Here is a 57,490-nt window from a genome sequence, read left to right on the forward strand (position 1 = left end):
TGTGATTCAAAACGTAAACGATGAGACAGATTTTTATCTGGGTTATAGCTCTGATCTTCGAAAAAGATTAGATCAACATAATTCGGGTATGAATGCTTCTACCAAGGGTAGAATATGGCGCATTGCTTACTATGAAGCATATCAAGTCAAAGAGTTTGCGAGAGCTCGCGAAGCTAAACTAAAGCGCAACAAAAAAATGCGTCAGATGTTAATGCAACGTGTGCGAGAGCAATTTGGTGGTGAGGGAAGCTCTTGATCGAAGCCCCGGTAAACGGCGGCCGTAACTATAACGGTCCTAAGGTAGCGAAATTCCTTGTCGGGTAAGTTCCGACCTGCACGAATGGCGTAACGATGGCCAAGCTGTCTCCACCCGAGACTCAGTGAAATTGAAATCGCTGTTAAGATGCAGTGTATCCGCGGCTAGACGGAAAGACCCCGTGAACCTTTACTATAGCTTCACAGTGGATCTTGATGTTGCTTGTGTAGGATAGGTGGGAGGCTTTGAAGCGTGGACGCCAGTCTGCGTGGAGCCAACCTTGAAATACCACCCTGGCAATATTGAGGTTCTAACCCAGGTCCCTAATCGGGATCGGGGACATTGTGTGGTGGGTAGTTTGACTGGGGCGGTCTCCTCCCAAAGAGTAACGGAGGAGCACGAAGGTGCGCTAAGTACGGTCGGACATCGTACGGTTAGTGTAAAGGCACAAGCGCGCTTGACTGCGAGAGGTACATCTCGAGCAGGTACGAAAGTAGGTCTTAGTGATCCGGTGGTTCTGAATGGAAGGGCCATCGCTCAACGGATAAAAGGTACTCCGGGGATAACAGGCTGATACCGCCCAAGAGTTCACATCGACGGCGGTGTTTGGCACCTCGATGTCGGCTCATCACATCCTGGGGCTGAAGCCGGTCCCAAGGGTATGGCTGTTCGCCATTTAAAGTGGTACGCGAGCTGGGTTTAGAACGTCGTGAGACAGTTCGGTCCCTATCTGCCGTGGACGTTGGAAGTTTGAGGAGAGCTGCTCCTAGTACGAGAGGACCGGAGTGGACGAACCACTGGTGTTCGGGTTGTGTCGCCAGACGCATTGCCCGGTAGCTATGTTCGGACGGGATAACCGCTGAAAGCATCTAAGCGGGAAGCCCCCTTCAAGATGAGACTTCCCTGACTCCTAGAGAGTCCTGAAGAGCCGTTAAAGACTATGACGTTGATAGGCTGGGTGTGTAAGCGTTGTGAGGCGTTGAGCTAACCAGTACTAATGACTCGTGCGGCTTGACCATATAACGCCAAAGCGATTTACCTTCTAGAGACTAGGTGCTTGAAACTAGAGACTAGAAAAAGCTGTACACGAAGAGTGTCGTGCAAGAATTAAAGCTTAAAACCGGATTCCAGTCAGAGCCTAGTCTCAAGTTTCTAGTCTCTGACCACTAGTTTACGCTTGACAGCCATAGAACATTGGAACCACCTGATCCCATCCCGAACTCAGCAGTGAAACGATGTATCGCCGATGGTAGTGTGGGGTTTCCCCATGTGAGAGTAGGTCACTGTCAAGCACTTATTAAAAAACCCTGATAGCTAAGCTGTCAGGGTTTTTGCTATGTGCAAAAAAGAACGAAGCTCCCTCGTTCCCAGGCTCCCGCCTGGGAATGCAGACCTCCCCTCTACGTAAATGCTGTGCTGAAGGATGTATCCGCAGGCATTCCCGGCGGGGACGCCGGGAACGAGATAATAAATAACGGTCTGGCAGGATAGAGACGTCCGGATTGTAGATTAATTGCTAAGCTGCAGTCTTGGCTTTTTTAAGCCGCTTGAGTGCAAGACGAATGTCAAGCTCGAGATCTTCTGGTTTGGTTTGAGGTGAGTACCTTTCGACTTTATTTTGCAACGGTGAAATTAAAAATTTAGTAAAATTCCATTTGATTCTTTTAGAACCCAGTAGACCAGGAGCGGCTTTTTTCAGATCTTGGAACAAGCGTGGAGCATTGTTTCCATTAACATCAATTTTTTCGAAAACAGGGAAGGAGACTCCGTAGTTTTTCTCGCAGAATAGAGCGATATCCTTGTGGTTGCCTGGCTCCTGGTGGCCAAACTGATTGCATGGAAATGCAAGTATCACAAGGCCTTCATCTTTATATTTGCGATAAAGGTCTTCAAGCCCCTGGTATTGGTCTGTGAATCCACATTTGCTGGCAGTATTAACAATCAGTACAACATTGTTCTGGTATTGATCCAGTGACTGTAGCTGGCCGTTTAACAGGTGCATTTCATAATCATGTAGATTCATTATTTATTCCTTCTAATAGTTTTTGAGTCTATGAATAATGGATTAAATGGACAATATCATGTATTTGGCATAGGGCAAGTGATTTATTGGCAAGAGTTGTGGATTTGTATTGGACAGTGTAGAGATAGGGAGTTCTAACAACTTAATACTGCTGATAATTTATAGACCTATAATCGAGCTGGGGTTATCTTTTAGAAAGAAGAGGAACATTTTATAGAGAGTGACTGGATGACTCATATTGGTATCTTGTTATGTGATGAGCACTATCCTGAAGCTGTTGAAAAATATGGCACTTATGACGTTGATTTTAAGTCTATGCTGTCAGGTGAAGGAGAAAGCAATTTTTCTTATAGCGTATGGCGCTGTTATAGGGGAGAGTTTCCTGAAACAGTGACACTTTGCGATGCCTGGATCATCAGTGGGAGTAAGTGGGGAGCTTATGATCCTGATGAATGGATTCAGAAACTTAAGATTTTTATTAGATTAGTCGACCAGGCGCATGTGCGACTAGTAGGGATCTGTTTTGGGCATCAGATTATTCATGCTGCTTTAGGAGGGGAAGTACATAAATCCAGTAAAGGTTGGGGGTTAGGAGCATACCCTATTACGTTATATGGGAATCTGAACAGTATTCCCAGGGGGACAGCGTTGAGATTATTGGCAATGCATCAGGATCAAGTCTCAACCATGGCTGATGACTTTATGCTATTGGGGGGGTCTGATTTTTGTCCCTATGCGATTACCAGAAAATCACAGTATATCATGACTTTTCAGGCTCATCCGGAGTTTGAAGATGGTTTTTACAGAGGGCTTTGTGAACTGGTTCGTGAGGATGTTGGAGATGAAGCTATAGATAGAACCATTAAAGAGCTGGGTCAGGTGGATGATCGTGAGTTAGTGAGGCATGTCATTAAAGAGTTCTTGAGTTGATTTTGTTTATTGATTGGTTAAATGACATATATATTTGATTCATTGATTACCGGTTTTCAGCCAGTTCACACCACATGGTGACGAGTATTGGTTCGGTGATAAGTCCAACACCTACATCAGGTGATGCAAATTGCGCTGTTTAAAAATAGGGCTGAAAATGTGTTTTATTGAGTTTTCCGGATTTCTTTTTTAGTCAAAACCTCAGGGTTGTTTTTCTCTATTTTTGAGAAAACCTGGTATAACTGCCCACCCTTCTTAAGGCTAGGCTTCAGTAGCCGTAGCCAGTTCCGTTGAAGCTTTAGGAAATGAGTTTGACATGAGGCCATTTGTTTATTATCAACTCCCAGATCGCCTGATAGAGCCTTGTAATCTTTTGGGCTGCTCCCATAGAGCAGGCAAAGTATTTGATGGGCTCTCTGGCTATTAAAGCTATTCCTTTGGGAGCTTTTCTGACCAAGAACATCCTCATGACTGTCTTCTACAAACCAATAAAGATCAGCAGCAGAGACTACCCGCTCATGAGATTTTTGATGAAGGCTAATCAGCATCAGTGTGGCGAACCCATCAACGATATTTTCCTCATTACCCACAATAGGGAGGTCTAAAATATCAATAAGGGCATAGCCTAGCTCATGGTATAGCATATGAGTCATGGCATTACCGACAAAATGTGCTTTTGCCTGTGCACTTTCCCCATAATAGTTAGCAGAGTAAAACTGTAGTACATCGCTTACAAAGTTATGGGGGATTGCTATGGTTTGGGTATAAGGGTCGTAATAAGTGCTTTTATCGGCGGAATATTTATCTTTAGGCTTTTTTGGATTTCCGCCAATGACTAGTTTGATATTGGCGGGAATTTGAAACTCATGGTTGATAGTATCGACAACACTTTTTATTGTGTCGTCTATTTGCCGCCAGAGTTTTGTCTGCGTACCTGTTGCGGCCTGAGGTGCTGTAAACTCAAGATTTACGCTGGCCATAGCCGGAGCAGAGAGTCCAATTGAGCCTAATAGAGAGAGAGTATAGATCGCTTCTTTTAACATAATAACATCACAGGTACACTCAACCCTACGTCAGAGGGTTATAAATCAGTGTTGTATTATGCCTATTGTCTTATTGGACGGATATAGGTTTTTCGAACTTGATGGAGTAGGGATGGCCCCTAAAGATGCAGTAGAGCAAGTGCTACTATCTGCGTAGTTTTTTGAAAAATATATTTTATGCAATAGGGTAGTGAGTGAGTTCTACACTTTCTTTTAGCACAATGGTTTTAAACTGGTTTGATCGCCATGGCCGCAAAGATCTGCCCTGGCAGCAACATATTACGCCTTATCGTGTTTGGGTCAGTGAAATCATGTTGCAGCAAACCCAGGTTGCCACGGTGATTCCCTATTTTCTGCGTTTTATGGAGCGCTTTCCAGATGTTCAGGTACTAGCCGCTGCAAAAGAAGATGATGTGCTTCATTTATGGAGTGGGCTGGGTTATTACTCAAGAGCCAGGAACTTACACAAAGCTGCAAATTACCTGATTGAAAACTATCAGGGGGTATTTCCAAACTCTGTTGAGACCCTTTGTGAGCTACCTGGTGTGGGACGTTCTACAGCAGGAGCCATTGCTGCCATTGCCATGGGAATCAGGGCTCCCATTTTGGACGGGAACGTGAAAAGGGTTTTAGCCCGCTATCAGGCGGTGCAGGGCTGGCCAGGTAAAACGGCAGTTGCTCGTACATTATGGGACATTGCAGAAAGTTACACCCCTGAGGATCGAACAGCAGAATATACACAGGCAATGATGGATCTGGGTGCTATGATTTGTACTCGAACCAAGCCAGCCTGTGCTTTGTGTCCGCTTATGGAGAGCTGTGTTGCCCTTCAGCAAGGTAAAGAAACCTGTTTTCCTGAGCCTAAGCCCAGGAAGATTTTACCAGAGAAATCGGTAAGGATGCTGATGATCATCAATGATGCGGGAGAGGTGCTTCTGGAGAAAAGGCCTGTCACTGGTGTTTGGGGAGGGCTTTGGAGTTTTCCCGAAGTTATCACTGAGTCAGACCTGGATGGACAGGTGGCTGATAAAGTTGGGATAACACTAGACCGGATAGAAAAATGGGAGCCTTTTCGGCACACATTCAGTCACTATCATCTTAATATTACCCCTGTTAAAGCGTCAGTTAAGCAGGGTGCTTCCATGGTTGCAGAATCGGGGCGTTGGCAGTGGTACCACTTTGATAACCCTTCAGAGTTAGGTGTTGCAGCTCCGGTTAAAAAACTGATGGAAAAACTGCGGCAGAGTTTATAGAAATATAATAATTATCTGTATTCTCACGCTCTTTACTATATGTATGGTGATGAAGGGAGAGCGGGAGTAGACTATGAGGGCTGAACCTATTGTTACCAGGTGCTGTTTTTGATCAATGGTACCTGAATGTGTATGACTTTCTATTGCAAAACTACAAACCATGCTGTCTTTTCTGCCGTCTCCTGTTAAAGGACTGATTGCTGCAAGTTTGCTGATAATAAATACGTTGGTGTTATGCGGCCCGCTCTTCTTCTTTGCGCTATTAAAGTTCATTATTCCGATTCCATCCTGTCGCCGCCTTATTGGCCGCATCATTAATGGTATTGCCGAGTTGTGGATAACTTTTAACAGTGGCTGGATGAAACTCACTCAAAAGTGTGATTACCGAATTGAGGGGATCGAAAAACTTGATCCTCGAGGCTGGTATCTGGTTACGGCTAACCATCAAAGCTGGGCAGATATCACGATTATGCAGCATATCCTTAACCGTCGGGTTCCCTTTATGAAGTTTTTCCTGAAACAGGAGCTTATCTGGGTACCAGTGATAGGGTTATGTTGGTGGGCGCTCGATTTTCCTTTTATGAAAAGATATACCAAGGCCTATCTTGAGAAATATCCGGAAAAAAAGGGGAAAGATCTTGAGACAACGAGGAATGCGTGTCAAAAGTTCAAAGACACTCCGGTTTCCATCGTCAATTATCTTGAGGGTACCCGCTTTTCAGAGGCAAAACATAAGAAGCAAAAATCACCTTTTGAGCATTTGCTTAGACCCAGGGCGGGAGGCATCAGCTATGTCATCAGTGCCATGGGAGAGCAGATTCGTCAGATGGTGAACATTACCATTTACTATGGCGACAGGCATATTGGCTACTGGGACTTTTTATGCGGTCGTATACGGCAGGTCACAATTTCCATTGATGTGGTTGATATCCCCAATACCTTTTTTGGTAAAGACTATCAAAATGATGAAGTCTTCCGTGAGCAGTTTCAGGGGTGGGTAAATCAGCTCTGGATTGATAAGGATGAGCAGCTTCAGTCAATGGCTAATGCATCAGAGATGGAGAGAAACATCAAAAAGACTTGCTCAATAGTGTAAGGGGGTAGCAGTAATCTCAGTTACCTTTCTTTTATTATGTGAAAATGCCTGGATTTGATAGGGGATTACCGCAATGTCCTTCTTTGTTCTGAAGCTGTTACATTATAACACGAAAAATTACTCGGTTATTCACCGACAAACTCATAACGAACATCTATATTTACGGCTTTGTGTGCTTTTTAGCTGAGAGACTCCGTTTGAAAAAACTGTGAGTGTTTCATGTTTTGAACCGGTGATCAGAAAATCTCCCGGAGTGCTGGCAAGGCTTACTTACAGTTACTATGAAGAAATCCGCAAAGCTCAAGTTGCTACTGATTATTCCTGCTGTTGTGTCTGCTGTATTGATCCTTGCCAAGGGGGTAGGAAGCCAGACCAATCTATATGATGCTCATGAAGAACTTATATACGACAACGACCTTCCTTTTAAGGAGGTAGTTGAGCCCAGCGAACCCCAATGGCAAACGTATATCATCTCAGCAGGAGATAGCTTTAGTAAGATTGCCTCCCGACAGTTGGGCTTGACACCGGCCGAAGTGTTAAGCATTACAGAACAAGCTAAAAAAAGTATCAATTTATCTCAATTGAAAATTGGTCAGACTATCGAATTTCTTATAGATAATCAGGCTAATATGCAAGCATTGAAGTTTAATCTTAAAGCAGGCTTGGCGTACCTGGTGACACGGGAGGAGAGTGGCTTTTCCGGGAAAGAAATAGCAAAAGCTGTGACCAGGGTTCATCAGATCTATAAAGGTTCAATCAGGCAAAACCTGAGCAATGCCCTTCATACTCAAGGGGTTCCCGTTGCCCTGGCAACCACTGCTGGAAGACTGTTGGAGAAAAAGAATAATCTGCGCCGGGATCTGCGGGAGGGAGACCGGTTTGATATCCTGGTGGCATCGGATGAAATTGATGGACACTTGTACTCTCCAAAGATAGAGGCTGTCAGGATTAATGGACAACGCATTAAAGCAGAAATTTATTTGTGTTCAGATGGCTCTTACTATGACCAGGAAGGAAAAAGTCTTGACCCCGGATTCAACCGATACCCCTTTGAGGCCTCTTACCGTATTAGTTCCCCATTTAACCTGCATAGGAAGCATCCTATAACCGGGCAAATTCGGCCACACTATGGTACGGATTTTGCCACACCTTCGGGAACACCAGTGCTTTCCCCTGCCGACGGCATAGTGAAGAGGGTAGGCTATCAACAGTATGCGGGACACTATGTAGTAATAGAGCATTTTAATGGCTATCTCACGCGATATTTTCACCTCTCAAAAATTCTGGTGAATACTGGAGACAAAGTAGCCATAGGTAGAAAAATTGCCCTGACCGGCAATTCGGGCAGAACCACCGGAGCCCACCTGCATTATGAGCTTCATAAAAACGGACAGCCGGTTAATGCTATGCTTGTTTCCTTGCCTGAAAGTCATAACCTGGAAGGGAAAGAGTTGGCCGCCTTTCAGTCTCAGGTATTGCAAAAAATTGCTATCCTGACCAATTCAGAGAAGGCATTGGCCTATTCTGAATCAAAAGGTAATGAGGTTCCGGGTGCCTGAACGTGCCAGGCATTGTTTGTCTCTGCCTCCATGCCCGCTTTGTGGCTGTGATAAAGTGATAAATTGGCTTTAAAAAGGGATCTTGTTTCGTTAAATAGGCTGGCTTGATGAACTTTATAAACACCTTTGCGGGCCTTCCTGAAACGTTTTACACCCGGCTACTGGCTACTCCACTAATCAATCCCCGCCTGGTTGCCCTGAGTGCGTCGGCTGCCAGCTTGTTGGACTTGAAAGATAAGCCATCGCTTCGGGATGAACTGACAGCTGTGTGTTCTGGAAACGCCAACTGGATTAGTGCTGAGCCACTGGCTATGGTCTACTCGGGGCATCAGTTCGGGGTTTATAATCCTCAGCTGGGTGATGGTCGGGGGCTATTATTGGGAGAGGTCAGAAACGCCTGTGGTGAAAAATGGGATCTCCACCTGAAAGGAGCGGGGAAAACGCCCTATTCGCGATTTGGTGATGGCCGGGCGGTGTTGCGCTCCTGCGTCAGAGAGTATCTTTGCTCAGAAGCCATGCATCATCTAACGATTCCCACAACCCGGGCACTTTGTGTTGTTGCCAGTGACACACCTGTATACAGGGAGACAGAAGAAGCTGGTTCCACACTGCTTCGCCTTGCGAAAACACATATCCGCTTTGGTCATTTTGAATACTTTAGCTATACCAATCAACTTGACTCCTTAAAAACCTTGACAGACTACACCATTAAGCACTGTTTTCCCCATTTACTTCAGGCAGGTGACCGCTATCGTTTATTTTTTAAGGAGGTTCTTGAGAAAACTGCCCGGTTAATTGCTTGCTGGCAGTCGGTTGGTTTTGCCCATGGTGTGATGAATACTGACAACATGAGTATTGTTGGAGAAACTTTCGATTATGGGCCCTTTGGCTTTATGGATAAGTTTGATTGGCACTATATTTGTAATCACTCTGACCATCAGGGACGGTATGCGTTTAGCCAGCAACCTGATATAGGTTATTGGAACTGTGGGCGTTTAGGCAGTGCCCTTCTGCCTTTGTTTAATAATAATGCTGAAGCCATTCAGACGACTTTGGATCAGTTCCCTGGTTCATATTCCAGTTATTACACCCGGCTTATGAGGCAGAAGCTGGGGTTGTTGATACCTGAAGATGAAGATCCGGAACTTATTAGAGAGCTGCTGGCTGCCCTGCAAAAATGCGGGTGTGATTACACACTGTTTTTTCGGGCGCTCTGTGACTTTGTTGCGGGCAAAGATAATGAAAAGCTACTTAAGGTTATTGGAGGGAGTGCCATGACTGGCTGGCTCCAGCAATATAGCCAGCGCCTGAAACGGAATCTGGTTGATGATACCCGCCGTTGCCAGCAAATGAAGACAGTAAACCCAAAGTTTATTCTGAGAAATTATCTTGCCCAGCAGGCCATAGAGCATGCTGAACAGGGGGATTTCAGTGAGATTAATCGTTTGATGACTGTTTTGGAAACGCCTTTTGATGAGCACCCTGATTACGAAAGCTATGCTGAACCTCCCCCCCTGTGGGCAAGTGGCTTAAAGGTGAGTTGTTCATCCTAATGAAAACATAATCTCCTCATGTGGTTTAGAATACCCTGGTAATATCACTCCTATCTATATAATGAGGTGTCTATGACCCGTACCGTCTACTGTGTAAAGTTAAAGAAAGAAGCAGAAGGTTTGACTGTTCCTCCTCTGCCAGGACCTAAAGGACAGTGGGTATATAATAATATTTCACAGCAGGCCTGGACTGAGTGGCAGATACATCAGACCCGGTTGATCAATGAGAAACGTTTGAATTTGCTCGACCCGGAAACCAGAAAGTATTTGACTGAGCAGATGGATAAATACTTTGCCGGAGATGATATTGATCGCGCTGAAGGCTATATCCCTGAGTAAAAACAAGGGTGAAAGGGGGAAAGCGATGAAATCATGCTGACCCCGCGACACCTTATGTTTATTGGTCTTTTAGTGGTTGACGTCCTGTTGTTCAGTAGGATTTAAGAAAAAAATGATTTTTTTTTATCTTAGTGCTTGACTCCAAAGCCTTAAATCCGTTTAATACGCCTCGTCCTCAGCGACAACAACTCGCAGAGACGCCCGGATAGCTCAGTCGGTAGAGCAGAGGATTGAAAATCCTCGTGTCGGTGGTTCGATTCCGCCTCCGGGCACCATCTACTAGAAAGCCCTGATTATTTCAGGGCTTTTTTGTATCTGCTTTATACCATCCTGCTCTTATTCTCTCAGGCCAAAAGGTAGTGTCCGGTATTTTACGGCTTTGGCTCTGGCTTTTTTGATAACCTCACTTAACTCTCTCCTTGCCACATCTTCAGGAATTGGAGCCTCTCTTTTTTCTACTTTTAGTTGGCCAAATAAGGTTGTGTTATCGGCACTATCCTGGATTCCCTTCTCAACCACTATTAAAGAGGGGTAGAGGTTCTCTAGCAGGCAGGGGCCTATAGCACCAGTTCGTTCGGATAGTTTTCCCTCTGCCAGTCGTTTTGCTGCTATGGAGGTACCGTCAGGCTCTTGCAGCTCCTCAAGGTTCTTGCCTTTTTTCCATTGGGTTATTTGGCCAAGGGCCGCTGGATGGGAAATGATGACCTGCAGAGATTGTTTCTGATTAACAGACTTTCGCGTTCTCAGCAGGCACATCTCAATGGGCAGGCTAATGCTATCGGTGACGTCGATTACCCGGTATTCCTGTATGGCCTCAACAGTGGCTTTTACCAGGTGACCGGAGATAAGGTCATTTCGAAGGGCGACAAAGGCTTCAGCACTATTTTTCCAGGCTTGTTCAAAAGTTTTTAGTGGGGTACCACTGAAGATAAAAGCAGGGCCTTCATGGGAATGATTCTGATATAGCTGTGTTATGGCCTGGTGGTTAAAGCTTCCTGGTGCTGCCTGAACATAGATTGCAGCTGACATGGTTGAAAGCCCCTTGCCTGGACTCGAATCGGGTTTACTGGAGTTATTTAACTGGCAACCCGTTAAACCCAGTGCCATAACCATAGTGAGTAAAGCTATTGTTTTATTTATAGGTTTTCTGTAGTTCAGCATTAAATACACCTTTACCAATTTTGTGACCCTGAAAAAAAAAGCCTTGAGGGAGGTTTTTTAGTGTAGTTTGAAATTATTTTCTGGTTATTTTTTATACGAGATTTGAGCCAATAATGGAAACCGGGCGGGTTTATGTAATAGTCTGATAAAAGCGGTATTCGATGGAATGTGACTTTTTGAGGAGGAACCTCATGGGCAGTCCGTTAAGTTTAAAAGATGAGGCGTATTTATGTATGTTATGCCTGAAAAACAGCCTGGACCGTATAGTGAGGCTTTATTGGACTTATATTCAACTTCGCTCTGCTACAGGTGATGCGCCCCCCATTCTATTTGCCATGCTTACAGTACTCTGTACCAAAAGGGAGCGTCTTGAAAAGAAGCTAAACCTGTCATGGCCAGACTATATGCAAGATAGAAAGTGGCATGACCAGGAGGAGCAAATGGCTAACTTGAAAGGCCTTAGTCATGAGACCCAGGAAGAGTTGCAACAAATTTGTGCTACAGAGTTAAAACTGCTTCAGCTGGTTTGTTTAATGATTAATCGGGATTGATTGCGAAGAGAATCAATCTCGTTTTGAGCACGCTGTATGCAGTTTCGCGACACTATGATTTTTCACCTTTATCACGCTTCATCAGCTTTCTGAACTGTTGTGATAAGTCATGGGGGCTACTATTGGCAGGCTGGTCAACTACAGGCTCGTTGAAGGTTTCAATTCGAGTGACCTGCTGGGCTGTCACGCCAACCAGTATGTCTTTTCCACCCACTCTTACCAGGCACAGCCGGGCCTGATTTGAAACAGGAGTACTTGCAATAACCATGATGTCTTTACCCATGGCTGTTTGCCCCGGATTGACTTTTTTGACAAGCCAGGCAAGCAGGAAAATCAAGGCAATAACCAATAATAGCGGTGTGATAACCTGCATTGCACTCATCTCAGTAACCGGGCTTGGCTCAGCAAGGGCCGGCAAGACTACCAGGCTGAGCAGGATCATAATCGCTTTCATCAGTTGGTCCGCGTGCAAAAACTCTTCAGATTACTAAACCAGTTCTAGGCTTGAAATTGCAAGTACAAATTTAGACTACTTTCCAAACAGGCTCTAAGTACAGTAAAGGTTGAACAAATAGCCCTGTCCGCGCACTGTTTCAATGGGGCTTACATTGCCGGCGGCTTCCAGCTTTTTACGCAGGCGACCAATGAGAACTTCCAGTACATTACTGTCGCGCCCTTCATTTTCATAAAGGATGTTAATCAGTTTCTGTTTGTTAACCACTTGCTGATTGTGGCGCATTAAGTATTCCAGGATCTGGTATTCATAGGCTGTGAGCGTCATTGGTGTTTGATGAGCCAACACCTGTTTCCTGGATAAATCCAGAGTAAAAGGGCCTGCTGTAATATATGGCTGGCTAAAACCGGATGATCTTCTGACCAGGGCATTTAGTCGTGCTTTTAACTCTTCGATATGAAAGGGCTTGACCATGTAGTCATCGGCACCGGCTTCCAGGCCTGTCACTTTATTTTCCCAGTTGCCTCGGGCAGTCAGAATAAGAATAGGAAAGCCGTTACCCTGTTGTCGCAATGTTCTGATTAGCTCTATGCCACTGATTCCCGGGAGTCCCAAATCTATAATGGCCGCATCAATTTCAGACTGCTGAGGGATATCCAGGGCTTCTTCAGCATCAGGAACCACATAGGTCTTATGACCAGAGTTTTCCAGCTGATAATGGATGTGATGACGCAACAAGTCATCATCTTCGACAACCAAAAATTTCATGTTAACTGTCCTGCACCGGCATGTGGGGATAAATTCTGGCAGGGGGCTTATGAATGAGGTTGGGTATATATTTAATTAGGAAAGCCCCCCGGGAGCCTGGACTTAAGGCTGTCGTATATGCTCCCAGGCCTTGTGTAACATAGGGTAACATGGTGCTCTTTAACGGTTTCTTAACAAAATAATAGCTGCTTTCACTTTTACTGCTCTTTTACCTCCGTTGTTTTTATCTCGCTATTTGTCGGCTGAAATCAGTTGTATTCATTTTGTTGATTTCTCTACGGCTGATGATTCTGAATCGAATCGCCAATTGTAGGGCAGCCAGTGATAAAGCAGTGACCAGACCGATCCATAAGCCATGGGGACCCATGGGTTCCGTAATAATATGGGTTAAGCCCAGCATATAACCCAAGGGCAGGGCCACAAACCAGCAGGCAACCAGAATGAGAACCATGGGAACCCGGGTATCTTTATAGCCACGGAGGGCACCATTGGAGGCTACCTGAATACCGTCGGCAAACTGGAATAGAGCTGCGAAGAACAGTAGTTCGGCTGCCAGGGCACTCACTGCCGGGTCTTTGGTATAAATAGACGTTATCCATTCCGGGAAAAAAAACATAATTGATGCGCTGATACTTGCGCTTAGCAATGTTGTGCAAATACCGGCATAGCCTGCGAAGGCGGCATCTTCCGGTTTTTTTGCACCCAAAGCCTGTCCGGTTCGAATGGTAATTCCCATGGAAATACTCAATGGCACCATAAAGGTAATACTGGTGAAATTCAGTGCAACCTGGTGTCCGGCAACAGTGACCGCTCCCAGCTTGCCAATAACCAGGGCCACTGCAGAGAAGATACTGGCTTCAAAGAAGATGGAGAGGCCCATGGGTAAACCCAGTTTAAGGTGATTAATGATGGTGGAGCTATCCGGCATTTCCCAGCGACTATAAATGCCAATATCTTTATGCCGTGTGCTGAAGCGGGTATAGAGAAACATCAGCAAAAACATTAACCAAAAACAGGCCGCGGTCGCATAACCGCAGCCAACACCACCCAGTTCAGGAACACCAAAATTGCCGTATATCAGCATATAGTTCAGAGGGATATTCAGCAGCAGAGCCAGTAGGCTGAACACCATAGCGGGTTTGGTTTGTGATTGTCCTTCACAATAACAGGCCAATACCTGATACAGACAGATAGCCGGTATCCCCCAGGACAATGCCATCAGGTACTCTGATGTCCGTTTAGCCAGGGCTGCCGGAACATCCAATAAATTTAAAATCCAGCCACAGTTATACAGGAATAAAATTCCAATCAAACTCAGTGCCAGGGCAATCCAGCTGGCCTGTCTGACCGGTGAACCTATTTTGTCTGTCCGGCCGGCACCATAAAGGTGAGCCACCGTCGGTGTGGTGGCCATGATAATGCCGCGGATCAATAAGTAGGCAGGAACCCAGATACTGGCTCCAATGGCGATGGCGGCAAGATCATCGGCTGAATACTGGCCTGCCATACTGGTGTCCACAAACCCCATGCCGGTTGTTGCCAGCTGGGCTCCCAGGATAGGGCCGGAAAGATAGAATAATTCTTTTAGCTCTCTGAAATAGCGTACAAAAATAGAAGCGTTCTTTGTCATTGTTGCTCACTGCAATTTATGCCGGCAGTTTCCCAGAGAAAAGCCGGGGCTTTTTATTCTATCAGTGAATATATAATTTCTTTGTCGTTATATTTCGAAATAATGAGTGGGATTTTTACCTATGCTTTTTATTTAATGCAGTGCTTTCGACAAAAAAAGCCATTGCTCTTATCATACTTGATAGTATGAGAAGGAAGTGTTGGTTGTATGCCAGAGTTACCAGAAGTTGAGACTACCCGCAGGGGAATTGAGCCCCATATAAAAGGCCGTACGGTTAAAGAAGTGATTGTGCGACAGCACCGTTTACGCTGGCCTGTGCCTGATGATCTTAGCCAACATTTGGCGGGGGCGACGATCAATAATGTTCGTCGCCGGGCTAAATATCTGTTACTGGAAACAGCCGAAGGGACTTTAATCGTTCACTTGGGTATGTCCGGGTGTCTTCGCGTCCTTAATGATCCTGACCAGCCTGTGGGCAAACATGATCATGTGGATATTGTGCTGTCTGACAACCAGCGACTCCGTTATACCGATCCACGACGGTTTGGTGCCATTCTCTGGACAGAGAAACCACTTTGGGAGCATGACCTGCTAAAAAAACTGGGGCCGGAACCCCTCAGTGATGATTTTACGGCACAGCGTTTATTGATGATGTCCCGTGGCCGAACCCAGGCCGTTAAGACATTTATCATGGATAATCATGTGGTGGTTGGCGTAGGTAATATTTACGCTAATGAAGCACTTTTTAAAGCAGGCATCAGACCTGATCGTCCCTGTGGCAAAATATCCCAGACCCGGTACGAAAGGCTTGTGATTGCCATCCGGGAAACACTGGTGAAAGCCATTGAACAGGGGGGGACTACACTCCGGGACTTTGTTGGCGGGGACGGCAAGCCAGGCTATTTTAAACAGGAGTTGGCAGTCTATGGTCGGGCCGGACAAAACTGTGTCAAGTGTGGCAATACCATCACAGAGATAAGGCTGGGTAATCGCAGTACCTGTTTCTGCAAAAGGTGCCAGCGATAATGAATATCAAATTTCCTTGCCTTGTGGACATGGCCTTATAAAGTCCATAGACTTTCCCACCGTTGGTTGGGGTGTTGCTGGTGGCTTTTGTACCGGTAACTGAGACAGCAACAAGCTGAACCCATTGAACCTGATCCAGATCATACTGGCGTAGGAAACCGACGGACCCCTCAAGAAGCTCCCTGATAAAGGGGCTGCTTCAAGATTTATTCCGCCAGAAAATTCCTCGCCAAACAGCTTCTGAGCTGACCGTATTTTTATCCATAATAACGCAGGAGTTTCTTGACGGTATGTCTCCTATTGCTCTTACAATTGCCGGATCTGACAGTGGCGGCGGCGCGGGTATTCAGGCTGATCTGAAGGCCTTTTCTGCGCTTGGTGCCTATGGCTGTAGCGTCATTACAGCGCTGACTGCCCAAAATACCCGGGGTGTTCAGGGTATTTTTAATGTGGATCCGGAATTTATTGTGCAGCAGCTACAGTCCGTGTTTTCAGATCTTGATATCAAGGCCGTGAAGGTGGGCATGCTTAGTCATACCGGCGTGATCGAGGCGGTTGTTGATGCCATAGAAAAATACGCGCCGCCTTACCTTGTGGTTGATCCAGTGATGGTGGCCACCAGTGGTGATGTACTGTTGCAACAACATGCCATTCATTGTTTGAAACATGCACTCATTCCAAAAGCTAATCTGATCACTCCCAACTTACCTGAAGCGGCTGTTTTACTGGATCGTAAAAGACCCGAAAGCTTGAGTGAGATGATGGATATGATGGAACCCTTGATGGCGCTGGGTAGTGAAGCAGTGCTGTTAAAAGGAGGACATCTGGCGGGTGATAAGGCCATTGACCTGTTTCATGATGGCCAGACCCTTCATCAACTGGAAGCCCCCTGGGTTGAAACCCGAAATACCCATGGCACAGGCTGTACATTGTCTTCAGCCATCACGGCCTTGCTGGCCCAAGGTTATAGCTTGTCTGAAGCGGTGCGTGGAGGTAAAGAGTATATCGCAGAAGCGATTGCCAATGCCGATCAGTTGACCATTGGTAAAGGTCATGGTCCTGTTCACCACTTTTATCGAAACTGGTAAGTCATGTTCGATGTCATTGTAAAAAACGCCGGGCTGTCTTATGGCAAGCAACGCATCTTTTCCTGCCTTGACCTAAGGCTTCAGGGAGGACGCTGGACTTGCCTTCTTGGAGGCAGCGGCGTTGGTAAAACCAGCCTGCTGCGTTTTATTGCCGGTTTATCCACAGGATCAAATGTCCATACAGTGGGATCGGTAACCTGTGAGGATGGCTTTCCCCTTAAAGGCCGGATTGCCTGGATGGCACAGCAGGATCTGTTATTACCCTGGTTCAGTGTTTTAGACAATATCACCTTGGGGGAAAAACTAAGGACGCCTTTTTTTCGTAAAAGCCGTCTCAAGCCTGAAGTGAAGGAGAGGGCTTGCCATATTCTCCAGCGGGTAGGTTTACAGGATAAAGCAGGCGAGTTACCGCAAAACCTTTCCGGAGGTCAGCGACAGCGCGCTGCTTTAGCCCGGACATTAATGGAAAACCGTCCACTGGTGTTAATGGATGAACCCTTTGGTGCATTGGATGCCATTACCCGGCTGAACCTTCAGGATCTTGCCTGTGAACTGCTGGCAAACAGAACGGTACTGTTGATTACCCATGACCCACTGGAAGCATTGCGACTGGGACATCAGGTCTATCATCTACGTGGTCAACCCGTTTCACTCACCGATGCCATCGAACCACCAGGACAAACGCCCCGGTCACTGGAAGACAGTAGTCTTATGAAGCTACAGGGACAGCTATTGGATCGCCTGCGCTATGAAGAACATGAGGCTGAATAATTAACATGCGTGACACATTTAAACCACTGATTGTTTTTTTGGGGTTATTGGTGATCTGGCAAGTACTTGTGATCACTCTGGAAATTCCATCCTATATTTTGCCGGGTCCCGATAAAGTGGTTTTCAGTATCTATGATAATGCCGAGCTGTTATGGGAAAACACACTGATCACACTGTCAGAGATGTTGATGGGCTTAATTCTCGGAGTGTTATTTGGCGTTATTCTTGCGGTGATACTGGTGTATTTCACACCGCTACGGCCCTGGTTATTACCGATTCTGCTAATTACCCAGGCTATTCCTACCTTTGCCATGGCGCCGATTTTGATGCTTTGGCTGGGCTATGGATTAGCTTCAAAAGTGGTTATGACCATTCTTATGATCTTTTTTCCTGTGGCGACCTGTTGCTATGACGGACTCAGGCATACCCACCAGGACTGGCTGGATATGGCGCAAACCATGGGGGGAAGTCGCTACGCCATTATGAAAAATATTCGCTGGCCTGCCGCCTTGCCTGCTCTGGCATCCGGGCTTCGAGTAGCTGTTGTGGTGGCACCCATTGGTGCTGTGGTGGGGGAATGGGTGGGTTCCAGTGCCGGATTAGGCTATATGATGTTACAGGCTAATGCTCGCCTCTGGGTAGACCAGATGTTTGCAGCACTTTCTGTTTTAGCCTTTTGTTCTGTCAGCCTTTACTTCCTTACCGATGGTTTTCTGCGTTGGTTGATTCCCTGGCAGCAGGAAACAGCGAAACATTAATGTTTCATTGTCAACAGCCCCTACTACCTGAGAAATTCATCCTATGACTAAAAGACTGAAGTTAGCCTTTATGCTGCTGTTTTGCTTTCTGCCTGTGATGGCTATGGCCGATGAAGCAAACGTGAAAGATATTAAAAAAGCAGCAATGCCATCGTTGAAGAAAGAGAAGGATACAAAAGAACTTAACCTGATGCTGGAGTGGTTCGTGAATCCAGATCATGGCCCTATTATTATTGCCCAGCAAAAAGGCTATTTCGATCAGTTAGGTGTGAAGGTAAAGATTCAGGAACCCGCTGATCCCAACTTGCCTCCAAAGTTAGTGGCAGCAGGTGATGTTGATTTAGCGGTTTATTATCAGCCAAGTCTGATTCATGGGGTTGAACGGGGGCTTCCATTGATATGGGCTGGTACTCTAATCGCCAATACCCTGGATGGGGTTATTACCCTGGATGATGGGCCTGTGAAAAGCCTTGCTGACCTGAAGGGCAAGACTATTGGCATGAGCTCTAACGGTACTGAGTTTCCTAAGCTGGATGAAATTTTCAAGCCCTATGGATTCAGCTCAAAGGATATCAAGGTGGTGAATGTTGGCTGGAATTTGTCCTCGTCCCTAATGAGTGGTCAGGTGGATGCTGTGGTGGGAGCTTACCGTAATTTCGAAATGAATGTCCTGGCGATGCATGGTGCAAAAGGCAAGATGTTTTACTATGAGGAAAATGGCGTGCCTCCTTATGATGAGTTGATATTTATTGCCAATAAAAACAAAAATGATAAGGAGGCCATCAGGCGTTTTCTCCGGGGTGTGGAACTGGGGACTCAGTATATTACCAATAATCCGGAAGAGGCCTGGAAAATTTTCAGGGACTACAACCCAAAGCAGCTGGATAACGAACTCAATAAACGAGCATGGTTTGATACAGTTCCCTATTTTGCCAAGCGACCCGCTGCAAAGGATATTGGTCGATATGACCGATTTACCCAGTTTCTTAAGGGACATGGGGCTATCAAGAAAAAACTGAGGGCCAGAGATTATATGATCAGCCTGTATTGAGTTCTTTTGACTATGAAGGACACTAAAATTCTTCGTGTCCTTCATAGCTCCAGAAACGCCTTTGGCAACAGCTTAGTGATGCCGGGAACCAGGCAATATCAGGTATATTTAAGCCTTTCGTCCCCAAAGCGTGACCCTTGCACCTTTTCCTGAACGGGTTTCATACCAGAACTCAACACTTTTAATGGCCCGTGCTTTACCAGAAAGGTTCAGGGGTTCTGTACGGCCACCATCATTAATCAATTTGCGGATATCAAGCTTTTCACTCTTGCCAATATAGTAGTTTACTTCTACTTTCTTAAAATTAACGGCGGCACCATTAACTTTAAGCTGTAGAGCATCAGCAATTCCCGCAGACTTGATTAAAGCCCTTAATAACAAGGGCTGTAGCTTGGTAGCCTCTTGCTAAAATCGCAGACTATCCGGTAGAATTTCACCACAATAATAATAACGATGCTCATGTTGTGCCGCTAACGAAACCAAGAACCATTGCTGAAAAACTGCTCAAAATAGTCTCTGATGAAGCGGGTCAAATTCCAGACTTTCGCAAGAAAAGCCAACATGACAAAATTGTCCTTCATGATGCGGTCATGAGTGGCCTGGCAGTCATGCACCTGAAATACCCTTCATTACTGGCTTTTGATCAGGATTGTGTCAATAACCCAGATAGGCTCAAGAACTTAAAGTCGATGTACAATGTCAGCTGTGTCCCCAGTGATACCTATCTGAGGGATCTGATTGACCCTATCGAAACACGCTATTTAAGGAAGTTCTTTACCCGCCTGTTTGCCTTTGTGCAACGATCTGGGCGGCTTAAGCAGTTCACTTATTTTGAGGAAGGGTATCTTGCGCCTATCGATGGTACGGGGCACTTTTGCTCAGGGAAGATTAGTTGTCCTGAGTGTTGTGTAAAAAAGCCAGGCAGCAAAAATCCGCAATACTACCATCAGTTACTGGCCTGCTGTCTGGTAAAGCCGGGCAAGAAAGAAGTATTACCTTTAATGCCTGAACCCATCATCAAACAAGTTGATGCGTCAAAGAATGATTGTGAGAAGGTAGCGCTCAAGCGGCTATTGGCGAATTTATCCAGAGAGCATCCGCACCTGCCACTGGTTCTGACTTTTGATGACCTGTACTCAGATGGACCGACCATCAAGTTGGTAAAGTCCTTTGGCTATAGCTTCATTATGGTGGCAAAGGATTCAACCCATGAGTCGTTATACCAGGCCGTCGATGAGCTGGATTGTGCAGACAAAGTGGTGCGCTATGAATATACCGATGATAAAGGGTTTACGCACTGGTTCCGGTTTGTGAATGGTGCCCCCATTAACAAGTCACACCCGGATGTGCTGGTTAACTTTCTCGAATATATAGAAATTGATCCAGAGGGCAACAAGAAGTACGTCAACACCTGGGTCACGGACATTGAGCTTTCAGCCGAGAACGTGAATAAATTCATGCGAGGAGCACGCGCTAAATGGAAAATTGAAAACGAAACGTTCAATACACTGAAAACACAGGGCTACCATCTCGAACACAATTACGGGCACGGAAAGCAGCATCTGGCCAGCAATCTGGCATGCCTGACTTTTACGGCCTTCCTCATCAACCAGATAGAACAACTGTCTTGCAAGCTCTTCCAGGAAGCGCTCAAGATAAAAAAGTCTAAAAAGGCATTCTGGCATGCCATACGAGGGCTGTTTGACTGGTTCTGCATTGATAACTGGACAGACGTATTTACAGCTATCATTGAAGGGCGAAGTGTGAGCTTGAAGTTGCTGACTGTCGATACGACATAGAGCGTTGATGTTAGCCCTGTGACCTGTGTTACCTGTCATTAAAACCGACTGCCGATATAGCAGCAGTCTGGCTCTGTTCATCCGCGATAAAATCATTTTTAATTAACTGAAAATGTGCCAGCCGGAATCTGGTTTGCGGGAATTGCTGGTAGAGCATCATAGCGGCCATCCCCAAGCCCTATATTAATCTCCCCCTTGGTTATTTTATGGGTTACTGCCCTTTCTCCCAGCTTTTCCCACTGCCATTGACCGGCCTGGGCCAGTGATATGCTGAGTGTGAGTGTAACAAGAGTAATTAGAAATACCTTGATTTTGTTCATTTTATATCCTTTTTAATTTATTTATAGGAAGGGTTCTAAAAAGCAGTCCGATGGTACAGCTAAAAGTGGTTAGGTCAAAGCTGCAAGAGGTGAAATATTTATCAATGGCAGGATAAAAATCAGGCACAGTTGGTATTAGTAGGGTGGTCTGGGCTACTTTCAGCTTTTTTATGGTCTATGGCGATGGACTGCTCTCTCAGCAGATGATGAATACGGTTCATTCGGTCATCAATATGAGCAAACCGCTCTTCAATGGTTCTGTGAAGGGCTGTGAAATGGTCATTGATGTTTTTTTGTATATGATCAAAGCGATTTGAAATACTATCAAACCGTCGCTCAATTTTTACTATACGTTGATCAAGGCTATGGTGTCGTTGCTCTGACTGATTTGAGAACAGGTTTATTTGCTCCCTGATAATGGCTATATGCTCACTTAATTTTGTATGGTGACTATCCAGTTTCTGAGTGGCTCGCAAGTTCATCTCGCTTGTTTGAGCCAGTACCTCCAGTTTTGATTCAAGTTTCTCACTTTTGGCCTGTATAGGTTTTAGCCGGTCAAGGGTGACCCGGTGATAAAGTTTCAGATCATTAGTCAGTTGTCCAAGGCTTTCCTCTAACCGCAACAATGCGGATTCAATATCACAAATTCGACGTTCATTGCTCATGGGATTGAATTATCTGTAGGAAGTGATTTTATCAAAGCATAGCTTACTGGTATTGCTATGTTATAGAAGTGCTGGTTATTTCTACTAATGTGGTATGTGAATTTTACTTTTATTAATATGAATAATTGTTGTTTTACTAATCTGGGAATGTTTTTGTTGTCAATAATAAATGGCTTGAGCCTATACACCCTGTTTAATAGACTGCTTATACCTATGATGTTATTTTTTTTAAGGGACTTTTATGGATTTTGCATTGCTGCTCCACTCGAAGGGTGTCCACTATGTTTTGCTAATCAGAATTTAGCTTCGTGCGCAGATAGTATTTCAAGTGATATTTGCAGTTGCAAGGATTTTTCTATCATAGGGCATTCTGGCGGACAGGGAGATTTTTTTCTTGGGTTAAATGGAACTAGTTTTATTAAGTGCTCAAAGAAAATCAATGTCGGGCCAACAGAAAATAATACTACCTTAAAAGATATTATCATGATGCAGGGTAAAAAAATAAAGCGAGGTCAGCGTGATACCCGTTGCGATTTAATCAGGGAAGCGGCTGTATTATATTATTTAGATAATGAACGAGTGATAAAGCCATTAGGTTTTTATGATAATGGCAATGCTTTTTTGTCGATCGAGGCTTGTAATATCGATCTGCTTGAGAAGGTTAACTTAGGAGGGGAGCTTGATGGAAAAACAGTATTTGCTCAACTTTTGGAGGCTTTGAAATATATTCATCAAAGAAATATTCTTCATATGGATTTGAAACTCGATAATATTTTTTTAAAAGGGGTAGATATTGTTCTTGCTGATTTTGGGAGGGCAGTTTCGATAGGGTGTGATGAGTGTTTAAAGTTTATTCAAAAAATATTGAATGGAGACGGTTTGAATATCATATTGATCCTTTTGTTAGAAGAGGAAATAAACCTACCGCAGAGTCAGATATATGGTCTGCCGGTGTGATTGTATTATCACTTTTTTTACGTATAGATAAGATTTTTGAAAAAGGGTTTTATGATGAGTCCTGTAAAGAGTTTTCCGAGGCTTTAAATACAGAGATTAATAAGGTTTTTTTTGGTGAGCTTGAAATGAGTAGTTTTCGTAAAGAGTTAGAATGCTATGGTTATTCTATGAACTGGTTACAGATGCTTTGTTCATATGCATATTATAGCGAACTGGCGGTTTATCATTTTCTTAAGGCTTATTTGATTAGGTTTTTAGGCAGTAGAGGCGTTTCTATAGATCCTTTTTTTTTAGAAAACTTCCAATTAATTACTGAAATGTTTCATCCAGACCAAAAAAAAAGACCCAGTGCTAAAAAGTTGTTACAAGAAGTAAAGTGGCAGTGAATAGCATAAGTTACACTGGCTCTGTTAAGATTTGATAAAATGTCTCCTTTTTCAGGACTTAATGCCGTGTTGAAGTTAAAAGATGGCGAGCTGCTTAAACAGCAGGCTTATATTAATGGGAACTGGCTGGACAGTGATAGATATCATGTGGTGATTAATCCTGCTAATGGAGAACAAATTGCCAGTGTGCCTGATCTTGGTGCCAGTGATACCGCAATTGCGATTGCAGCAGCGGAAAAAGCACTGCTAACCTGGCGAAAGAAAACCGCAAAAGAGCGGGCAGAGTTTCTGAAACGCTGGCATGACCTGATTCTGGAGAATCAGGAAGATCTGGCAAGAATTATGACGGCAGAACAAGGCAAGCCTTTGGCGGAATCCCGGGGAGAGATTGCTTATGGTGCCTCTTTTATTGAGTGGTTTGCTGAAGAGGGCAAGAGAGCTTACGGAGAGATAATTCCTGCTCATTTGCCGGGCCGACGAATTATGGTCACTAAAGAGCCTGTGGGTGTGGTGGCAGCGATCACTCCCTGGAATTTTCCTAATGCCATGATTGCCCGCAAGGCAGCGCCAGCATTAGCTGCGGGGTGTACTATTGTCATTAAACCGGCTGAAGATACCCCTTTATCAGCTTTAGCCATGGCGGAACTGGCTGAACGGGCAGGAATTCCAAAAGGTGTTTTTAATATCGTCACTACCGCCCGCCCTGCTGAAGTGGGGGGAGAGATGACGTCTAATGCAACCGTTAGAAAGCTTTCCTTCACAGGGTCAACGCCTGTTGGCAAATTATTGATTAAGCAATGTGCCGATACAGTGAAGAAAGTATCCCTTGAGCTGGGCGGGAATGCACCCTTTATCGTATTTGATGATGCCGATATTGATAAAGCCGTGGCAGGGGCTATTGCCTCAAAGTTTCGTAATGCCGGACAAACCTGTATTTGTAGCAACCGGATTTTTGTGCAGGATCCTGTCTATGATGAGTTTGTTGAAAAATACACTTCAGAGGTCAATAAGTTAACTGTGGGGCCTGGCCTTGATGGAGAGTATACCCAGGGGCCTCTGATTAACAGGGCGGCAGTGGTTAAAGTGAGTGAGCATATTAATGATGCGGTATCAAAAGGGGGACGTATTTTAACGGGAGGACGTTCTCATGCTTTGGGTGGTAACTTTTATGAGCCAACCGTCATTGCTGATGCGTCAAAGGATATGCAGTGCTTTAGAGAGGAAATCTTTGGGCCTGTGGCACCGGTATTTCGTTTTAAGGATGAAGAGATGGTTATTGCTCTGGCTAATGCCACAGAGTATGGGCTGGCTTCCTATTTTTATGCCCGTGATTTAGGGCGAGTGTTCAGGGTAGCTGAGGCCCTTGAATACGGTATGGTTGCAGTGAATGAAGGCATACTCTCCACAGAAGTGGCTCCCTTTGGAGGGTATAAAGAATCAGGTGTAGGACGGGAAGGGTCAAAATATGGCCTGGAAGACTATCTGGAGATGAAATATATCTTACTGGGAGGCTTGGATAATTGATCCTGAAAAGAAATTTTAGCCCAGCCACGGCAATTATGTACTAGGCTGTTGATGCCATTGTTAATGGCCTGTTTGGTGTTATGGATATCAGCTTTCCTGAGGTTGACAAACTATGCTGAATGAAAAGGTGACTTATCAGCAGGTTATTGCTGTTTTTTTGTTTAGCATGGCCCTGTTGTTACAGGGCTGTTCTGCACCCTCAGGGCAAAAGGCCATCTCCCAAAAGGAAGCCGATCAAACGCCTTACGGCGAGTGGCTGCTGCTTAACCCGCAGGATATGCAGGAAAATCTGGTGGCCGGAGGACTGATAGCCTGTCGGGAAGCGGTGACCAATGGTGATAGCACATTATGCAGTGACAATGGCTATATGCTCGTTGTCCTTGAACGAAACTTTGGCTATGGCTGCACTGATTATGTTACCGCTGGGGCTATAGAGTATAACCTTGCAGATAAAAACTGGTACTTGATTTCTGATGCCGGAGATTCTGGTAAAAATGAAAGACTCCGGGTGGAGAGAAATGGGAAGCAACTTTATCTGTACCCGGAAAAAGGCAGTAAGCTCATCTTTCAACGTTCCAGTGTTAAGGCTATTGAGAAGAAAGTGGATCGCATGTGCAAGATAGTCCACTCTCCGGACTAATTATCTTTGCCGCTTCAAGTATCTGCTTTCTTAGCCAGAGCAAGCCGGGGTCACTGTCTTTTAAAGGGTGCCATGCCAGCTGGTGACGATAGGTTAAATGAGTGTTGGCTAAAGGGTGCCAGGTAAAGTTAAAACACCGTTGGTAGTATTTTGCCACAGCAGAAGGGAGTACTGTCACCATGTCCAGCTTCTGCATCAGCCGTGGCACAGCAACAAAACCGGTGACCCTGACTGCAATATTCCTTTCTATCCCCTGCTGTTGGCACCATTGATCCATTAATGCCTGGGAATGTCCCCAGTTGGATGGGTAAATAAACTTCAGGGATTGTATTTGCTCGGCAGTGACGGGACTAAAGGCCTTTGTCAGTGGCGTTGAAGAAACCACAACCAGTTCTTCATCCAGAAAGAAGCTGTGTCTAAGCCGGTGGGAAAGGTGGTCGGGTTGCTCAAAGCCGATGACCAGATCCACTTCACCGCTCTCCAGCTCACGGGCGTAGTCACTGGCCTTCAGGCTTTCCAGTTCTACCCTGATTTCCGGTGCATTTTGTTCCAGTTGTTCCATAAGTACTGGAAGCAGCATTAATTCTACATAATCTCCCCCCGCCAAACGGAATTTTTGTTGACTCTCAGCAGGGTTATAGACGGGCCTCCGGTTAAGTCCCTGATCCAGTAATAGCATGGCCTGACGAATAACAGGTGCCATTGCCCTGGCTTGTTCTGTTGGCGCGACTCCGCCATGCACGGGTAAAAAAAGTTCGTCCTGAAATTGCCTGCGCAAGCGAGCCAGGGCATGGCTGATGGTGGATTGTGACAGCTTTAATTGAACCGCAACCCGGCTGACACTTCCTTCTGTCATTAGCAGGTCAAAGACTCTGAGTAGATTAAGGTCAATGCGGTTGATGTCAGTCATCTGGGCGTGTTCTCTATATATCGATATCATTCATAGTTGAATGGTGAGGTTTCATTTTATCAATAATAGAAGGAGCCATAAAATCGCCACCATTATTTAACTTGTAGAGACAGTATTCATATCAATGGCAACAAACTGGAACATGAAGAGGATTCCAGATAAGTCGCATCCTGATGAATACTGTTTGATCCTGAAGGGTGGTCTATCTATGTTGCGAAATTATCTTTTCCTGTTGGGTATAGGGAGCATCTGGGGCTCACAGTTTATTTTTCAGCAGATGGCAGTGACTGATCTGCCAGCTGTTTGGGTAGGCGCAGGCCGTTCTATGGTTGGTTTCCTGACCCTGTTTCTTATTTGTAAGGCGTTGGGACTGAAGGGCAAAGGTGGTCAGTGGTTCAGCTTTAGCTTAATTGGTTTGCTGGAAGCAACCATTCCTTTTGTGCTGGTGGCCTGGGGACAGCAATATCTGGATACTGCGGTGGCTGCGATTCTGATGGGAACCATTCCTTTCTTTACTGTTATTCTGGCGCCTCTGGTTATCAAAGGCTCACGGATCACTGCCGCTGGATTGGGCAGTGTCATTCTTGGGTTTTGTGGCCTGGTTATTCTGTTCTATCCCGAGCTGGTATCCGACAGTGGTAATACAAACCTGCTGGGTGCAGCAGCTATTATTTTTGCTTCTGGCTGTTTTGCTGTGGCATTGCTGCTGCTCAAGGGCGTGAGTACTGAAAATCCATTGATTATTGCCCGCAATATATTAGCTTCCTCTACTGTTCAGATTTTGGTCGTGGCTATGATTATGTCTCCGATCAGTGAAGTACAACCTACGGCTTCCAGCATGATGGCTATCCTTTACCTTGGAACCATGTGTGCCGGACTGGTTTACTTCCTGTACATGATGCTGATTCGTGATGCTGGCCCGGTATTCGCCTCTTTGAACAATTACCTGGTACCAATGATCGGTGTGCTACTGGGAGCCACTATCAATAATGAAGCGCTGCCAATCAATACCTGGGCGGCTCTGGCCGTTATCCTGATGGCTGTTGCCTTTAACCAGATCTTTCAAGGTAAGGGTAAAAAGGCGAAAGGGAAATTACAGCCTGCCGCCGCATAAAACAGTCTGCGGTATTAACTAAGAGGGCGACCACTGGGTCGCCTTTTTCTTAGCTGTATTATTAGTTCTTAGCCTTCTCTGCTTGATAGTCGAGATGTTGTTTATAGACTGTTAAAGTGATTGAACCAATTAACTTTTCAAGTGCTGATTCTGTCATAAATCCTGAGGAGAAATCATTACTGGCTGTATCAAGATGAAGACGGGCGGCTTCCCTGAAATGGTTAATAAGATCTCTGGGGTTTTCCCCTCCCATAGCTACCCGGATAGTTGTTGGGTGTATCTCAGCGTGCTTAAGAGCCTCAGGGCTCAGCTCCGAGTGGGATGTGAGCGCTGGGCACAGCATTAGGGTGTCGTTCTGGCCAAGGCTAACCATATGACCAAAGGCAGGGGCTAATGCATCAAAAAAACGGACAAATGCTTCTTTGGGAAGTTGGGCCTGTTCAAAATCAATGGAAAATAATGGGCTGGGTAAACCAAGGTATAAATTTTTTTTCCGCAAACTGGCATTAGGGTGACTTTCCAGGGCATGGCTATTGACAGAAATGGCAGGGTGGCTGTCCAGGTAACGGGTAAATATCAGGGTATTAATACACTTGGATAGCATCCGGTTTTCTAAAGTCTTAATACCGTTCAGTACTTCTGCCGCTTTATCTGCATCAAGAAAAGCGCCTTTGATATAGTAAACGTCCCAAAACAGCGTTTGTTCCCAGCTGATGTTGTTATGGGTGCTGCCCTTGGGTATAAACATCTTGTGACTTTCACCAATAACAACGCCGGCGGTGGTATTGCCACTACCTGCCAGATCCTTGGTATAGCTATGGATAACATAATCCGGTCGTTCAGAAATATTCTCTCTTTGAAGAGGTTTATTGAGAATTGGGGTCGCCAGGGTGGAATCCAGCATAACACTATGATTATCCCGGTGAGCAATATCACAGATGGCAGGCACATCCAGCATATTTCCGTGGGGGTTGCAGGGAGACTCAAGGTAAATATGGAGCTGTGAACCTGAATCCAGTTTGCTCTTATAGTGTTGTTTAATTGTTTTTAAAAAACGTTCAAACTGATCCCCACTAAAGCCATCAAACCATTCCAGCTGGATATTCAGACGGTTTTCCCGGGCAAAGTAATCATGAAGCAGCTGGTGGCTACCGCCGTAAATATTTCTGGAGACAACCAGTATATCGTCCCGCTTTAATTGGTTGCTCAAAATAGCATCAATAGCTGCCATGCCGCTATTGAAATTCCAGGCGAGATATTCGCTGGAATACGGGCCTGCTTCCAGTTCTACCATGGTGTTAGAGAGAGCAATAGAGGTGGGGTTGAGAAGCCTTGAATAGATGGGGTGGGTACTTTCCCGACCGTGAAAGGCATCATCGACCCACTCGGTACAGGCATAAAGGTAAGTGGCTGTCCGGACAATGGCAGGTGAGGCGGAAAACAGTGTGCCAACATTGGCAAACAGCGGGTAATCACCTTTGGCCAGGTGAGTACGGCGGTCAAAGCCAAGGTGTTTGTAACTGGTGCGCAAGCCGGGCTGTAGAGAGTCAATCAGCTTGGCTAGCTGGAAGCAAAGAAATTTTTTGGCATTAAAGTAGCTGACCCGGTCAGTATGGGGTAACGCCTCAAGGGTGGTTTTGGTGATTTCAGCCAGTTGACTGATATGCCCTGCGGTCTGGTAAAGGTTAGCCACTACTTTTAGTAAGGCCTGGCCAAACTCTGAAGAAGGCGCTATACCGAAATGAATCAGCTGCTCATCTGCAAGCTCCCCGGCACTTGTGGCGTCGGTACTCTTACGGGCAGGAGAGAGGCTTCGCATGGTCTGGATCTGATCAGCATTATCCATAATTCAGCCCTGTTATTATTGTGTCTACTCCACTGTATCAGTGATCTGTTATGCAAAACAGCCTGGTGGCCTGTTCCATAGCAGGTGCGTTGATGAGCTGTCTTAAATGATACTGTTTCGGATATATTTTGAAGAAAGCAACCATCAATAAAAGCGAGCATTTGTTCTGGTTTTACTTGCTCTGGGATCTGCATTCTATTTGACATAAATGTTTTAATTTTTTCCTGGATAGATCTGCCGCAAATGGAGCAATGTGTAAGCGTTTTGGCGCATTCCATGCATAATTTGTGGTGTGTGCAAGGTAAAAATAGTGCATCAATATCATTTTTATTGCACATATTGCATCTTATATTCGATTTTAAACGCTTATTTTCTTCTTCTGGCGTTTCATTTGGTGGTGGATCTTCATAGGAAGATGTTATAGCCGGATTGTTTGTGCTATCTGATATTTTTAACGTCTCTATTTCGTCTATGATCGTTGCCGGATTTATATCATGGCCTTTTGCGCGGAGTTTCTTTATAGCCTTATCTATATATTCCTGATTATAGCCCATTTCTATCAAGGCCTTTGTTTCTGCTGGTTGTTTTGCATTGGCTTGGTTAGAACTGGTTGGAATTTCTCCAAGTTCTGCTTCGCCTTGATTGTACGAAGCAGCAACCAACTGAATATAATCTTCCCCTTTTATTATTTTGACAAATTGGCATCCAGGGTGCCAGCGAGCATGTTCGATCCATGGGTCATCTTCTGGATCCCAACGTTGGCAGCCTCCATCACAATAGAAGCAACGAACTATATCGCTACAGCCAGTATAATAAAAGCCGGCCTCAGCTAGTTGTTGAGGGGTTTGTGATACATGGCAGGGCCACCCGGTAAATGAAGAGCAGCGGATGTCATAAGTTGAATATTCTAGATGCCTTGGATTATAGAGTTCTTTAATGTGCAGACATGTTTTGGAGTGCTGGTAATGCTCGAGTATAGGGTTATTGTCGTAATTCCAGTCTTTAAGCCCAATGCCACAGTTAAAGCAACGGCATAGGTCGTCTTGGCCTGTGTAAAAGAGACCTGCTTTCGCCATGCTTTCTGAATTTAAATGATTAGGTGCGTTTCTAAATGAATCTATACGATCTTTCATTGTCTGATAATGTGGGTATCTAATACCATTTCTGCCACTATGCTCTGGGTAGTGTTGAGTAGAAGGAGTCCTGTTTTGACAATGTTCCAGAGGCTGCTGGTGCCCAAGGTTACTATTAGAGGGAGGGGGCTGGTTAGATAATATGGATCTATATTGAGATGGTGCGCTTGTCACAATCGGTATCGAGGAGTTCCTACTTTGACTCCCTGTGTATCCAAGAAAGGGAAACGCTTGTATTTCGGTCATGCGGGGGGAAAGGGTCCAGTTATCTGGAAGAGATGTTTTCTCTTTAATAAAAAATCGGATAGCTTGGTCTATAGCCCGTTTTACGTACCCTCTTCGAAATGGAAATGACGGTACTATTACATCTTGATCAGCTGGTTCAGCCCATGACTGAATGCCTTGTAAAAAATCTGTTTTTTTCAGCCTTTGAGTATCCTCTTTTTTTGAGTCTAACCAGCTAGAAATTTCCTCATCACTATCACCCATATCCGGTATTTTATCATCAATTAACTCAAAAAGATGGAAGAGTTCTACCCATGATTCTTGTATTGATGGGTAACTCTGGTTTTTATGATTATGAACAGACAGACTTGCATGGTAATTGTTAACGTTGTTTTTTAAAGTTGCCAGTGTGTTAGCGATATGGATTCTCACTCTATTTATCAGTTCGGTATTTCTAGAATGTACAGCGTGTTTCAATCCTAGTTCAGCTTGTAGTACATTGCTTTCCATGGAATGAAGCAAATACTCCATTTGTTCAATCCAGACCATAGCTGAAGTGTGTTTTTCGGAAATTCCAGTGGCATATAAAGCTGTGTATAACTCTTTACGATAAGTGGAAAAGTAATGGGTATGACCAGGTTTTAATAAGCTATTGATGGATGAATGTGAATGGTTTGGGGTAAATAAAAACAGGGAGGTAAATAAAAATACTATTATGTGAGCCACTTGGCGGCTAGGTGAGTTCTTGAATGCTGTCATGATCTTTATTACCAAAATGTTATTATCATTTGTTTATGCTTGATTTTATTACCTGATGTGGAAAAAGTAATATTTTTTTAATTCATATAAAATTGGTTTTTATAAAAAATGTGGTTCTATTCGTGAGTTTTACATTATGGTGATAAAATCACTTATTCCTGTAAATGATACGTAATGACTGTAAGCTGTGATATGTATTTCGCCATGAATTTCTATAGGTTAGGAAAAATTATATATTTTTCAGGGGTTCGTCTGTTAGTTTTTTATATACGACTTAAAACCAGTATTAAGTGGGTAAAAATACATCTTTTGTTGGGAGGGGCTTTTATACTTGCATATTCCGGTTTTGTCCTTGCTACAGTTGATGAAGACCTGAATGAAGTAATACGTTTGCTTGAGGGGGGAAAGGTTAGTGAGGTTAATGCATTTTTATTGAATCTGCCTGTTACTGTACAGCATGAAACTATTTTTTGGAGCGTTATGTATGAAGGATGGGTGTATCAGAATGTTCTTGAACTATGGAAAATGAAATATGAGATAAAAACTTTCGAGTTATATATTTCGAATAGAAATACCTGAATTTGTATCATAAATGCATAACCTCTGTAACCAGAGGGTTGTTACAGAGCCTTTGAAGTGAATCAGAACTCAGGGGTACTCTGTTAAGCAACCAAACCAAACAGAGGACGCCAAGGATGGCCTTTAAGCACCTTAGCTCTGAAGAGAGACATTATATCGAAATCGAACTGAAAAATGGGACTTCTCAAAATAAAATTGCAGAAAAACTCGGGCGTTCACAGAGTTCGCTGTCACGGGAGTTAGGACGCAACACAGGGCAGCGTGGTTACAGGCACCAGCAGGCTCATCGTAAGGCTCAACAGCGTCATAAGGAAAAACCCAAGGCGGTGAAGTTGACGGAAGATATTAAGCGACGGATTGCTCAAGATATCCGGGCTGACTGGAGTCCTGAGCAAGTGGCTGGAAGGCTTGAAAAAGAAGGGATAATCAAGTTGCATCATGAGACGATTTACCAGTTCATAGAGGATGATAAGCGCACTGACGGTACCCTGTATAAACACTTGCGCCATCAGAAAAAAACGTACCGAAAGCGATATGGTTCAGCTCATAACCGAACAGGCATACCTAACCGGGTAGGTATTGAAGAGCGCCCGGAGATCGTCAACAACAGGGGGCGTGTTGGTGACTGGGAGGCGGATACCGTAATCGGCAAAAACCATAAGGGTGCCATTGCCACACTGGATGAGCGAAAGACTAAACTGCGCCTTGCTGTTCCGCTGCCAGGAAAGAAAGCAAAAGCGGTTAAACAGGCAGTGATTGATACACTCAAGCCCCTGAAAAGGTTTGTTAAAACGATCACTTACGACAACGGTAAGGAATTTGCTCAGCATGAAGCAATCAACAAAGCCTTGAGCTGCGACAGCTACTTTGCTGTGCCCTACCACTCTTGGGAGAGAGGCCAGAATGAGAATGCCAATGGGCTGCTCAGGCAGTACTTTCCCAAATCAATGGAGCTTCATAACGTCAAAGAAAGAGACGTTATCATTGCGGTAGACAAGCTGAACAGCAGGCCCAGGAAATGCCTCGGTTACAAAACACCATATGAGGCATTCAAAGAGTTAACTGGAGTGAATGCAAGAAAAGTCATGGGTTATGCATTTATGACTTGAATTCAGGATACATCAAATTTAACCTTTACAGAACTTGGTAACAGGTTATCTATGCTTTTTAGCAAGGGTGTTCTAGTTGAACAGAGTTCTACCTGTAGCCCTTCTCCAAATTGAAGAAAACCCTTGCTTATACTGTTAGCTGATTAAATTTATAAACAACCTGATCACCACACTATTCACAATATCAATAAAAAATGCCCCTGCCAGGGGAACAACAACAAACGCTTTAGGCGATGCTCCATAGTGTTGGGTTACAGCGGTCATATTAGCCATGGCATTGGGGGTCGCTCCCAGGCCAATGCCCACAAAACCGGAACTCATAACCGCCGCATCAAAATCCCTGCCCATAAAGCGATACACAATAAAGTAGACAAATATCAGCATCATCAGGGTTTGGGCTGCCAGCAAAATCAGCAGCGGGCCGGCCATGGTTGCCAATAGCCAGAGTTTCATGCTCATCAGGGACATGGCCAGGAACAGGCCCAAAGCCACATCGCTGATCAGGGCTAGTGAAGGGGTAGAGCCATCCCATTGGGATCGAGGCCATAGAATGGGCAACAGGTTGGTAATTAAAATACCGGCAAACAGGCAACCAACAAATTCTGGAATAAACAGGCCGTAACCTGTCAGCCATTGTGTAGCCTTGCTACCACCGGTCATGGCGCAGACAACCACCAGAAGAGCAATTAAGGTGTTTTCGGCGTCGATGGACTCATGCTCTTCATCGTAACGGCTACCAATAGTGATATGTTCTTTGCTATGGGAAATGAGGTTTTGTTTTCTGATCAGTCGTTCTGCTAACGGACCGCCAGTAAAGCCACCCAGTATTAACCCAAAGGTTGCACAAACGCCTCCTAATTCCATGGCATTGTTAATACCAAAGGTTTCACTTAACTGTGGTGCCCAGGCAATGGCTGTTCCATGTCCGCCACTAAGGGAAATAGAGCCGCTTATCAGACCTACCACCGGGTCTAAACCTAACAGGCTGGCCAGAGTCACACCAATGGCATTTTGGAATAGTAGCGCAACAATCAGTAATCCCAAAAATACAATAAGCGCTCGCCCCCCCTGGATAAGTGTGCCGAGCCGCGCCGATAGGCCGACACTGGTAAAGAAGGCAAGAAGCAGTGAGTTACGCAGGTTTGTATCGAATACCAGCTCAATATCCTGCATGTGTAAGAGGCCAAAAATAATGGATACAAACAGACCTCCCGTGACAGGTTCAGGGATGTCATAGTCCCTGAAAAACGGTACTTTGCGATTGATTAACTTACCAATAAATAAGACCAGAATGGCAAGCAACAACGTGTTTTGGGTGGAGAAATCGACAACCAAATCAGACTCCTGTAGCTTGGATAGGCGCGCAACCTAACATACTGAGAGTCAGTCGTCATTTATCATTATAGGTGTTATGCACCCATATAGGCTTCTCTGACCTCCTTGTTTTCCAGTAACTCCTGACCTGAGCCACTAAGACGTATCTCTCCATTGGCCATAACATAACCCCGATCTGCCAGTTTCAGGGCGTGGTTGACATTCTGTTCTACCAGAAAGATAGTCATTCCTGTTTTTGCCACTGCTTTCAGAATAGTAAATATTTGTTTAACGACGATTGGCGCGAGACCCAGGCTGGGTTCATCCAGTAGCAGTAGCCTGGGGCGACTCATGAGTCCTCTGGCAATGGCCAGCATTTGCTGTTCTCCTCCAGACAGTGTGGATGCACGCTGGCTTTTTCTCTCCAGAAGTTTGGGAAATAGCTGATACATTTTTTGAAGGTCTTCAAGCAGGTACTGATTACCAATAGGGCTTGTGCCAATAATAAGGTTTTCCTCCACCGTCATTTGCGGAAAAACATGACGGCCTTCCGGAACCAGAGAAATACCTCTGGATGCTATTTGGTGGGAAGGAATAGTGACAAGATTCTCACGATCAAAATAAATGTCACCATGATGGGCTTTAGGGTTACCAAAAATAGTCATCAATAAAGTGGATTTGCCAGCGCCATTGGCACCAACCAGTGCGACTATTTCACCCTCGTTGATAGAAATGGAAACCTGGTGCAGGGCATGAACCGGTCCATAAGAGGCATCTACCTGGCAAAATTCAAGTAAGGGCTGACCCATAACTGCTTTCCTCTACTTCTTCACTGTTTGTACCCAGGTAGGCTTCGATAACCCTGGGATTGTTTTTTATTGTGTCGGGAGAGCCTTCGGCAATGACAACACCATGGTCAAGGACAATTATTTTTTCAGAGACTCCCATCACCATACTCATATCATGTTCAATTAAAATAATGGATAACTGATGCTGGTTTTTTAGTTTTACCAGGGTTTCTGATAACACTTCGGTTTCCTGGGGATTAAGCCCGGCCGCAGGTTCGTCAAGGCACAATAATTGTGGATTGGTGCACATGGCCCGGGCAATTTCCAGACGGCGTTGCTGACCATAGGGCAATTGACCTGCCAAATGGTTGGCCTGTTCCGATAGCCCTAACTGTTCAAGCCAGTACCAGGCCTTTTCAAGAGCCTGTTGTTCTGAGTGTTTGAAGGCGCGGGTATTCAAAATACCGGACAAAAACCCTCTTTCCAGTTGCATATGCTGGGCAACCAGAAGGTTTTCAATAACCGTCATCTCTTTAAATAATCGTATATTTTGAAACGTTCGGGCTAATCCGGCACGGTTGACCAGGTGAGAGCCTCCGAACATTTTGTAGTAGAGTCGCCTGACTAATTGTTTGGGGCAAAGTATATCGGATAACTGAAGTGACTCACCCAGGATACTGACAATATGGGTTGTTTGGTTGTTTGTATGAAGCTCAATGGCTCCCCCCGTCGCCTTATAAAACCCCGTCAGACAGTTAAACACGGTTGTTTTACCTGCACCGTTAGGGCCTATCAGGGCAGTGATGGAACCCTTCGGAATTTCAAAGCAGACATTATCAAGGGCCCTGATACCACCGAACTGCATTTCAAGATGGCGTACCTTTAGAATCGAGGGGTGTGTTTGTTGTTCTAGCCCCATGACAACTACTCCATGACTGTTTTATGACGGGGATGGGCTGGTTTTTTGTGAGCCATTCTGGTGAGGCGGACCAAGCCTCTGGGACGCCAGATCATCATTAACACCATTAACAGACCGAACAGGAGGACCCGGTAATCGGCAAAGTCACGAAGAATCTCGGGCATGATGGTTAGAATCAGGGCTGCAATCACGACACCTTTCGTTGACCCCAGTCCTCCCAGTACTACGATGGCGAGGATGAGGGCTGACTCGAAGAACGTAAAAGACGTTGGGTTTACAAATCCCTGATAGGTGGCAAAAAAGACTCCGGCAATGCCCCCTATGGCGGCACCGGTCATAAAAGCAGATAGCTTGACTAGTACGTGGTTGAGTCCAAGGGCCCGGCAGGCTATTTCATCTTCCCTGAGTGCTTCCCAGGCCCTGCCAATAGGCATCTTACTAAGTCGCTGGTTGATATAGAGTGCCAGCCAGACCAAAGCAAATAGCACTAAAAAGATAAAAATGAATTTGTGACTGGAGCTGTAGTCAATACCAAAGAACTCATGAAAGGGCGTACCCTCTTTAACCCTGCGTTTAAACTCAAGCCCGAACAGGGTAGGGGCAGGAGCGGAGACCCCGTTAGGGCCTCCGGTGAAAGCGGTCCAGTTATTAAGAACGAGTCGTATAATTTCGCCAAATCCAAGAGTCACAATGGCCAGGTAGTCCCCGTGCATCCTTAATACCGGGAAGCCCAGCAAAGCACCAAACAGGGCTGACAGCAGGGCGGCCAATGGCAGCATGCTCCAGAAGCCCAGGTCAAGATACTGATAGCCCAGGGCAAGGCCGTAAGCGCCTATGGCGTAAAAGGCCACAAACCCTAAATCAAGCAGTCCCGCCAGCCCTACTACAATATTCAACCCAAGGCCAAGCAGTACGTAAATAAGGCCAAGGATAAGTACCGTTACCCAGTATTTGCTGGCCATAAATGGAAAGGCAATGCCTATGGCGATAAGCAGCAAAATGAGCCATAGATTATTTTTTGTATTGGGGGGGCTAACCCTGACTCCCTGCTGTTTTGAAAATACTCGTTGATGAAGTTGCTGTCCCCGAGGGGTTTGCATGAACAGTGAAAAGACCAGTCGGCCTGAGAAAAGTACCCCAATAATGAGTCCAAGGGCTTCAAGCTGACTGTTAAAGCTGTAGCCGTCCAGCTCGATACCGACTATTGGCCCAAAGATAGCCAGTCCTAACAGGGCCACCATAACGGCATCAAAAAGGCTTTTACGGATATCTATTATTTTTTTACTACCGTGGTTCATTATACTTTCTCCACCGCAGGTCGCCCTAAAAGTCCACTGGGACGGAAAATCATAATGAAAACCAGAAGACTGAAAGCGAATACATCTTTGTAATCCGTATTAACCAGGCCAGAAAAAAGGGACTCTGACATTCCCAGTAAAATACCGCCCAGCATGGCTCCGGGCAGTGATCCTATTCCCCCGAGAACGGCAGCGGTGAATGCTTTAATGCCAATGATAAATCCGATATAAAAGTCAAAGGTTCCATAATTCAGAGTGACCAGTGTTCCGGCCAGGGCTGCCATAGCAGCACCAATAACAAAAACGGTTGAAATCACCCGATCAGTGTTAATGCCAAGTAATGTGGCCATTTTACGGTCTTGTTGGGTGGCCCGACATTCTCTGCCCAGACGGGTTTTATGAATCAGCCAGGTCAGTGCTAGCATACCGGTTAAGGCCACGATGATAATGAGCAGTTGGGTGTAAGAAACCTGAATGAAGCTATGGGCTATATCTATTCGAACGGTACCGGAGAATAAAGTGGGCACGCCCTGATGACGAGCGCCCTGGCTAAGTTGTACATAGTTTTGCAATACCAGCGACACCCCGATGGCTGAAATCAATGGTGCCAGGCGGGTGGACTGTCTTAACGGGCGGTAGGCCAGTCGTTCAATACACCATCCATAGGTACAGTTAATCAGCAGGGTAAAAATAAGGGTGGCCAGCAGAATCAGGGGAAAAGACTCAAAGCCAAAGAAAGTAAGCAGGGCAATGACAATGGCGGTGACGTAGGCTGAAATCATATAGACGTCACCGTGAGCAAAATTGATCATGCCAATAATGCCGTACACCATCGTATAACCAATGGCGATCAGGCCGTAGACCGATCCCAGTGCCAGGCCGTTGATAAGCTGTTGTAGAAATATCGAGAAGTCCATATCGTACACCTTATACGCGGAGCTTTTTATCCAAACAGTTTTTTATTTTCTCTCGTTCCCAGTGTCTTCGCTGGGAATGCATATGGATGCCTCTAACTGTTACGGTGTGGAGAGATATGCATTCCCAGGCAGGAGCCCGGGAACGAGTGTAAGCTACACATCAAAATCAAACATCATTGAAATGATGTGCTGGTTTTAATTAAAGGCCGGAAATTTGTTTGTACTTTCCATCTTCTCCCCATTGGTACATAACATAATCCGAGACTTTAAGATCCCCTTTGCTGTCAAAGGCTTTTACGCCAAGCACCGTAGGCACCTGATTGCCCTTTAACCAGGAAGAAATTTTGATGCTATCGATGCCTTTAGTGGCTTTTACCGCAGCAGCCAGTGTTTGGAGTGCTGCATAGGAATAGAGGGTATAACCCTCAGGTTCATAGCCACTGCTCTTGAATTCATTGACCACTTCCTTTCCGTCAGGAATTTGGCGTGGATCAGCGCCAAAGGTCATCATGGTCCCTTGGGCAAACTTGACTCCACCTGCCGTTTTCAGGAAATCATCAGTAACGATGCCGTCACCGGATATAAAGTCCGCTTTTACACCCTGTTCGCGCATTTGTCTGAGAAGAGGGCCTGCTTCAGAGTGCAGTCCTCCGAAATAAACGGTGTCAGCACCGCTGTAGCGGATTTTGGTAACCAGGGCATTAAAATCCTTCTCCCCACGGGTCAGGCCCTCATAGATGACCTCTTTGACACCTTTGCTATTCAGGTGGAATTTGGTGGCATCAGCCAGTCCCTGGCCATAGGTATCTTTATCGTGAATCACTGCTATTTTTTTTGATTTCAGGGTATTCAGCATATAGTCAGCAGCCACTTGTCCCTGCTGGTCATCACGGCCACAGATCCGGAAAACACCGGATAACCCCTGTTCGGTCAACTTCGGATTGGTTGATGCGGGGGTAATCATGACAACACCGGCTTCATCATAGATTCGAGAAGCGGGAATACTGGAAGAAGAACAGAAATGGCCAATGACCAGGTCAACATTGTCGGAGTCAATCAGTCGATTGGCTACCGCAACCGCCTGTTTAGGTTCACAGGCGTCATCCGCCTTGATCAGGGCGATTTTTTCGCCGTTAATGCCGCCGGATTTATTAATGTCGTCGGCTGCTTTTTCAGCGCCTTTCCAGAGTTGCTCTCCAAAAGCAGCATAGGCACCGGTATGAGGGCCAGCGACCCCAATCACAATATCGGCTGAGGCGGACAGTGATGATAGGCCCAGAGTGCTGGCAAGGGCAAAAGATAGGAGTCCGTTTTTCTGACCCATTCTGTATTTCCTGTGATTCTTATAATTATTTCCCCTCGTTGCAGCCTGATTGCCGAGCAGGTTCAGCGAATACGCTGTAATTTTCGAGGTTAACGCCATGATGACACAGGCAAGGCTGTGCTTAAAGCGTTAATCAGTTCATAAGGAGGGGGATTGATGCTGTTGATGTTTGGTGGTGAGCTTAGTGGTTCGTAAAGGACTATAGTAGAAGTAAGGGAATGGCTATTTGGAAATGGGTATGGAGACACGAGCGATTATACTGGGTATGGCATTACTTATGCCTGCAACTGAGACTCTCGCCGGAAACATCTATAAATGCATGGTGAATGGCAGGGTTGAGTTTTCTGGAGAACCGTGCGGAGCTAATGCCAGGCCAGTGGTATTAAAGGAACTGGCAGCCCCATTGGCCAGTTATGATATGAAGGGGGAGGCGAATCTGGACTATACAATAAAAAGCCATCTTCTTCGGGAACGGGTAGCCCGACATCAGCATAAGATTCAGCGATACCGTCATCGCATGGATGCTGAAATAAAAAAGGTATACAAAAAAAATCCTTCTGCTGAAAAAACGGTTAAGGCACGCTATGTCAGTTCTATACCGTCAAAAAAGCACACTGCTGAATCCGGAAGTAGCCTGTCCTTAGCCAATAAATCAACAAATCCTGCTAGCAGGCTCAAAGTAGGCGAGCGAAAATCTGATTCATCCAGGCCAGCTAAAAATACTAATCATACGGCAGGTGTTTTGGAAGATCAGCTGGGAAATATCGCAGATGCAGTTAGAGGGTTAAATCAAGATTCGCCTTCCAGTCAGGTTAATGCCATTACTCAGCGTTATAGTGCGCTGATAAAAGCCGAAGAGTTTCAGATTAATCTCTTACTTCAGAAGATTCGTGAGCTGAGGTAATAGTTATTGAGCATCACCGGGTGGCTGTCTTTAAATAAAAAATGTTTTATATAAATTAAATGATTTACGACACTGTTTTTTTATTTGATTTTAGCTATATTAAATTACGTTAATTGATAGTGTTTATTTATAGAAGGTTAAAAACAGGCTGTCTCCAAGGACAGTAATAGAGAACGATAGGGGGGGAAGTCATGGTGCGGTTTTTTTTGGGGGCTGCCATGGTAATGTTGGGTATGCTATCTATCGATTTTTCAGCTGTTAGCGAGAGCTTTCAACAGACTATAAATCATATTTTCCTGCTTACAGTTATTTTCTATGGGACTCGACTTTGCTTATCGTCTAACTGGTTTTTGAGTCATTTTGAAACATAAGGTTTTCTGCAATGCCAGTCAGGCCGTTTTGTCAGTCATAACGGCTTCTTGTTTTTAAGGGTTGTGGAACAACCTTTCTCTTGTATGCCTGCCATAAAGAATAAACAAAACTATAGTCTTGTTTATGTGCTCCAGGCTAAAACTGTTTCCAAAGTCTGTTGGAGAGAAAGTAAACCTGGCTCTATATTAAGTACTTGACCAAATGAAGTTATATTTTCTGACTTTTTTGTTCAGCCTGAATCCGTGAGTTCACTGTAGCCCAACTCCTCTGGATCAACCACAAAACGTAAGTTCCAAGTTAAAATGCACCCACTCTAATTTTCACCACCTGGGTGCATTTTTGTGAAACTGAAAATTGAACAATCACAGACGGAATTTTATACACCGGTCGCAGGGCTTTATTTCGTTGGTCATGCACTCAACAAAAAGACAGCGTTAAGCAAATCCCTGCGCAAAATAAAAAAAAGGCACCGTATCACTCATATCGACCTGATCAGAGCTTACTGCGGCCAACTGGCTCAGGGTAAAAGTGATTTTGATAATGTTGATAATAACCGGGATAACGACTGGTTCCGGTTGGCAATGGGCATTAAACAAATGCCTTCAGCCAGCCGCTTAAGACAGCGTTTCAATGAAGATGCCGCCCAACTGATTCCTTTCATCGAGGACAGCCTTACCGATGTCCTGGTTAATCTTCAGGTGCCCGTCACACCCCTTCCGAAAAAACTCGATAAGAAGCAGCACATACCACTGGATATCGACGTATTCCCTATGGATAACAGCAATACCAAAAAGGAGGGGGTCGAGTACACGTATAAAAAATTCTTTGGTTATGCCCCTATTGCCGCTTACTTTGGCTGCGAAGGCTGGTGCCTGGGATGTGAATTACGCCCAGGCTCTCAGCACTCCCAGAATGATTTTATTGGCTTTTTACAAGCAGTGCTGCACCGCAGCCGACGTTTGACCCGAGCGCCTATTCTGGTTCGCCTTGATAGTGGCCACGATGCTGAGGAATCGCGCCGGGAAATCGCCGGGTTCAAAGGTGTGAATCACATTATCAAGCTCAACCCAAGAAAGTATCACACCAAGGAACACTGGCTCCCCATTTTTGAAGAAAAGCAAGTCAAATGGGAGGAGTCGCGTCCAGGAAAGAGTTATGCGACACTCTCAACCGTCTATGAAACCAACTATGGTAACCAGCGTCTGATTATTCGCATTATCAAGCGTACCACTGATACTGTAGGGCAGAGATTTCTGACACCCGATTATGAGCTGGAAGGATGGTGGACAACACTCAGCGAAGCTGACTACAGCGATGATCAGATCATTAATCTTTATGAGGATCATGCGACCAGCGAGCAGTTTCACAGTGAGTTGAAGACTGATATGGATTTAGAGCGCCTGCCTTCAGGCAAGTTTGACACCAACGACCTGGTGATGTGTTTGGGTGCACTGGTCTATAACATTCTGCGCTACATGGGGCAGAGTTGCTTGCTCGGGCCAGATGCGCCGGTACGTCATAAAGCCAAACGACGCCGGTTAAAAACCGTGATACAGGAACTCATCTACCTGGCTGCCCGTCTTCTGAAAAAAGGACATCAATACCGGCTACGCTTTGGTCGTTACTGTCCTGGTTTCAGGTCTTTCCATCAATTAATAAGCCAGCATGCACTTTGTTGATTGAATAGCGAGATAGAAAAAAATGCCATAAATGAGAAAGTACTGTATTGATAACGGTAGGGCTTCTTTCAACCTGTCTTCAAGTTTGATGATATTTTGATCAGCATTTATGCTTAAAAACGACATAAAAACACTTCAATCAATAACCCGAGTTATTTTCAAAGGAAAAAATTAATCAGCACATTTTCAAAACTGCCGGGCAAATCAAGAAATCACGGATTCAGGTTCAGGTTATTCCGGTCACTGCGATTGAATCCTGCCTGGCATATCAGAAAATTCGAGTTCAAATGAACAGCCCCTAATATCAACTGAGGCTCTGGTAATGGTGCAGCCGGTTTTACAGATGAAGGGAATCACCAAATCATTTCAAGGTATAAAAGTACTGAACGATGCAGGGCTGAATGTCTATCCCGGGAAGGTCATGGCATTGCTGGGTGAAAATGGGGCCGGGAAATCCACATTGATGAAAGTGATGGCCGGGATGTATTCAATGGAAGCTGGCTGCCTGGTTATCAGGGGTAAGCAAAGACGGTTTTCATGCCCGAGGGATTCCCTCAATGAAGGTATCAGTATTGTTCATCAAGAACCGGGCGTCATTCCCGAATTATCAGTGGCAGAAAATATTTTTCTCGGACGGGAGCCTGGCCGTAAACTGGGGAAAGTTAACTGGCCTCTTATGTTTCAGGAGGCAAAAAAGCTACTGGATATGCTGGGTGTTAATATTGCCCCGACAGAGTTAGTGGGAAACTTGAGCATAGGGTTACAGCAACTGGTTGAGATTGCGAGAGGATTGTCCTCATCTGCTGATATTATTGTTATGGATGAACCCTCTGATGTTCTAACAGAGAAAGAAACTGAACAACTGTTCAGGGTTATCAGAAAACTGAAAGGTGATGGCAAAGCTATTGTATATATTTCGCATCGATTGCAGGAAATTTCACGTATTTGTGATTATGTAACTATTATGAAAGAGGGCGATGTTATTGGTGAATACTCTGTTTCGGAACTAACGGATGAAAAACTGGTGGAGTTGGTTATTGGTGGGGAAGTGTCAGAACTCTATAAGAAAGTCCCTCCTGGCAGCAATGAATTAAGCCTTGAGGTGAAAGAAATTTATGCAGAGGGATTTAAGAATATCAGTTTTAAATTACGAAAAGGAGAAGTTCTTGGGCTGACAGGAGTAATGGGAGCCGGTATAACACCTTTATTGAAGGCACTATATGGCATCAATCCAATTATTTCAGGTGCAATATTGGTTAATGGGAAAGAAGTTCAGCTTAAATTTCCTGGAGATGGTTTGGCTAATGGTATCGTCTATATATCAAAAGATCGAAAAAAAGAAGGCTTGGTTGTGGATCTATCAGTTCAGGATAATATGAGCCTTTCCAGTCTTGAGCGTTTTAGCTGTTTTTCCGGGACTATCCGGTCAAAAAAGGAACGGCAGGCCGTAAAACAATTTATGCATCGTTTTAATATCAAGATGGCATCCACGAGTCAACCGGTTCGTTATCTCAGTGGTGGAAATCAGCAAAAAGTGGTGATTGCCAAGGGGCTTATGACAAACCCGAAGGTTCTTATCCTGGATGAGCCTACCCGGGGGATAGATGTTGGTGCTAAAAAAGAAATTTACCGGCTGATCAATGAATTAAAATCCCAGGGTGTAAGTGTTATTTTGGCTTCATCTGATATGCCTGAATTGGTTGGCATGAGCGACAGGGTTTTGGTTATGCGTAAAGGCAAAATAACCGCAGAGTTTACCGGTGACAATATTTCTCAGAAAGTACTGGGGGGCGTTCTCATGGCAAATTGAGAGCGCTTCCCGGGATCTATTGTGGAGGATTTAAATGAGCCACAAAAAGGGTTATGCAAAGCTGCAAGGTATAAGGTGCTGTTCAGGCTATAAGGTAACACTCATTAAGTACAAGTCTGTAGTCGCTTTGTTGATTTTTATGTTGATTGTTTCAGCAATAACTCCAGACTTTTTTAGTGCTCACAACATTCTGAATATTCTTCGTCAAACTTCTGTTAATGCAATTATTGCCATGGGTATGACCTTTGTCATCCTGACTGGAGGTATTGATTTGGCAGTGGGTTCTATTCTTGCTTTTACAGGTGCGCTGGCAGCCAGCATGATTAGCATGGGCTTGAATATTGGGTTGGCGGCTATTCTGACCCTTGCCGCTGGAACCTGCCTTGGTTGCCTGAGTGGTGTGGTGGTAGCCAAGGGTAAGGTACAGGCGTTTATTGCAACCCTGGCAACCATGACCTTTTTGCGGGGAGCAACCATGGTCTATACCGATGGGCGCCCGGTGACAGCATTGGGAGGCGAGGGAACTGATCTGTTTGCAATGATTGGTTCAGGTCACCTGCTTGGGATTCCCCTACCCGTATTTGTCATGATGATTATTTTCTTTCTGGCCTGGTTTGTATTACAGCATACCTGCTTTGGGCGTTATGTTTATGCCGTGGGGGGGAATGAATCGGCTACCCGGTTATCAGGGATTAATGTGGACCGGATAAAAATTGCGGTGTATGGCATTAGCGGCCTTTTATCTGCCGTCGCTGGAATCATTATTACCAGCCGTCTTTGTTCCGCCCAGCCAACCGCAGGGTCTGGCTATGAACTGGATGCCATTGCAGCGGTGGTACTGGGTGGTACCCGATTGTCCGGTGGGCGGGGCCAGGTAATGGGGACATTGATTGGCGCACTGATAATCGGTGTACTAAGCAATGCCCTGAATATGCTTAATATCTCCTCCTATTATCAGCTGGTGGTCAAAGCCCTGGTTATTCTTTTGGCAGTACTGGTGGATACTCGTTCGCCAAGATGGTTAAGGAGCTGTTATTCATGATGATAGCTATTCGAGTCCTAATCTCGGGTCTGTTTATTATGGCAATGTCGGTTTTGACAGGCTGCAGTAGAAATGAAGAGGAAATGACTGAAGATAGTTTTGTGCTAAAGCAGAAAACAATGGCACTGATGATTTCAACACTCAGCAATCCATTTTTTGTCACCCTGAAGGAGTCGGCAGAGCGTAAAGCGCGTCAGCGAGGTTATAACCTATTGGTGCTGGATTCGCAGGATGATTCCGAGAAAGAAATGAAAAACATGGAAGACTTGATTATCCAGGGCGTTAAAGTGATTTTACTGAATCCAGCTGATTCCGATGCCGCAGGCAGTACTGTCAGGTTAGCCAATAGTGCCGGTATCCCGGTTATTACCCTTGATCGTGATGTTAGCAGGGGGAAGGTTATATCCCATATTGCTTCAAACAATGTGGCAGGCGGGCAAATAGCTGGAAATTATATTGTTGGGCAACTGGGTGGCAAAGGCCAGGTTGTGCAGCTGGAGGGTATTCCCGGAACTTCAGCCGCCAAGGAACGTGGAAAGGGCTTTAGGAAAGCTATTGAGGAGAGTGATATCCGATTGGTGGCCAGTCAGCCGGGATGGTTTGATCGTACCAAGGCATTAAGTGTGACTGAAAACCTGCTGCAGGCTCATCCTAATGTCAACGCTATTTTTGCACAAAATGATGAAATGGCGCTGGGAGCGATTAAGGCCGTTAAATCTATCAATAAAGACATCTTGGTGGTTGGTTTTGATGGCACAGAGGAAGGCGTATCCGCGGTCAATAGCGGTGAGTTGTCAGCAACCATTGCGCAGCAAGCGGATGTTATCGGTGAGAAAGGCGTGGAAGTTGCTGATGCCCTATTAAAGGGTGAGTCTATTTCGCCTTACACCCCGGTGGAATTGAAGCTGGTGACCCGGCCATTGGCTGAAAACGCTATTGGAGATAAAAAACGCAGCCGTATCAGGGGGCAGGAGATTTTAGTGATTGGCAGTGTTAATGCTGATCATGTTATGCAAGTTAACACCCTTCCCTGTGCGGGGGAAACGGTTCATAGCTCCAGTTATTGTATTATCCCTGGGGGAAAGGGGGCGAATCAGGCTGTGGCTTCCGCAAGGTTAGGGGGGCGGGTGAAATTAATGGCCTGCGTAGGCGATGATGACTTTGGCTTTGAAATCATTCGCCAGTTTAAGAAAGAGAATATTAATGTTTCCCTGCTGGAACAGATTCAAGGTAAACACAGTGGCATCGCATTAATATTTGTTGATAGCAAAGCGGAAAACTGTATTGGTATCTCCCCCCAGGCTAATGAACATTTAAGTCCGGAGCGTATAAAGTTCAGGCAGCAGGAGGTTGAGGAGGCTGCTTACATGCTGGTGCAATTTGAGATACCTCTGGAGAGTATCTATCGAGCTATCACAATTGCCAGTTCCAAGGGAACCCGTGTGGTGTGTAACCCAGCACCGGCTAACAAGCTATCTGATGAGATCCTTGTAGGTATAGACATTATTACGCCTAATCAAACAGAGGCTGAAATTCTAACGGGAATTTCCGTAGCGGATGAGGAGGGAGCACGCAAGGCGGCAAACTGGCTGCATGAGAAGGGCATTGAAACTGTCATTATTACCCTGGGTCAGATGGGAGCCTTTTTATCAAGTCAGGGACGAAGGGATGTCATCGAAGGTTTTACTGTGCCTGCCAGGGATACTACTGCTGCCGGCGACACTTTTAATGGTGCTTTGGTGGTGGCTTTGGCGGAAGGCCAGGCTATGGATTCAGCGGTTCGGTTTGCCAATGCCGCAGCCGCTATTGCGGTCACTCGTGAAGGCGCTCAACCCTCTATTCCATCGCGGGCAGAAGTGGAGTCATTTATCACTACAAATATTTTACCCCTGCCTGCTAAATAATGGGCTAGGGGCTGTTGAGGTTTTATCATGAGCTCAGTGGTTCGTAAAGCGGCCTTCCGCAAGGCGAACTGGCGCAGCGTGTAGTTATTCTACATCAAGCCAGTTCAACACAGTCGGAAGGCCGCTTTACGAATCACCCGAAGGGCCAAAGCCAGCGCTTCTGTGCCGTCGTTACAGCAGCTTGAAAGACATCAGTACGTGTGACCTTTAGGTTATTCCTGCGCTACTGCGCCTAGCCACGAAACCGCTGGCTTTGGCTGAGCACATGATAAAACCTCAACAGCCCCTAGCTATCTTGCGCTGGCGGCGTATACTTGCAAAATTTTGACTGTCACCAATCCTGATCAGGCTGTAATACCTGCTAAGCGCAATCATAGAGAGGGCTGATCGCCATCCTTTTGATTGGGTATTAGCCTTACCGGGCTTGCACAGTCGATGTTGGTTTTTGCCAACATGTCAATGTGAAAAGGAACTGATATGTCCAATTTTCTCGATCAACTAAAGTCTTTGACCAAGGTAGTGGCGGATACCGGTGATATTGACGCTATTCGACGCTATCAGCCTGTTGATGCGACAACAAACCCTTCCCTGATTCTGAAAGCGGCTGAACTGCCTGCTTACTCCGGGCTGGTGGAAGAGGCTCTGGACTATGGCCGAAAAATGTCCTCAGATAAGGAAGAGCAGGTTAATTATGCCTGTGACTGGCTGACTGTAGGGATCGGTAAAGAAATTCAGCAGGTGGTACCGGGATTTGTCTCCACTGAGGTGGATGCTCGCCTGTCTTTTGATACCAAGGCCACTATTAATAAAGCGCACCAATTGATTGAGCTTTACCGTCAGGCGGGTGCCGATACCAGTCGGGTTCTGATTAAAATTGCGTCCACCTGGGAAGGTATTCAGGCGGCAGAAGTGCTTGAAAAAGAAGGTATCCGCTGTAACCTGACCCTGCTGTTCAGCTTCGCCCAGGCCCAGGCTTGTGCTGAAGCAGGTGTATACCTGATTTCTCCATTTGTTGGCCGTATCCTTGACTGGTACAAAAAGGCTGAAGGTCGTGACTACCAGGCTTCTGAAGATCCGGGTGTACTGTCTGTCCAACAGATTTATAACTACTACAAGAAGCATGACTACAAAACTGTGGTGATGGGAGCCAGCTTCCGTAATACCGGTGAAATCACAGAGCTGGCTGGTTGCGACTGCCTGACTATCGGCCCGGGTCTGCTGGATGAGCTGGAACAAACTGAAGGCACCCTGGAACAGAAGCTGTTTGCCAGCAAGCCTGTTTGTGAACTGGATAAGCAGGTGTTGAACGAAAACACCTTCCGCTGGGCAATGAATGAAGATGCCATGGCCACAGAAAAGCTGGCTGAGGGTATTCGTAACTTTGCCAAGGATCAGGTGAAGCTGGAAAAACTGATTGCCGGTAAGCTTTGATAGATTTTTCTGCAAAAGACTTTGGAAATGAGTGAATAACTTGTTTTCATCACCTAAAGAAAAAGGGAGCCTCGTCAGGCTCCCTTTTATTGTGTGAATTGATTAAACGTTTATCTTTCTATTGTTTTAAGCTAACTGCACTGTCTGGAATTTAGAAACTATATTGAACGCCGACTAAAAATACTTGTTGGCTGGGATCAGCTTCAAATTTATTTGTGAATCCTATTCCTGATTTTGCATCAATTTCTATTTTTCCATAATCTACATAGCGATAATCAGCTCTTACCGATAGATTTTGATCTAGCTTATAAGTGGCTCCAATACCAAGGGTTAATCCGCCTGCTTTGTCTGAATCATCATATTGAGTAACACCAGCTGCAACTTGCTCTAATTCGAACTTACCTTGGGTATAACCCAGGCGACCATATAGTGTTAGATCATTTGTGACGGGCAGTGCTCCTAGTAAACTCGCAGAATAGCTATCTTTTCTTTTTAGTTGTAACTCGAAGGTTGTTGCACCACTGGCAGTGGTCTTTTCTTTTATTTCGCTGCTTCCCAATAAGTAGTCTACTTCAAGGCCTAAGCTAAAACCGTCAAGATCAAATGTGTATCCTCCGTACAATCCTCCATTAAAAGCATTTTGCCCAAAATTTTCGTATTCTGTTTTAACGTTTGCCCCAGTGTAAATCTCTGCTTTTGAAGAATCTGCAGACATCCCCGCAGTACCCCCAACATAAAAACCCTGGGCCATCACTGAACTGGAAACCATTAAACTTGATGCAAGAAGAAGCTTTTTCATTATTGTTATTCTCTGGTGTTGTGTGTCTGGTGTTTTTTAAAATTATCATTGTTGATTGCTCTTTAAAAGAGGAGATTGGTTATTTTTTGACTAGTTGTTTTTTTGCTGATTATTGACTTTATTTTGAATATTACAACCTGTTGATTTTAATTAATTTACTTTTCAGCCTTTAGGTGATTTTGCGTATACAAGAGGTTTTCGGCAGGCATTATGCTTATCTATCAAATAACTCTTCATTATTGTTTCAGCGTAAGCTTCCATGAACCAGCCAACCCAGACAACCGGAAATACTCAGCTGTGTGCCACTCGCATACTGTCTGCGCTTGTCTGCACAAGTTGGCATCAGCCCACCGTCTATTAGCTAAGTTAGCTATCCCCCTCAAACACTTATTCGAACACCCTTTTTGGGATAAAAAACACTGGTTTGGGATTAATCTCAAGGCTGACTGATGTCTGTACAAAAACATAGTTTCTCTAAGGAAGTAAGGGCTTTATTTGCTCTTGCCCTGCCACTGATGGGTGCGCAGCTGGTTATGTGCCTGGCAGGGTTTGTGGATACCCTGATGGCTGGGCACTACAGTGCTGTTGATCTGGCAGCTGTGGCTGTTGGCTATACATCCTGGATTCCCATTAATGTCTTTCTTGTGGGTTTATTAATCGCTAAAACTGCATTTGTGGCCCAGCTAGTGGGCGCTGATCGTCATCATGAAATTCCCCATTTGGTGCATCAGGGGCTGAGGCTGGCAGCGGTTGCTGGCATTATCGGCGGACTGCTGCTTTATCAGGCTCCCCTGCTGCTTCGCTTTACTGGAATGGGAGAGCAAACCCGTGATATCGCTACCGGTTATATTCATGCGGTGGCCTGGGGTATGCCTGGCGTTGCGCTGAATCAGGTCTTACGCAGTTATATGGAAGGACAGGGGTATACTCGCTCTGTGATGATAATCCAGGTGCTAAGCCTGGCACTTAATGTTCCGTTTAACTACGCCATGATTTATGGAAAGTTCGGTTTTCCAGAGATGGGTGGGGTTGGTTGTGGTTATGCCACCGCATTAATTATGTGGCTGGCACCAGTTCTGATGCTTATATATATAAAGTTCAATCGCTCCTTGCATCATACAACGCCCTTACGATCCCTGGCTAAAACAGACTTGAACAAGATTCGTGAATTATTTTCTGTGGGCTTGCCTATTGGTAGTACGCTCTTTCTTCAGTTTTTGGTATTTACAGCAATCACGCTGATGGTGACCCCCTTGGGAGAAACTGTTGTGGGTGCGCATCAGATTGCCTTCAACTTTTCCACCTTGCCATTTGTCATTCCATCGGCAATAGGCGGTGCTTTAACCATTCAGGTGGGCAAGGCTGTTGGTGCGGAGCTGCATCATTTTGCCCGTTTTCGGGGGCATGTTGGTATTATCACCGGAATGGTTATCTCATTGCTTTGTGCCTTGATTATCTGGGGCGTGGGTAGCTTTATTGTTCGCTTATATACCGATAATGCCGCTATTATTTCCCTGGCAGAGAAGCTGATGTTATTTGTTGCGGTTTACCATGTTCTCAGCGGTGTGCAGCAGATTACGGCTTCTTCGCTGAGAGGTTATAAGGATACCCGGTCAGTGATGTGGATCATGGTGCTTTCTTTGTGGGGAATTGCTCTGCCTTTAGGGTATGTATTGGCTAGAACTAATCTGTTAGTACATGCACTGGGGGTCACCGGATTCTGGATTGCCATTGTTTTTGCCTTTTTGGTTGCTGCGGTGATGACCCAGATTCGTTTTCATAAGATTGCCCGCCAATAGGGCATCAGAAGTGGGGAATAGCACAGCACGCTATTCCCCATTAACCGTTTGCCCTACATGGCCAGCTTCATAAATATAATGGCGATCATAGTAACAGCTATCCCCAATAACTTGACCGGATGCAGGCTTTCGGAAAACATCAGTCGACCTATTATGGTTGTGGCAATAATACCCAGTGCACCCCACAGGGCATAGGCAATGCTTAAATCAATGTCCTTCAGGGCGAATGAAAGACAGGCAAAAGCCATAATTTGTACAATCATGACGATGACGGCGAGGTGTTTTTTGGCAAAGCCATCAGACAGCTTGGTAAGAACGTTACCAACAATATCGCAAGTGGAGGCTGCGACCACCCATAGCAGGGCAGCAATGGGAAGATTATCAAACATTTTGTACTCCTTATATCCTATAGCTGCGCTGTTTCGGCAATGCTGTCGAACTTGCTGTTAAGTAATTTCTTTTTTTTCTCCTGCTGTTCCGACAGCTTTTCACCAATATTCATTAAAACCAGCCCTGTGAGCAGTGCGGCTATAGCCATGATTTTGGCCAGTGAAAAGGTTTCATCAAAAATCAGCCAGGACATAAAGCTGATTAATAACAGCCCCACTCCTTCCCACATGGTATAGGCCAGGGCCAGGGGGATTTTTCTTACGGCCTGGGCCAGACAGTAATAGGAGAGTGAGATCAATACGGCCATTATGGTATAGCCAAGGACAGGATGGCTTTCGGAGGCCAGCTTCATAAATGAGGTGCTGGCGACTTCAGTGATAATTGCCAGCAATAACATAAACCAGTAATACATGGCTCAGGCTCCCGGTGGTTCAGGATTGTTCAGGTAGTGAGTTATAAGAAAGGAAGAGAGCTAGAGCTCGGAACGCCAGTAGCGCTCGGCCTGGAAAGGGCAGATGCTTAACGGCGATGGGATCAGTAAGGCTGGCATGCTAGTAGACCAGAATCCGTGAATTATTTTATGCCTCAATTTAGCATAATCAGCCTTTTTTCGCTAACCTGTAGTTTTCACTGCCAGGGTGAGGCGGGAGATGCAGGTTAGTCGCTGCTGTTCATCTTCGATGCGTATTTCCCATACCTGGGTACTTCGTCCAAGATGCAGGGCGCGCGCTGTGCCAGTGACCAGTCCTGAACTCACAGCTCTCAAATGATTGGCATTGATTTCAACACCGACACAATACTGATTATTGTCACAGGCCAGATTACCGGCAAGGCTGCCCAGTGTTTCTGCCAGTGCCACTGAGGCTCCACCGTGAAGCAAACCCATGGGCTGCCTGGTTCGTTCGTCAACGGGGAGAGTGCCACAAAGATAATCATCACCTATCTTTGTAATAGTCATACCGAGATGACTGCACATATTGGCTGTTTTGCTGGCATTCATTGTTTCAATGTCGAAATGTTTTTTCCAAATAGCGGTCATAACTGACTTGTCTCTAATGTGTTTTTTGGGGTTCTCTTGTTTCTGACCATCAAACTTACTGTAATTCCCACTGCCTTTTAAGAGTCGGGATACGTGTCATAAGATACCAGGCAAGATGGTTTTCCTTAAAATCATGCTGGCTCCATGAGCCATAAAGGAATGGCCGCATGGTATCAATCGCCCGGTATGTCTGTGCTGATTTTTTTGAGCCATTTTTTAGTATGACTGATACAGTGACACGCTCATAGCCTGAGGCATCTGCATCACCACTTTCATATTTGTCCAGTATGGCCAATGCCTCAGGGGTAATATCTATTAACAGTTTGCCATTAACGGTTTTGCCTGCTTCGTAAATAATGGCAGGGCCTTTGGCTATTCTATCCTTCTGGTGAATGGCGTATCTCGCATGGTTGATGAGGAGTGCTGGTTCTGTATGAAATGATTGCCCTGTTAAATGCACTACAATCTCATCAAACAGGAGGCTGCCATATACAAAAACATTAATTGCCATCTTTTGCCCTGCGGTCATTCTGAGTAAGTTTTAATACATAGTACAACCAGAAGTAATTGCGAGGGGCATGACTTTTAGTAAGGCAGAATTAACCATCAGGCTTTAACTCATTTGAACTACTTTTCAGTAGCATGAATTGAAGGGTGTTTAAAATCAAAGGTGCTCTGAGAACAATGAAAACACGTGTATTCTGTATGGCTTGCCTGCTTTTATTCACCAGCTTATGTTTTGGTAAGTTGAAGCCAGCTGTTTTCCATTGCCATCCTGGAAAAGTGCCCGATAAGATGCAGGACGTGCTGCCGTGCTATTTATCCACCAGGGAGCCTGACTATGGCTGGGTATTGAAAGATACCCGGAAGGAAGTGCTGGAGCTGAGTGGAATCAAGCGCTCCATTACTGTATTTTTCCTGGAGCTTACATCTCTTCGCTGGACTCAGGGGGAACGGGATCGGGTTAGCTATCCGCTCTGGAAACACAGATTAACAGTCTATCAGCCCGATGGTATCGAATCCCGTACCGGCTTGTTGTATATCAATAATGGAACTTTACATCCCTCGGATAACAATCCAGCCATAGCCCCCCATGATGATCTTGAATTCTCCCGCATCGCCGTCAAAACCCGCTCAGTGGTCATTGATCTGAAAGATATCCCGAACCAGTATCTGACCTTTGCCGATTCCGCCCCTCTCTCTGAAGATCACTTAATTGCTTATACCTGGAAACGCTTTATGGCAAATCCCGGTGAAAATTTTGATCGGCTACTCAGGTTACCCATGGTTAAAGCTGTGATCAGTGCCATGAATGCCAGTCAGGAATTTCTGTCGCGAAAAAAGGTGCCTATAGAGCAGTTTGTCCTGAGCGGTGGCTCCAAGCGGGGCTGGACCACCTGGCTGGTGGCTGCGATGGAGGATCGGGTATCAGCCATCGTGCCTCTGGTGGCTGATTTTCTCAATCTGCCAGAGATGATCAGGCATTTATTCAGTGTTTATAAAGAAGGTAATCCGGCCATTGCGCCTTATTTACCATTGAGGCCGTTGGTGGGCAGTGAATCGATGAATAAGTTGATGGCAACCATCGACCCTTATCAGTACCGGAGCCTGTTAACGCTACCCAAGTATATTGTCTCTGCTTCCGGGGATAACTTTGTGCCTGTTGATACCAGTCGGTTTTTTTACCCGGACTTACCGGATAAAAAATGGATGAGGGTTTTGCCTAATCGAAGCCATTACATTGTGAGGGAGAACCGTAAACAGGTTTCAGATTTGGTGGAGTCATTTTATGGGGCATTTATCGAGCATCGTCCTATGCCCGAGCTTAAGTGGTATGAAGTCAGGGGTAAACTTCGACTGGAAAGTTCAAAGCCTCCAAAATCTGCCCGGCTCTGGACTGCTACCCATCCTGGAGCACGGGATTTTCGAAAAACAGAAGATAATCCCAGAGGCTCCCGTTTCTCTTCATCTGAATTAGCCTTTCAGTGTGATAAGGCGTGTACCCTTAATGTGGGCTTGCCAGAGCCTGAGTCAGGCTGGAGTGCCTGTTTTGTCGAAGTTGTTTATGACAATGCACCCTATGAGGATTTGATATTAACCACCCGGGTTTTTGTTGTACCTGATCAATATCCGGAATAAACACTCCCTTGAATGTTACATAATAATTTAAACAATGGGGAGAACCTTGTGATAAAGCGCTGTGATTCAGGGTGGCGATTCACCGGTTTATTTTGGGTTATTACCGTTGTTGTTTTAGTTTGCGGGGTTTTGAGTAGCTGCTCATCTGTGAAATATTATGCCCAGGCGGTTTATGGGCAGCTTGATTTGCTGGCTAAGAGAAAACCGGTTTCTGCACTTTTGCGATCAGATGACCTGGATCCCGGATTGCGTCGGCAACTGTTACTGAGTGAGCAGCTGTTGCTTTTTGCCGAGAAAGAACTGCTTTTGCCCACAGGAAAAAACTATAGGGCTTATGCTGATTTGAAACGTCCCTATGTTGTATGGAATCTATTTGCTGCTCCGGAATTTTCTATAAAACCTAAGCATTGGTGTTATCCGGTTATAGGCTGTGCCAGTTATCGTGGTTTTTTTGATAAAGACCAGGCGTTAAAGCTTGCAAGACAGCTTGGAAAAGAAGGGTATGATATTTATATGGGAGGTGTTAAGGCCTATTCAACGCTGGGGTGGTTTAATGATCCGTTGCTCAACACATTTATATATTATGGTGATACAGGCTTGGCGCGATTGATTTTTCATGAGTTGGCGCATAAAAAATTATATGTATCTGGAGACACTGACTTTAACGAAAGTTTTGCAACCGTTGTAGAGTTGGAGGGAACCAGGCAGTGGCTTCGGAGTCAGGGACGAGCGGGTGAGCTTGTTGAAAACCCTGTGATAGAGAAAACGGTTGCGCTAATCGCCAGTGCTCGCTTAAGACTAAAAACGCTATATAACCAATCAATATCCGATGAGCAGAAGCGCAGGCAAAAACAGATGGTGATCGATTCACTCAGGGCGGACTATAAACGGTTAACCTTCGGTTTGAAAAAGCCTCAGCCCTTTGATTACTGGATGGAAGCACCGATTAATAATGCCAAGCTTAGCAGTATTTCCAGTTATCACCGCTGGGTTCCACATTTCAGCCAATTATTTAATGTATCTGCCGATTGGAACATTTTTTTTAATAAAGCAGGTGCGTTAGCTAAAATGGAGTCAACGCAAAGAAAGCGTGAACTTGAAAGGATTTTGAACCTGGTAACTGGCGATGGAGGAAGCCAGGGCTAGCGAATCGTATTGACGGTCAGTACCCCGAACTTTTCCATGGTGTCATAGTCAAAAGGGTATTCACCAAGTAAAAAGGGGTTGAGTTATGCGGGTTGTAGCGGAAACGCCCCATTTGCTTATCAGAACCTGGCTGGAAAGTGATTTGGCCGGGTATGCCACGCTTATTGGAGAGGATTCGGAACTTAATCAATACAGCATTGAGAAACCAGCCAGCCGGGCTGAGACAGAGTTGTGGCGCTACCAGCTGGAACTTGACCGGTATGGCTGGTCAAGGTGGGCTGTAGAGTATAAAGAGAACAGTCAGCTGATTGGGTTTTGTGGTTTTTCCCCCTATGGTTCCGATGTTGAAATTGGCTGGAAATTTCTTCAGGAATACTATGGGCGCGGGCTTGTGATCGAAGCCCTGAGCGCTGTCACCGAGCTGGGATTTCAGGCGCTTGGGTTTGAACGGGTTATTTCATTTTCCAGACCGGATAACCAGTTTGTGCAAGGGGTCATGGAGCAAATCGGCATGACCCTTGAGCAGCTCGAGGGCTGGAGCAACTGTACTGTTGCCCGCTACAGTCTTTCAAGGGAAAGACTTTAATGTGATGAATGTTTTTATCTTTAAGATTAAGCATAACCCTCTTGACCCTGAAAAAGGACTTTCTTACTGGTGGTCTAAGGGGTATTTCCCCTTAGTTCAATAAAGTCATTTCCTACCAAGAGCCAATTTTCGATCAGGCTAGCCCATATGTTTTCGTCTATCCTCTGTTTTCCTCGAATGGCACATTCCCAAATCACCATAATACGCCAGCCTAACATCAGCAGTTTCCCTGTATTTGTTTTATCTCGTTCTTGGTTCCCCGATATCTTTTTATACCAGAATTCTGTTCTGGTCTTAGGCATTTTAAAAAGAGGGCAGTCATGTCCATGCCAGAAGCAACCATTGACTTGAATGACGGCTTTATATTTGGGTAGTACTAGGTCAGGTGAGCCTGGAAGTTCCCTTGCATGGATGCGAAAACGAAAGCCCAAGGCATGGAGTTTCTTACGGACTATAAGTTCTGGCTTCGTGTTTTTACTGTGAATCGAAGCCATTATGTAGCTGCGGGTCTCATCCAATGTAGTCTTCATATGGTTTCTGGGCAAAGGTTTTGTTTTTGATATTAGTCATGATTTAATCCCCTGGTTAACGTGTTGACATAACAGGCTTTTTTA

General features: G+C 45.3%; 54 protein-coding genes, 1 tRNA gene, 2 rRNA genes and 1 riboswitch (1 of these 58 cut by a window edge). Of the genes, 33 read left to right on the forward strand and 24 right to left on the reverse strand.

Going from position 1 to position 57,490, the window contains the following annotated elements; genetic code table 11:
- Positions 1-1,275, forward strand: a 23S ribosomal RNA gene (locus MJ595_RS06615); it begins 2,197 nt to the left of the window's first position.
- Between the two features lie 157 nt (positions 1,276-1,432).
- Positions 1,433-1,548 (forward strand): 5S ribosomal RNA (rrf, locus tag MJ595_RS06620).
- Positions 1,549-1,772: 224 nt separating this feature from the next.
- Here rrf and MJ595_RS06625 read toward each other — a convergent pair.
- Complete coding sequence (locus tag MJ595_RS06625) at positions 1,773-2,279, reverse strand: glutathione peroxidase (protein ID WP_263081644.1); 507 nt, start codon at positions 2,277-2,279, stop codon at positions 1,773-1,775.
- Between the two features lie 228 nt (positions 2,280-2,507).
- Between MJ595_RS06625 and MJ595_RS06630 the strand changes: the two genes are divergently transcribed.
- Entirely contained in the window at positions 2,508-3,209 is a 702-nt protein-coding gene (locus tag MJ595_RS06630; RefSeq protein WP_263081646.1) for a type 1 glutamine amidotransferase, read from the forward strand.
- 164 nt (positions 3,210-3,373) lie between these two features.
- Here MJ595_RS06630 and MJ595_RS06635 read toward each other — a convergent pair whose 3' ends face one another.
- Positions 3,374-4,189: a DUF4344 domain-containing metallopeptidase gene (locus tag MJ595_RS06635; RefSeq protein ID WP_263081647.1), complete on the reverse strand. Its 816-nt coding sequence runs from the start codon at positions 4,187-4,189 to the stop codon at positions 3,374-3,376.
- 257 nt (positions 4,190-4,446) lie between these two features.
- Here MJ595_RS06635 and mutY point away from each other — a divergent pair, with 257 nt between their 5' ends.
- From mutY to MJ595_RS06665, 6 genes are all read left to right on the forward strand, one after another.
- Positions 4,447-5,505 carry an A/G-specific adenine glycosylase gene (mutY, locus tag MJ595_RS06640; RefSeq protein WP_263081648.1) on the forward strand — a complete coding sequence of 353 codons (1,059 nt, stop codon included), beginning with the start codon at positions 4,447-4,449 and terminating at the stop codon, positions 5,503-5,505.
- 160 nt (positions 5,506-5,665) lie between these two features.
- Positions 5,666-6,601, forward strand: coding sequence for an acyltransferase (locus MJ595_RS06645; protein ID WP_263081649.1), 936 nt, complete (start codon positions 5,666-5,668; stop codon positions 6,599-6,601).
- A gap of 281 nt (positions 6,602-6,882) precedes the next feature.
- A complete protein-coding gene (locus tag MJ595_RS06650; protein WP_263081650.1) occupies positions 6,883-8,160 on the forward strand; it encodes a peptidoglycan DD-metalloendopeptidase family protein in 1,278 nt (425 codons plus the stop codon).
- Positions 8,161-8,267: 107 nt separating this feature from the next.
- Positions 8,268-9,713 (forward strand): YdiU family protein, encoded by a 1,446-nt coding sequence (locus MJ595_RS06655; RefSeq protein WP_263081651.1) that lies wholly within the window; start codon positions 8,268-8,270, stop codon positions 9,711-9,713.
- Between the two features lie 72 nt (positions 9,714-9,785).
- On the forward strand, positions 9,786-10,052 hold the full coding sequence (locus tag MJ595_RS06660) for an oxidative damage protection protein (RefSeq protein WP_263081652.1): 267 nt from the start codon (positions 9,786-9,788) through the stop codon (positions 10,050-10,052).
- Between the two features lie 199 nt (positions 10,053-10,251).
- A tRNA-Phe gene (locus MJ595_RS06665) sits at positions 10,252-10,327 on the forward strand.
- Between the two features lie 61 nt (positions 10,328-10,388).
- On the opposite strand, the gene MJ595_RS06670 is transcribed toward MJ595_RS06665, so the two are convergent.
- Complete coding sequence (locus MJ595_RS06670; protein WP_263081653.1) at positions 10,389-11,159, reverse strand: hypothetical protein; 771 nt, start codon at positions 11,157-11,159, stop codon at positions 10,389-10,391.
- Between the two features lie 245 nt (positions 11,160-11,404).
- Between MJ595_RS06670 and MJ595_RS06675 the strand changes: the two genes are divergently transcribed.
- Positions 11,405-11,764 (forward strand): hypothetical protein, encoded by a 360-nt coding sequence (locus MJ595_RS06675; RefSeq protein WP_263081654.1) that lies wholly within the window; start codon positions 11,405-11,407, stop codon positions 11,762-11,764.
- 52 nt (positions 11,765-11,816) lie between these two features.
- Here the strand turns inward: MJ595_RS06675 and fliO are convergent, their stop codons facing one another.
- The 3 genes from fliO to MJ595_RS06690 form a co-directional block, all read right to left on the reverse strand.
- Positions 11,817-12,218, reverse strand: coding sequence for a flagellar biosynthetic protein FliO (fliO, locus tag MJ595_RS06680; RefSeq protein ID WP_263081655.1), 402 nt, complete (start codon positions 12,216-12,218; stop codon positions 11,817-11,819).
- Between the two features lie 93 nt (positions 12,219-12,311).
- The gene (locus MJ595_RS06685; RefSeq protein WP_263081656.1) at positions 12,312-12,986 is read right to left on the reverse strand and encodes a response regulator transcription factor; all 675 of its coding nucleotides are present in this window, start codon (positions 12,984-12,986) and stop codon (positions 12,312-12,314) included.
- A 223-nt stretch (positions 12,987-13,209) separates the two neighbouring features.
- Positions 13,210-14,616 (reverse strand): MATE family efflux transporter, encoded by a 1,407-nt coding sequence (locus MJ595_RS06690; RefSeq protein WP_263081658.1) that lies wholly within the window; start codon positions 14,614-14,616, stop codon positions 13,210-13,212.
- Between the two features lie 207 nt (positions 14,617-14,823).
- Here MJ595_RS06690 and mutM point away from each other — a divergent pair, with 207 nt between their 5' ends.
- The 5 genes from mutM (at position 14,824) to MJ595_RS06715 (ending at position 19,310) form a co-directional block, all read left to right on the forward strand.
- Positions 14,824-15,642 carry a bifunctional DNA-formamidopyrimidine glycosylase/DNA-(apurinic or apyrimidinic site) lyase gene (gene mutM / locus MJ595_RS06695; RefSeq protein ID WP_263081660.1) on the forward strand — a complete coding sequence of 273 codons (819 nt, stop codon included), beginning with the start codon at positions 14,824-14,826 and terminating at the stop codon, positions 15,640-15,642.
- Positions 15,643-15,699: 57 nt separating this feature from the next.
- A riboswitch (TPP riboswitch) is annotated at positions 15,700-15,816 on the forward strand.
- Between the two features lie 116 nt (positions 15,817-15,932).
- Entirely contained in the window at positions 15,933-16,730 is a 798-nt protein-coding gene (gene thiD, locus MJ595_RS06700) for a bifunctional hydroxymethylpyrimidine kinase/phosphomethylpyrimidine kinase (RefSeq protein WP_263081661.1), read from the forward strand.
- Between the two features lie 3 nt (positions 16,731-16,733).
- Complete coding sequence (locus MJ595_RS06705; protein WP_263081662.1) at positions 16,734-17,501, forward strand: ABC transporter ATP-binding protein; 768 nt, start codon at positions 16,734-16,736, stop codon at positions 17,499-17,501.
- 5 nt (positions 17,502-17,506) lie between these two features.
- Entirely contained in the window at positions 17,507-18,259 is a 753-nt protein-coding gene (locus MJ595_RS06710; protein ID WP_263081663.1) for an ABC transporter permease, read from the forward strand.
- Between the two features lie 43 nt (positions 18,260-18,302).
- The gene (locus MJ595_RS06715) at positions 18,303-19,310 is read left to right on the forward strand and encodes an ABC transporter substrate-binding protein (RefSeq protein WP_263081664.1); all 1,008 of its coding nucleotides are present in this window, start codon (positions 18,303-18,305) and stop codon (positions 19,308-19,310) included.
- 108 nt (positions 19,311-19,418) lie between these two features.
- On the opposite strand, the gene MJ595_RS06720 is transcribed toward MJ595_RS06715, so the two are convergent.
- The gene (locus MJ595_RS06720) at positions 19,419-19,691 is read right to left on the reverse strand and encodes a hypothetical protein (protein WP_263081665.1); all 273 of its coding nucleotides are present in this window, start codon (positions 19,689-19,691) and stop codon (positions 19,419-19,421) included.
- Between the two features lie 83 nt (positions 19,692-19,774).
- Between MJ595_RS06720 and MJ595_RS06725 the strand changes: the two genes are divergently transcribed.
- Positions 19,775-21,109: a transposase gene (locus MJ595_RS06725; protein ID WP_263078000.1), complete on the forward strand. Its 1,335-nt coding sequence runs from the start codon at positions 19,775-19,777 to the stop codon at positions 21,107-21,109.
- Between the two features lie 98 nt (positions 21,110-21,207).
- Here the strand turns inward: MJ595_RS06725 and MJ595_RS06730 are convergent, their stop codons facing one another.
- Both MJ595_RS06730 and MJ595_RS06735 read right to left on the reverse strand, forming a co-directional pair.
- Positions 21,208-21,429: a hypothetical protein gene (locus MJ595_RS06730; protein ID WP_263081666.1), complete on the reverse strand. Its 222-nt coding sequence runs from the start codon at positions 21,427-21,429 to the stop codon at positions 21,208-21,210.
- A gap of 119 nt (positions 21,430-21,548) precedes the next feature.
- The gene (locus MJ595_RS06735; protein WP_263081667.1) at positions 21,549-22,094 is read right to left on the reverse strand and encodes a hypothetical protein; all 546 of its coding nucleotides are present in this window, start codon (positions 22,092-22,094) and stop codon (positions 21,549-21,551) included.
- Between the two features lie 213 nt (positions 22,095-22,307).
- Here MJ595_RS06735 and MJ595_RS06740 point away from each other — a divergent pair, with 213 nt between their 5' ends.
- The 4 genes from MJ595_RS06740 to MJ595_RS06755 all read left to right on the forward strand — a co-directional run bounded on the left by MJ595_RS06740 (position 22,308) and on the right by MJ595_RS06755 (position 25,601).
- Positions 22,308-23,051 carry a protein kinase gene (locus tag MJ595_RS06740; protein WP_263081668.1) on the forward strand — a complete coding sequence of 248 codons (744 nt, stop codon included), beginning with the start codon at positions 22,308-22,310 and terminating at the stop codon, positions 23,049-23,051.
- Positions 23,048-23,437, forward strand: coding sequence for a hypothetical protein (locus MJ595_RS06745; RefSeq protein ID WP_263081669.1), 390 nt, complete (start codon positions 23,048-23,050; stop codon positions 23,435-23,437). Before MJ595_RS06740 ends, MJ595_RS06745 begins: the two co-directional genes overlap by 4 nt.
- A gap of 39 nt (positions 23,438-23,476) precedes the next feature.
- The gene (locus MJ595_RS06750; protein WP_263081670.1) at positions 23,477-24,961 is read left to right on the forward strand and encodes an NAD-dependent succinate-semialdehyde dehydrogenase; all 1,485 of its coding nucleotides are present in this window, start codon (positions 23,477-23,479) and stop codon (positions 24,959-24,961) included.
- Between the two features lie 112 nt (positions 24,962-25,073).
- On the forward strand, positions 25,074-25,601 hold the full coding sequence (locus MJ595_RS06755) for a hypothetical protein (protein WP_263081671.1): 528 nt from the start codon (positions 25,074-25,076) through the stop codon (positions 25,599-25,601).
- Here MJ595_RS06755 and MJ595_RS06760 read toward each other — a convergent pair.
- On the reverse strand, positions 25,549-26,541 hold the full coding sequence (locus MJ595_RS06760) for a LysR family transcriptional regulator (protein WP_263081673.1): 993 nt from the start codon (positions 26,539-26,541) through the stop codon (positions 25,549-25,551). The two genes, MJ595_RS06755 and MJ595_RS06760, sit on opposite strands and share 53 nt — an antisense overlap.
- Positions 26,542-26,653: 112 nt before the next feature.
- Between MJ595_RS06760 and MJ595_RS06765 the strand changes: the two genes are divergently transcribed.
- The gene (locus tag MJ595_RS06765; RefSeq protein ID WP_263081674.1) at positions 26,654-27,625 is read left to right on the forward strand and encodes a DMT family transporter; all 972 of its coding nucleotides are present in this window, start codon (positions 26,654-26,656) and stop codon (positions 27,623-27,625) included.
- 61 nt (positions 27,626-27,686) lie between these two features.
- Here MJ595_RS06765 and MJ595_RS06770 read toward each other — a convergent pair whose 3' ends face one another.
- Positions 27,687-29,471: a PLP-dependent transferase gene (locus tag MJ595_RS06770; RefSeq protein WP_263081676.1), complete on the reverse strand. Its 1,785-nt coding sequence runs from the start codon at positions 29,469-29,471 to the stop codon at positions 27,687-27,689.
- On the reverse strand, positions 29,372-31,588 hold the full coding sequence (locus MJ595_RS06775) for a baculoviral IAP repeat-containing protein (RefSeq protein ID WP_263081677.1): 2,217 nt from the start codon (positions 31,586-31,588) through the stop codon (positions 29,372-29,374). The genes MJ595_RS06770 and MJ595_RS06775 overlap by 100 nt, the downstream gene beginning before the upstream one ends.
- A gap of 174 nt (positions 31,589-31,762) precedes the next feature.
- Here MJ595_RS06775 and MJ595_RS06780 point away from each other — a divergent pair, with 174 nt between their 5' ends.
- Positions 31,763-32,167, forward strand: a complete 405-nt coding sequence (locus MJ595_RS06780) for a hypothetical protein (protein WP_263081678.1) — start codon at positions 31,763-31,765, stop codon at positions 32,165-32,167.
- 116 nt (positions 32,168-32,283) lie between these two features.
- The gene (locus MJ595_RS06785; RefSeq protein ID WP_263078067.1) at positions 32,284-33,276 is read left to right on the forward strand and encodes an IS30 family transposase; all 993 of its coding nucleotides are present in this window, start codon (positions 32,284-32,286) and stop codon (positions 33,274-33,276) included.
- Positions 33,277-33,411: 135 nt separating this feature from the next.
- Here MJ595_RS06785 and gltS read toward each other — a convergent pair whose 3' ends face one another.
- The 6 genes from gltS to MJ595_RS06815 all read right to left on the reverse strand — a co-directional run bounded on the left by gltS (position 33,412) and on the right by MJ595_RS06815 (position 39,836).
- Positions 33,412-34,611 (reverse strand): sodium/glutamate symporter, encoded by a 1,200-nt coding sequence (gene gltS, locus MJ595_RS06790; protein WP_263081679.1) that lies wholly within the window; start codon positions 34,609-34,611, stop codon positions 33,412-33,414.
- A 74-nt stretch (positions 34,612-34,685) separates the two neighbouring features.
- Positions 34,686-35,399 carry an ABC transporter ATP-binding protein gene (locus tag MJ595_RS06795; RefSeq protein WP_263081680.1) on the reverse strand — a complete coding sequence of 238 codons (714 nt, stop codon included), beginning with the start codon at positions 35,397-35,399 and terminating at the stop codon, positions 34,686-34,688.
- A complete protein-coding gene (locus tag MJ595_RS06800) occupies positions 35,380-36,297 on the reverse strand; it encodes an ATP-binding cassette domain-containing protein (protein WP_263081681.1) in 918 nt (305 codons plus the stop codon). Before MJ595_RS06800 ends, MJ595_RS06795 begins: the two co-directional genes overlap by 20 nt.
- A gap of 5 nt (positions 36,298-36,302) precedes the next feature.
- Positions 36,303-37,595 (reverse strand): high-affinity branched-chain amino acid ABC transporter permease LivM, encoded by a 1,293-nt coding sequence (gene livM, locus MJ595_RS06805; RefSeq protein WP_263081682.1) that lies wholly within the window; start codon positions 37,593-37,595, stop codon positions 36,303-36,305.
- Entirely contained in the window at positions 37,595-38,512 is a 918-nt protein-coding gene (locus tag MJ595_RS06810) for a branched-chain amino acid ABC transporter permease LivH (protein WP_263081683.1), read from the reverse strand. The genes livM and MJ595_RS06810 overlap by 1 nt, the downstream gene beginning before the upstream one ends.
- Before the next feature lie 199 nt (positions 38,513-38,711).
- Positions 38,712-39,836: a branched-chain amino acid ABC transporter substrate-binding protein gene (locus MJ595_RS06815; RefSeq protein WP_263081684.1), complete on the reverse strand. Its 1,125-nt coding sequence runs from the start codon at positions 39,834-39,836 to the stop codon at positions 38,712-38,714.
- Between the two features lie 238 nt (positions 39,837-40,074).
- Here MJ595_RS06815 and MJ595_RS06820 point away from each other — a divergent pair, with 238 nt between their 5' ends.
- The 6 genes from MJ595_RS06820 to tal all read left to right on the forward strand — a co-directional run bounded on the left by MJ595_RS06820 (position 40,075) and on the right by tal (position 48,978).
- On the forward strand, positions 40,075-40,740 hold the full coding sequence (locus MJ595_RS06820; protein ID WP_263081685.1) for a hypothetical protein: 666 nt from the start codon (positions 40,075-40,077) through the stop codon (positions 40,738-40,740).
- A gap of 713 nt (positions 40,741-41,453) precedes the next feature.
- The gene (locus MJ595_RS06825; RefSeq protein WP_263078015.1) at positions 41,454-42,791 is read left to right on the forward strand and encodes an IS1380 family transposase; all 1,338 of its coding nucleotides are present in this window, start codon (positions 41,454-41,456) and stop codon (positions 42,789-42,791) included.
- Positions 42,792-43,134: 343 nt separating this feature from the next.
- Entirely contained in the window at positions 43,135-44,601 is a 1,467-nt protein-coding gene (locus MJ595_RS06830; RefSeq protein ID WP_263081686.1) for an ATP-binding cassette domain-containing protein, read from the forward strand.
- A gap of 34 nt (positions 44,602-44,635) precedes the next feature.
- The gene (gene rbsC, locus MJ595_RS06835) at positions 44,636-45,643 is read left to right on the forward strand and encodes a ribose ABC transporter permease (RefSeq protein ID WP_263081687.1); all 1,008 of its coding nucleotides are present in this window, start codon (positions 44,636-44,638) and stop codon (positions 45,641-45,643) included.
- On the forward strand, positions 45,640-47,547 hold the full coding sequence (rbsK, locus tag MJ595_RS06840) for a ribokinase (RefSeq protein ID WP_263081688.1): 1,908 nt from the start codon (positions 45,640-45,642) through the stop codon (positions 47,545-47,547). The genes rbsC and rbsK overlap by 4 nt, the downstream gene beginning before the upstream one ends.
- A 477-nt stretch (positions 47,548-48,024) precedes the next feature.
- Positions 48,025-48,978, forward strand: coding sequence for a transaldolase (gene tal / locus MJ595_RS06845; protein WP_263081690.1), 954 nt, complete (start codon positions 48,025-48,027; stop codon positions 48,976-48,978).
- 151 nt (positions 48,979-49,129) lie between these two features.
- Here tal and MJ595_RS06850 read toward each other — a convergent pair whose 3' ends face one another.
- Complete coding sequence (locus MJ595_RS06850; protein ID WP_263081692.1) at positions 49,130-49,777, reverse strand: porin family protein; 648 nt, start codon at positions 49,775-49,777, stop codon at positions 49,130-49,132.
- A 449-nt stretch (positions 49,778-50,226) separates the two neighbouring features.
- Between MJ595_RS06850 and MJ595_RS06855 the strand changes: the two genes are divergently transcribed.
- Positions 50,227-51,576 (forward strand): MATE family efflux transporter, encoded by a 1,350-nt coding sequence (locus tag MJ595_RS06855; protein ID WP_263081694.1) that lies wholly within the window; start codon positions 50,227-50,229, stop codon positions 51,574-51,576.
- Between the two features lie 53 nt (positions 51,577-51,629).
- Here MJ595_RS06855 and MJ595_RS06860 read toward each other — a convergent pair whose 3' ends face one another.
- The 4 genes from MJ595_RS06860 to MJ595_RS06875 form a co-directional block, all read right to left on the reverse strand.
- A complete protein-coding gene (locus MJ595_RS06860) occupies positions 51,630-51,965 on the reverse strand; it encodes a multidrug efflux SMR transporter (protein WP_263081695.1) in 336 nt (111 codons plus the stop codon).
- 17 nt (positions 51,966-51,982) lie between these two features.
- The gene (locus tag MJ595_RS06865; protein WP_263081696.1) at positions 51,983-52,378 is read right to left on the reverse strand and encodes an SMR family transporter; all 396 of its coding nucleotides are present in this window, start codon (positions 52,376-52,378) and stop codon (positions 51,983-51,985) included.
- 201 nt (positions 52,379-52,579) lie between these two features.
- Positions 52,580-53,005: a hotdog fold thioesterase gene (locus MJ595_RS06870; protein ID WP_263081697.1), complete on the reverse strand. Its 426-nt coding sequence runs from the start codon at positions 53,003-53,005 to the stop codon at positions 52,580-52,582.
- A 55-nt stretch (positions 53,006-53,060) separates the two neighbouring features.
- Positions 53,061-53,516 carry a gamma-glutamylcyclotransferase gene (locus tag MJ595_RS06875; RefSeq protein ID WP_263081698.1) on the reverse strand — a complete coding sequence of 152 codons (456 nt, stop codon included), beginning with the start codon at positions 53,514-53,516 and terminating at the stop codon, positions 53,061-53,063.
- A gap of 173 nt (positions 53,517-53,689) precedes the next feature.
- Between MJ595_RS06875 and MJ595_RS06880 the strand changes: the two genes are divergently transcribed.
- The 3 genes from MJ595_RS06880 (at position 53,690) to MJ595_RS06890 (ending at position 56,876) form a co-directional block, all read left to right on the forward strand.
- Complete coding sequence (locus MJ595_RS06880; protein ID WP_263081699.1) at positions 53,690-55,144, forward strand: PhoPQ-activated pathogenicity-related family protein; 1,455 nt, start codon at positions 53,690-53,692, stop codon at positions 55,142-55,144.
- Positions 55,145-55,192: 48 nt separating this feature from the next.
- Entirely contained in the window at positions 55,193-56,290 is a 1,098-nt protein-coding gene (locus tag MJ595_RS06885; RefSeq protein WP_263081700.1) for an aminopeptidase, read from the forward strand.
- A gap of 85 nt (positions 56,291-56,375) precedes the next feature.
- Positions 56,376-56,876, forward strand: coding sequence for a GNAT family N-acetyltransferase (locus MJ595_RS06890; protein WP_263081701.1), 501 nt, complete (start codon positions 56,376-56,378; stop codon positions 56,874-56,876).
- A 74-nt stretch (positions 56,877-56,950) separates the two neighbouring features.
- Here the strand turns inward: MJ595_RS06890 and MJ595_RS06895 are convergent, their stop codons facing one another.
- The gene (locus MJ595_RS06895; protein WP_263081702.1) at positions 56,951-57,406 is read right to left on the reverse strand and encodes a very short patch repair endonuclease; all 456 of its coding nucleotides are present in this window, start codon (positions 57,404-57,406) and stop codon (positions 56,951-56,953) included.
- Positions 57,407-57,490 lie beyond the last annotated feature (84 nt).

The organism is Endozoicomonas sp. Mp262, assembly GCF_025643335.1.
Classification (GTDB): Bacteria; Pseudomonadota; Gammaproteobacteria; order Pseudomonadales; family Endozoicomonadaceae; genus Endonucleibacter.

Bases quoted from the DNA above. Each gene is read 5' to 3' on its own strand.
- MJ595_RS06625 (WP_263081644.1), bottom strand. From the start codon at position 2,279: ATGAATCTACATGATTATGAAATGCACCTGTTAAACGGCCAGCTACAG.
- MJ595_RS06630 (WP_263081646.1), top strand. From the start codon at position 2,508: ATGACTCATATTGGTATCTTGTTATGTGATGAGCACTATCCTGAAGCT.
- MJ595_RS06635 (WP_263081647.1), bottom strand. From the start codon at position 4,189: ATGGCCAGCGTAAATCTTGAGTTTACAGCACCTCAGGCCGCAACAGGT.
- MJ595_RS06645 (WP_263081649.1), top strand. From the start codon at position 5,666: ATGCTGTCTTTTCTGCCGTCTCCTGTTAAAGGACTGATTGCTGCAAGT.
- MJ595_RS06650 (WP_263081650.1), top strand. From the start codon at position 6,883: ATGAAGAAATCCGCAAAGCTCAAGTTGCTACTGATTATTCCTGCTGTT.
- MJ595_RS06655 (WP_263081651.1), top strand. From the start codon at position 8,268: ATGAACTTTATAAACACCTTTGCGGGCCTTCCTGAAACGTTTTACACC.
- MJ595_RS06660 (WP_263081652.1), top strand. From the start codon at position 9,786: ATGACCCGTACCGTCTACTGTGTAAAGTTAAAGAAAGAAGCAGAAGGT.
- MJ595_RS06670 (WP_263081653.1), bottom strand. From the start codon at position 11,159: ATGGCACTGGGTTTAACGGGTTGCCAGTTAAATAACTCCAGTAAACCC.
- MJ595_RS06675 (WP_263081654.1), top strand. From the start codon at position 11,405: ATGGGCAGTCCGTTAAGTTTAAAAGATGAGGCGTATTTATGTATGTTA.
- fliO (WP_263081655.1), bottom strand. From the start codon at position 12,218: ATGAAAGCGATTATGATCCTGCTCAGCCTGGTAGTCTTGCCGGCCCTT.
- MJ595_RS06685 (WP_263081656.1), bottom strand. From the start codon at position 12,986: ATGAAATTTTTGGTTGTCGAAGATGATGACTTGTTGCGTCATCACATC.
- MJ595_RS06690 (WP_263081658.1), bottom strand. From the start codon at position 14,616: ATGACAAAGAACGCTTCTATTTTTGTACGCTATTTCAGAGAGCTAAAA.
- mutM (WP_263081660.1), top strand. From the start codon at position 14,824: ATGCCAGAGTTACCAGAAGTTGAGACTACCCGCAGGGGAATTGAGCCC.
- thiD (WP_263081661.1), top strand. From the start codon at position 15,933: ATGTCTCCTATTGCTCTTACAATTGCCGGATCTGACAGTGGCGGCGGC.
- MJ595_RS06705 (WP_263081662.1), top strand. From the start codon at position 16,734: ATGTTCGATGTCATTGTAAAAAACGCCGGGCTGTCTTATGGCAAGCAA.
- MJ595_RS06710 (WP_263081663.1), top strand. From the start codon at position 17,507: ATGCGTGACACATTTAAACCACTGATTGTTTTTTTGGGGTTATTGGTG.
- MJ595_RS06715 (WP_263081664.1), top strand. From the start codon at position 18,303: ATGACTAAAAGACTGAAGTTAGCCTTTATGCTGCTGTTTTGCTTTCTG.
- MJ595_RS06730 (WP_263081666.1), bottom strand. From the start codon at position 21,429: ATGAACAAAATCAAGGTATTTCTAATTACTCTTGTTACACTCACACTC.
- MJ595_RS06735 (WP_263081667.1), bottom strand. From the start codon at position 22,094: ATGAGCAATGAACGTCGAATTTGTGATATTGAATCCGCATTGTTGCGG.
- MJ595_RS06740 (WP_263081668.1), top strand. From the start codon at position 22,308: ATGATGTTATTTTTTTTAAGGGACTTTTATGGATTTTGCATTGCTGCT.
- MJ595_RS06750 (WP_263081670.1), top strand. From the start codon at position 23,477: ATGTCTCCTTTTTCAGGACTTAATGCCGTGTTGAAGTTAAAAGATGGC.
- MJ595_RS06755 (WP_263081671.1), top strand. From the start codon at position 25,074: ATGCTGAATGAAAAGGTGACTTATCAGCAGGTTATTGCTGTTTTTTTG.
- MJ595_RS06760 (WP_263081673.1), bottom strand. From the start codon at position 26,541: ATGATATCGATATATAGAGAACACGCCCAGATGACTGACATCAACCGC.
- MJ595_RS06765 (WP_263081674.1), top strand. From the start codon at position 26,654: ATGAAGAGGATTCCAGATAAGTCGCATCCTGATGAATACTGTTTGATC.
- MJ595_RS06770 (WP_263081676.1), bottom strand. From the start codon at position 29,471: ATGGATAATGCTGATCAGATCCAGACCATGCGAAGCCTCTCTCCTGCC.
- MJ595_RS06775 (WP_263081677.1), bottom strand. From the start codon at position 31,588: ATGACAGCATTCAAGAACTCACCTAGCCGCCAAGTGGCTCACATAATA.
- MJ595_RS06780 (WP_263081678.1), top strand. From the start codon at position 31,763: ATGACTGTAAGCTGTGATATGTATTTCGCCATGAATTTCTATAGGTTA.
- MJ595_RS06785 (WP_263078067.1), top strand. From the start codon at position 32,284: ATGGCCTTTAAGCACCTTAGCTCTGAAGAGAGACATTATATCGAAATC.
- MJ595_RS06795 (WP_263081680.1), bottom strand. From the start codon at position 35,399: ATGGGTCAGCCCTTACTTGAATTTTGCCAGGTAGATGCCTCTTATGGA.
- MJ595_RS06800 (WP_263081681.1), bottom strand. From the start codon at position 36,297: ATGGGGCTAGAACAACAAACACACCCCTCGATTCTAAAGGTACGCCAT.
- livM (WP_263081682.1), bottom strand. From the start codon at position 37,595: ATGAACCACGGTAGTAAAAAAATAATAGATATCCGTAAAAGCCTTTTT.
- MJ595_RS06810 (WP_263081683.1), bottom strand. From the start codon at position 38,512: ATGGACTTCTCGATATTTCTACAACAGCTTATCAACGGCCTGGCACTG.
- MJ595_RS06815 (WP_263081684.1), bottom strand. From the start codon at position 39,836: ATGGGTCAGAAAAACGGACTCCTATCTTTTGCCCTTGCCAGCACTCTG.
- MJ595_RS06820 (WP_263081685.1), top strand. From the start codon at position 40,075: ATGGAGACACGAGCGATTATACTGGGTATGGCATTACTTATGCCTGCA.
- MJ595_RS06830 (WP_263081686.1), top strand. From the start codon at position 43,135: ATGAAGGGAATCACCAAATCATTTCAAGGTATAAAAGTACTGAACGAT.
- rbsC (WP_263081687.1), top strand. From the start codon at position 44,636: ATGAGCCACAAAAAGGGTTATGCAAAGCTGCAAGGTATAAGGTGCTGT.
- rbsK (WP_263081688.1), top strand. From the start codon at position 45,640: ATGATGATAGCTATTCGAGTCCTAATCTCGGGTCTGTTTATTATGGCA.
- tal (WP_263081690.1), top strand. From the start codon at position 48,025: ATGTCCAATTTTCTCGATCAACTAAAGTCTTTGACCAAGGTAGTGGCG.
- MJ595_RS06850 (WP_263081692.1), bottom strand. From the start codon at position 49,777: ATGAAAAAGCTTCTTCTTGCATCAAGTTTAATGGTTTCCAGTTCAGTG.
- MJ595_RS06855 (WP_263081694.1), top strand. From the start codon at position 50,227: ATGTCTGTACAAAAACATAGTTTCTCTAAGGAAGTAAGGGCTTTATTT.
- MJ595_RS06860 (WP_263081695.1), bottom strand. From the start codon at position 51,965: ATGTTTGATAATCTTCCCATTGCTGCCCTGCTATGGGTGGTCGCAGCC.
- MJ595_RS06865 (WP_263081696.1), bottom strand. From the start codon at position 52,378: ATGTATTACTGGTTTATGTTATTGCTGGCAATTATCACTGAAGTCGCC.
- MJ595_RS06870 (WP_263081697.1), bottom strand. From the start codon at position 53,005: ATGACCGCTATTTGGAAAAAACATTTCGACATTGAAACAATGAATGCC.
- MJ595_RS06875 (WP_263081698.1), bottom strand. From the start codon at position 53,516: ATGGCAATTAATGTTTTTGTATATGGCAGCCTCCTGTTTGATGAGATT.
- MJ595_RS06880 (WP_263081699.1), top strand. From the start codon at position 53,690: ATGAAAACACGTGTATTCTGTATGGCTTGCCTGCTTTTATTCACCAGC.
- MJ595_RS06890 (WP_263081701.1), top strand. From the start codon at position 56,376: ATGCGGGTTGTAGCGGAAACGCCCCATTTGCTTATCAGAACCTGGCTG.
- MJ595_RS06895 (WP_263081702.1), bottom strand. From the start codon at position 57,406: ATGAAGACTACATTGGATGAGACCCGCAGCTACATAATGGCTTCGATT.